We start from the raw sequence: 56,664 nt of genomic DNA on the forward strand, positions 1-56,664 counted from the left end.
AGAGCTTCGCTTCGATCTGAGGACAGCGCTTCATCGCGCTTTCGAACGCGGCGAAGCAACCCTCAGCATGCCGCTCCCGGTTCAGTTCAATGGTTCAAGACACCGTGTCTATCTGCAGGTAAAGCCGGTGCTCCAGGATAATGACCCGGCACGCTATGCGCTCGTGCTGTTCATCGAGGGAGAGGCTCTTGACGAGAGTACCCTCGAAGGTGGTGGCCGGTTTGATCGGGGAAGCGATGGAGAAACCGTCAAACAGCTCCAGGAGGAACTTCAGCTCGCACATAGCCGCCTTCGTGCAACGCGCGAAGAATCCGAAGCCGCGAACGAAGAGCTGCGCGCTGCGAACGAAGAGCTCCAGTCGATCAACGAGGAATATCGATCGACTTCTGAGGAGCTGGAGACGAGCAAGGAAGAACTCCAGTCCATCAACGAGGAGCTCCAGACCGTCAATAATGAGTTGAAGCTCAAGCTTGAGAGCATCTCGCGCGCCCACAGCGATCTGCAAAACCTGATGGCGGCGACGGATTTCGGCACCCTGTTCCTTGATCCTTCCCTGCGCATCAAGCGCTTCACACCACGCTTGATGGAATTGTTCAATATTACCGCAAGCGATGAAGGGCGCCCGATTACGGATTTCACGCACCAGCTCGAATATGATGGATTAGCCGACCACGCTCGCGCGGTTCTGAAAGATCTGGCGCCGGTCGAACACGAGGTCGAAAGCCGTAACGGCGGATGGTACCTCGTGCGTATCCGGCCATATCGTACCGTCGATGACAAGATCGATGGCGTCGTCGCGACCTTTGTGGATATCACCGAGCGCCGGCGCGCCGAGGATGCCCTGCGGGAAAGCGAGGAGCAGCTCAGACAGGAAATCCGTTTGGTCGAACTCTCACGTTCGCCGATTTTCGTCTGGGACTTCGACAACGGGATCATACAATGGAACCGGGGAAGCGAGGAACTCTATGGTTATTCGCGGCAGGAGGCGATCGGAAAGAAGAAGGAGGTTCTGCTCCACACGACGGTGCCGGGTGGGTCTTTCGATCAACTCCGACAGTCGCTTCTCCAACATAAGAGCTGGAGTGGCGAGGTCCTGCACCGAACAAAGGATGGGGGGGTTTTGACGGTCGAGAGCCAGATCGAACTGCTGACGATCGGCGAGCGGCGTCTGGTTTTGGAGAGCACGCGAGATGTGACGGACCGGAAAAAATGGGAGCGCCGCAGCAAGTTGTTGATCAGCGAGCTCAGTCACCGAGTGAGCAACACGCTGGCCGTGGTTCAATCGATAGCACGCCAGACGCTGCGAACAGCAGGTTCCGGAGACCGCTTCGTCGAATTATTCGAAGGCCGCCTCGACGCACTGGCGCGCGCGCATAWACTTCTGGTCGAAGCGCGCTGGGAGGGCGCCGAATTTGGCAGTCTCGCCCGTACTCAGCTTGCAGCCTATTTGACGGACGATCCGCAGCGTCTCCTCCTCGACGGTGATCCGGTCACATTGCCTCCCGATTTCGCGACCCCGTTTGGCCTTGTATTGCATGAGCTTGCAACGAATTCGGCCAAGTACGGCGCGCTCTCAGTTGGAACGGGACAGGTCTTACTGAGTTGGACACTCGACCACGACGACAATGGTGCCCGCCATTTCATGGTCAGCTGGCGGGAAACGGGTGGCCCACCGGTGATAAAGCCCGAACGGGTGGGTTTTGGAGGCTCCCTGATAGAACGGAGCCTGTCTGGGGCGACGGTCCATCGTGAATTTGCCCGCGAAGGGCTCACCTGCACAATCGAGCTGGCACTTCCGGAGCACGAGAACAATGAGGAACAATGCTGAGGACGTCCAGGCTCTGCAGGGGATGCGGGTTCTCGTAGTCGACGATGAGTTCCTGATCGCCATCGCGATTGAAGATGTGCTGAAGGACGCGGGAGCCGACATCGTCAGCGCCGTGACGCTGCCGGCCGCCTTGAAGATTGCCACCGAAGAACCATTGTCCGCCGCTTTATTGGATGTCCGCCTTGGTCGCGAAACCTCGGAAGAAGTTGCGGACACGCTGGCAGCACGTGCCATTCCGTTTGTCTTCTATAGCGGTCAGCCCTTGCCGGACAGCATGCGGGAGAAGCATCCCGGCGCGGAAGTACTCGTAAAACCGATCCGACATGACGCGTTTGTTCAAGCGATATTGCGGTGTGCAGGCGAATGATCCTGATTTGCCATCGGCCCCACCTTGGCCAGAGCCATGTCACGTGGGCGGTCACGGGGAACTCTACGGTGCCCCCGCAGAGGTCGCTCCCAAAATAGATCTCGATGTCCGCTTTTCGCCCGGTTGCCTTGGCAGCAGACGGTCTGCCGTCGGCCCCATTGCAGCCAAATCGGCTCGACTTTTTCCAGTTCAAGCGCGGAGAAGATCGTGCATTTCGCGTTGTTTGTGCAACCCGACCTCGCGAACGATATCAGTGATTTGAGCGAACTGCGACGCCAACGGGTTGGTCTTTCGCCAAACAATCCCGATAGTGCGGGATGGGCGCGGTTCACGCAGGCGAAACATGCAGACGTTGGAGGATCGGCTCTCTGCAGAGACCGCCATTTGYGGGATGAGTGTAACCCCGATGCCGGCACCGACCATCTGGACGAGAGTGGACAGCGAACTGCCCTCCATCAACTCACGCGGAGAAGGATCTGTGATATTGCAGACCGAAAGTGCCTGCTCCCTGAAACAGTGGCCTTCCTCCAACAGCAGCAGCTTCATCTCATGAAGCTTGTTGGCACTGGGCACCGGCTTGCCGGCGTCTTCCAAGGGCCGCACCAGGACGAACTCTTCGTCGAAGAGCGGCATTTCCGTCAAGGCACCCTCCGAAACGGGTAACGCGACGATCGCGAGGTCGAGCCGGGCTTCCAGCAGATTGCTGATCAGCTTGTGCGTGGTTGCCTCGCGCGGCCTGGGTTCCAGGCCGGGGTAGCRCTGGGTGAGCGCCTTGATGACGCCAGGAAGGAGATAAGGGGCAACCGTGGGAATGACACCGATGCGAAGCTCACCGGTAAGGGGGCCGTCTGCCGCACGGGCCAACTCCTCCAGTTCATCGACCGAGCGGAGGATTTCCCGAACCCTCTGTGCAAACTGCTCGCCAAGGCTCGTGAGGCGAATCTGCCGCCCTCCTCTTTCTACCAGGGGAGCACCGATCAGCTCTTCGAGATCCCTTATCTGTACGGACAAGGCCGGTTGGGAAACAGTACATGCCTCGGCCGCGCGTCCGAAATGCCCTAATCTCGCAAGGGCTTCGAAGTAGCGCAGGTGCTTTATGGTCACTCCAATCATAATCCTGTCATATCGGGGTTTTTAGAAGATACAATTGGAAATTATAGCAAGGGTCGATTATCGCAGTCGGGCAGCTGGTGAATCTCAACGGCTATCATCGCTTTGGAAGCGGGGAGCCTGCGAGCCAAGTTCAGCCGCGGCTTTCCATCTCGGGCAATCCATCGGAGAACAACATGGACGCAACAACGAAATCAGCCGGCAAGTGTCCGGTCATGCACGGCGGCAATACCGCCCTTGGCAAATCCGTCACGGAATGGTGGCCCAACGCGCTGAACCTCGACATTCTGCACCAGCATGACACCAAGACCAATCCGCTCGGCAAGACCTTCAATTACCGGGAAGAGCTCAAGAAGCTCGATGTGGAGGCCCTGAAGGCCGACCTGCGTGCTCTGATGACCGACAGCCAGGACTGGTGGCCGGCGGATTGGGGTAGCTATGTCGGCATGATGGCGCGCGTCACCTGGCATGCCGCGGGTTCCTATCGCACGTCCGACGGGCGTGGCGGTGCCAATACAGGCAACCAGCGTTTCGCTCCGCTCAATTCCTGGCCGGACAACGTCAATACCGACAAGGGCCGCCGCCTGCTGTGGCCGATCAAGAAGAAATACGGAAACAAGATTTCCTGGGCCGACCTGATCGCACTTGCAGGGACGATCGCCTATGAGGTTGCAGGCCTGAAGACGTTCGGCTTCGCCTTCGGTCGCGAGGACATCTGGCATCCGGAAAAGGACACCTATTGGGGCGACGAGAAGGAATGGCTGGCCCCTAGCGACGGCCGCTACGGAGACGTTGCCAAGCCGGACACGCTGGCAAACCCGCTTGCGGCGGTGCAGATGGGCCTCATCTACGTCAATCCCGAAGGCGTCAACGGCAAATCCGATCCGCTTGCGACTGCCGCGCAAATGCGCGAAACCTTCGCGCGCATGGGTATGAACGACGAGGAGACGGTGGCGCTGACCGCCGGCGGCCATACGATCGGCAAGACCCACGGGAACGGCAACCCTCTCGATCTCAGCCCCGACCCGGAGGCTGCCGGCCCGGAATTCCAAGGCTTGGGCTGGATGAACACGAAGGGCCGCGGCATCGGCCGCAACACCGTTGTTTCGGGTCTTGAAGGCGCCTGGACCTCGGAGCCGACCAAATGGGACAACGGCTTCTTCAAGATGCTGTTCGAGCACGACTGGCATCTGGTGAAGAGCCCGRCCGGCGCGACCCAGTGGGAGCCCGTTTCAATCACCGAACAGGATAAGCCGGTCGACGTGGAAGATCCTTCGATCCGCCATAACCCGATGATGACCGATGCGGACATGGCGCTGAAGGTAGACCCGATCTATCGCGAAATCTCGCTGCGTTTCATGAACGATTTCGAGGCATTCTCGGATGCCTTCGCCCGCGCCTGGTTCAAGCTCACTCACCGCGACATGGGCCCGAAGACGCGCTATTTTGGACCCGACGCGCCGAGCGAGGATCTTATCTGGCAGGATCCGGTTCCGGCTGGCCGCAACGACTACGACGTCAACGCCGTCAAGGCGAAGATCGCTGCTTCGGGTCTTTCAGCGTCCGACCTGGTCTCCACCGCTTGGGACAGTGCTCGCACCTATCGTGGTTCTGATTTCCGCGGTGGCGCAAACGGGGCGCGTATCCGTCTGGCTCCGCAGAAGGACTGGGAAGGCAATGAACCGGAACGTCTGGCCCGAGTTCTCTCGGTGCTCGAGCCGATTGCCGGCGAGTTCGGCGCCAGCCTTGCCGACGTGATCGTGCTGGCAGGCAACTACGGTGTGGAACAGGCAGCCAAGGCGGCCGGCTTCGACATCGAAGTACCCTTCGTTGCGGGTCGCGGCGACGCAGCCGCTGAGCAGACCGACGCCTCGAGCTTTGCGCCGCTGGAACCGCTCGCAGACGGTTTCCGCAACTGGCAGAAGAAGGACTACGTCGTCAGCCCCGAAGAACTGTTGCTCGACCGCGCTCAGCTCATGGGTCTGACCGCGCCGGAAATGACGGCACTGATCGGTGGCATGCGGGTGATCGGCACCAATCACGGTGGCACCTCGCAAGGCGTCTTTACCGATCGCGTCGGCGCACTGACGACCGATTTCTTCGTCACGCTGACGGACATGGCCTATTCCTGGGTTCCCGTCGGCAACAACCTTTACGAAATCCGTGACCGCAAGACCGGCGCGAGCAGGTTCACTGCTACGCGCGTCGACCTCGTCTTCGGCTCGAACTCCATCCTGCGGGCCTACGCGGAAGTTTATGCTCAGGACGACAACAAGGAGAAGTTCGTCAGGGATTTCGTCGCCGCGTGGACCAAGGTCATGAACGCGGATCGTTTCGACCTCACCGCATAAGGTCGCTTCGAAATACCATCATTAATGATCCACCCTGGCAGCCGGGGTGGATCACGGTTCGTAGACACGTATCAAGAACGATCACGGACGATTTTGGGGCTGCCCTCAGCCAGGCCGTCCTTCTTCTGGCCATCACGGTGGTTCGTCGGTGCCTTGCCGGCATTCTCCCGCGCATGTGCGTCGGGACCGGCAACGATAGTGCCCGGTTTGGTACTATCTCGGCCTTGGCCTCCTTTGCGATCGGGACGTCGAGCCTCCTGAGCCATGATGTGCAACCTCCTTTTTGAGCTAAAACCTTAACGGCGGATGCCTTTCCCTTGTTCCCCTGGCCGGTGAACAACGCGTCCAATTTTAAAGTGAAAACTCGTCCGATTCAATTTGAGACGTTGGGCGAACGGGCTGCCATGCGATAGTCTGCCCCAACCAGCTTAAGTCTTGACGGCCTGAAATCGCCGCAATCCGGTTCTCCCACAGCCTGTCACTCCGGTATGTGACGCGCTCGTGCCCCCAGGATTGTGTCTCCACGGGCCATCATCAGTGGCGGCGGCATCTCGAGGCAACAGATCACCTCATGCGCATGCCATTGTCATCGAATACAAAGCTCCGAGCGGCGGGGAAAACCAGCGTTATCCGATCGCCGCCAGCCGGTTGCTTATCGCCCCGGCTTTCGATAGTGACGCTTTGTCCTTCCGCCAAGCGGCAATAGACGTAACAGGTGCCGCCGAGATATTCGGTGAACTCCACGATTGCCGGCAGACCGTCCTCGCCGCTCACCGCGATCTCGATATGTTCAGGCCGGATGCCGAACTTCAGAGGCGCTCCTTCGGAGCGATCGTTCTGAAGCATCGGGGCCGGCAATAGCACCTCGCCTATCCGGATGCGGCCCTTGCTCCACACCCCATCCAGCAGGTTCATGCGCGGAGAACCGATGAAACCGGCGACAAAGGTGTTGGCCGGATCCTCGTATACCTGCCGCGGCGTGCCGACCTGCTCGATGCGGCCGTCACGCAAGATGACGATGCGATCGGCGAGCGTCATGGCTTCCGTCTGGTCATGGGTGACGTAAATCATCGTGTTGCCGAGGTCACGATGCAGACGGGCGATCTCGATGCGCATCGAGACGCGCAGTTCCGCGTCGAGATTGGACAGCGGCTCGTCGAAGAGAAAGACATCCGGTTTGCGCACGATGGCCCGGCCTATCGCCACGCGCTGCCGCTGGCCACCGGAAAGCTGTCCCGGCCGCCGGTCCAGCAGATGCTCGATCTTCAGGATCGAGGCCGCCTGGGCGACGCGGCGGTCGATTTCCGTCGCAGCGGTTCGCGACATTTTCAGGCCGAACGCCAGATTGTCACGAACGGTCATATGCGGATAGAGCGCATAGGACTGGAATACCATGGCGATGCCCCGATCCGAAGGATCAAGGTCGGTGACGTCGCGCCCCTTGATGGCGACCTCGCCATCGGTGACTTCCTCCAACCCTGCGATCATGCGCAGCAGCGTCGACTTCCCGCATCCGGACGGCCCGACGAAGACGACGAACTCGCCTTCGCCAATCGTCAGATCGACCCCGTGGATGACCGCAAGGCTGCCGTAGCTCTTGCGTACATCGCTCAAGGTCAGACTTGTGGGGCGTGCTAGGCTCGTCATTGCCCGGTCCTATTTCTCGGCCTGCAGCCAAACAAGCATGCTGCCCGGCTCGCGATTGTCCCAGAGATGGTAGGGCACAAGGCGTATCGAGGCAGGTTTGCGGTTTGCCGGAGCCATGCGGTAGAGCGCGTCGCCCCATGTGGACGTGTCTTCCCGTTCAGCCGCCAGATCGATCGCGATCGCCCCGTTCAGGGTAGGCATCACCTCCGTTTGCGCCTGCTGCAGGCTTTTGGGAACGACGATGGCATTCAGATCGCTGCCGTTGTCGACTTCCTCCGCGCAATAGACGAGCGGCCCGCGCATCAGCGCGACACGGCCGGCGTCCTGCCGGACCTTCGGATTGGCATATTGCGGCCGCAGCGAGAGGGGCAGGTACAAGGCCACCCTGTCGCCATCCACCCATTCGCGCTCGATGCGGGCGTAGCCCTCGACTGTAACCTTCGACAGGTCCAGCATTTCCCCGTTGACGCTGAGCGTCGCATCGTCCGCCCATTCCGGAATGCGCAGTGAAAGCGTAAACCGTACCGGCGCTGCGAGTTCGGCATTGATAGCGATGCTCCCCTCCCAGGGGTAATTGGTGCTCTGCTTCAGCGACACCTCCGCGCCGTTGGCAAGCTCGCACCGCAATGTGCTTTCGCCATAGAGATGCACGGCGATTTCGTCATCGGCCACCGCATACATATAAGAGCCGATCGACGTAACGAGCCGCGCGATGTTCGGCGGGCAACAAGGGCAATGGTGCCATTTCCAGCGATGATGCTTGCCGGTCGATTCCAGGGGATTGTCATAGAAGAAGGACTTGCCGTCGATGGACAGACCTGGCAGGGCGCCGTTGTAGAGCGCCTGCTCCATGACGTCGGCATAGCGCCGGTCCGGCCCACGGCCGAGCATCCGGTTCGCCCAGAAGACGAGCCCGACCGAAGCGCAGGTCTCCGCATAGGCCGTGTCGTTCGGCAAATCGTAATAGTCGGTGAAGCCCTCGTTGGAGGCTGCCGGGCCGATCCCGCCAGTGATGTACATCTGCTTGGTGACGACATCGTCCCAAAGCACGTCCAGCGCATCCGTCAGGCTGTCGTCCTTGTATTCGGTCGCGATATCCGCCATGCCTGAATAGAGGTACATTGCCCGCACAGCATGGCCCACGACCTTCGTCTGCTCGCGAACCGGAAGGTGCGCCTGGCCGTATTCGTAGGTTTTCTGGATGTAGTCCTTCGGATCGCGGCCGTCGCGTCGAGCCTCATCCGCGAAGAAGTGCGGCTCCCTTCCCCGTTCGTCGACGAAGAACTTCGACAGATCGAGATATTTCTTCTCGCCGGTCACGCGTGCAAGCTTGACCAACGCCAGCTCGATTTCCTCATGGCCGTCGTAGCCGGGGATCTGCTCCGGGCCATGGCCGAAGACCTCGATCATGTAATCGGCATAGCGGCACATGATATCGAGCAGCTTGCGCTTGCCCGTCGCCTGAAAATAGGCGACCGCCGCCTCGATCAGATGTCCGGCGCAGTAGAGTTCGTGATGGTCGCGCAGGTTCGTCCAGCGCCGGTCCGGCTGCACACGCTGGAACCAGGCATTCAAATAGCCATCCTTGTCCTGCAGCTTTTCATAAAGATCGATGATCGCGTCCGCGCGTGCTTCGAGCGCCGCGTTCGGTTTGCGGTAGAGGGAATAGGCGATCGTCTCGATCGATTTGCCGAGATCCGAATCCCAGAACATCTGTGTCGTGCCGCCCCAGTCCAGGATCGGGATGACGATGCCGGGGCTCGGCTGATCGACATCGATGGCACGGACCATGCCGGCTTCCACGCAGCGGTCCAGCAGCGCCTCGGCGGTGGAATCGCAGACGGCATCCTGCCAGGCGCCCCAAAATCCTCCGACCTGAACATTCGGCACGGCGACGGGACGAAACTGGCGGTCTTTGTGGTTCTTGCTCATAGGCTCACTTTCTTTCATTTCACCGCGCCGGCCATCAGACCGCGCATGTAGTAACGTTGCAGGAGAAGGAAGACGAAGAGGCAGGGAACGACCATCACCGTAACGCCGGCCTGCACGGCGCCCCAGTTGATGGCACCGAGTCGCCCGGCGCGCACCGCGGTCATCAGAACCGGAAGCGTATAGTTCTCGTTGCTGGACAACAGCACGAGCGCGGCCAGGAACTCGTTCCAGGCATTGAGGAAGGCGAAGATCGACACCGTCGCGACGCCTGGCATGACAAGCGGCATCAGCACGCGGACAAGCAGCTTCAGGTCACGCGCACCGTCGATCCGGGCGGCTTCCTCGATCTCCTTGGGCACCGCATCGAAAGCGTTGCGCATCATGAAGACCGAGAACGGCAATTGCAGCGTCACATAGATCAACATGAGCCCAAACAGGGAATTGTTGAGCCCGAGCTTCGCGAGAATGATGAAGAGCGGTGTCAGGATCGACTGGAACGGGATCATCAGCGTGGCGATAATCAGCACGAAGAGCACGTTCTTCAGCGGGAAGCGGTAGCGCGAGAAGCCATAGCCCGCGAGCACGCTGACCACTACAGTCAGAACGACAGTGCCCAGCGATACGATGAGCGAATTGACGGTATGCTGCCAGACGCCGGAACCGAACCCGTCGAGTGCCCGGTAAGCATCGATGCTGATGCCTGCGGTCGGCCATGGCGGCAGCGGCGGCTGCCCGTTTTCGCTGTTGGACCGGAAAGAGGCGAGGAAGCCGACAAGGAACGGCGCAAGAAAGAAGAAAGCGGTTCCGATACCGACACCGTGATAGGCGATGCGGTTCCAGAACGCCTTGCGGGCGCGGATCTCCCGACGGCTCGTCATGGGCGGTCTTCTCCCACCTTGAGCAGCCACAGCTGCACGACGCTGATGGCGACAAGGATGGCCAGAAGCGCGATGGAGAGCGCGGCGCCATAGCCGAGATTGAAGGACACGAAAGACTGGTTGAAAATATAATAGACCACCGAAATCATCCGGTTCTGCGGCCCGCCCGACGTCATGATGTAGAACTGGTCGAAGGCGAGGATGGAGCCGGTGATCGACAGGATCAGGGCAAGCGCCAGCGTGCGGCGCATCAGCGGCAGCGTCAGGTACCGGAAGCGCTGCCAGCGACGGGCGCYGTCGATACGCGCGGCCTCCGTCAGCTCGGYCGGGATCGCCTGCAGACCGGTCAGAAGAATGATCATGGTGAAGCCGGCGATCTTCCAGACCACCATGACGATGATCGTGAGGAAGGCCATGTCGAAGGTCGCAAGCAGGTTCACTCGGCCGGTTGTCAGGCCCAGCGCCTGGAACAATGGCGCGAAAAGCCCGCTGTCTACATTGGCGAGCCACACCCATAACAGCGAAGCCGAGGCAAGACCGACGACGACGGGCAGGAAGATAATGGTCCGATAGGCCGAGACGAACGGCCTCTGCTTCTCCACGAAAAAGGCGAGAGGAAAGGCAACCGCGAAAATCGCGATCGTGACCACCACGGTATAGTGCGCGGTGAAGCCGAGGGCGGTGAAGAAGCGCGCGTCCGTCAACATGCGGACGTAGTTTCCTAGCCCTATCCAGCGCGGCGCACCGAGAAGCGGCCAGCGGTGAAGGCTCATCCAGACCGTGAACAGGACGGGGATCACGAAGAACAGCGTGACCAGAGTCATGGCCGGCGCGATATAGATCAGGCCTGATAGACCCGATCTGCTTCGCCTGCGCCGTGCACGAGGCGGTCTGGATGCGACGGGGGGCATCGTCATTGTACGTCCGCTTTCGATTGGGGTGAGCCGGGAGGAGCCTAGTGGCTCTTCCCGGCGGTTCAGGCGCAAAGGCCATTCCCGCTCGGCGCGTTTTTATTGCGCCGCGTCGATGATCRACTGCATTTCCGACTGTGCATTCACGAAAGCACCATCGACATCATCACCGTAGATCGAGGCGTTGATGAAGGTCGCCCACGGGCCGTTCGCCGAATTGAWGAGATCGTTGAACTGCAGCGTATAGGGCGTCTTGGCGACGGAAACCGCCTTCATGGCGACGCCAAGGCGCGGATCGAGGCCGGCAAGCACCTCGTCGGCGATATCCGAACGCGTCGGCAGACTGCCGAACTTGGCCATGATCTTCTGACCCTCGACGGAATAGACGTATTCCAGGAAGGTCTTCACATTGTCGAGCCGCGCGGTCCCCTTGGTCACAACGAAATTATCGCCGCCGGCGAAGGATGACGGATTGCCGTCTACCCCGGGGATCAGCGTCACCCCGAAATCGATCTCGGGATGCTGCGTGACCAGCGTGCCGATAGCAAAGGCACCGAGGCTCTGCTGGCCGATCTTGCCATTGGTGATCGACAGGAAGTTGACGCCATTGTCACTGGCCGAACCGGCCGGAACCGTGTCCTTGGCAACGAGATTGCGATAGATGTCGACCGCCTTGCGCATTTGAGGCGTGTCGAGCGTGGCCGTCTTGCCGTCTGCCGACAGGATGTCGGCGCCAGCGCCCCAGACGAGCGGCGTGAAGGTGAAGATCATGYAGCCGCCGCAGCCGCCACCGGAGAAATAGAAGCCGTATGTATCACCGCCGAGCGCGCGGATCTTTTCCGCATTGGCGGTGATCTCCTCCCAGCTCGCCGGCGCCTTCTCCGGATCGAGCCCGGCTTGTCGGTAAAGATCCTTGTTCCAGGCGAAGATCGATGTCTCCACCGATAACGGCAGGCCGTAGATCCTGTCCTCATAGGTGCCAAGCTTCACATGAGCCGGCGCAAGTGAATTGAAATAGGGAAGCGACTTCGCCCAGTCCGTCATGTCCTCGAGCTGATCGGCCGCGGCAAAGGCGGGCGTATAGATCAAGTCGAGGGAGAGAGCGTCAGGCGCCTGGCCGCCGGCAATGGCGGTCGCATATTTCTGCACCAGTTCGGCAAAGGGCACTTCGGTCAGTTCGACCGTATCGCCGCCCTTGGCATTGTAGGCCTTGACCACTTCCTTGAAGGAATCCCCGATACCGGAGCGCACCCACATGGAAATCGTTTCCGCCGAGGCGGTGGACCACATCGCGACAGAAAACAGGCATGTCACGGACAACAGTTTCTTGAGCATGACTTTCCTCCTCTTGGGCCTCCTCATTTCGGCCCTCCTCATTTTCGGAGCGTCCACGACACTCCCCTCTCCTCACCTCAAGTCAGGCGCTCCCGCCTCCACAGGATTGCCGCACGACAAGCCGGCAAGGCAGCTTGCGCAGGCCCGGCTCGATGATCTTGCCCTCCGCAAGCGCCAGCACGGTGCGCCCCGCCTCCTTGCCGAGTTCCTTCAGGTTCATGTCGACCGAAGTCAGCGGCGGTCGCGCCTGATCGGCCATGATCTCCCAGTTATCGAAGCCGATGACGGAGACATCCTGCGGCACCCGAATGCCACGCTCGCGCAAGGCATCGATCACGCCGCGCGCGATCTGGTCGTTGCCGCAGAATATGCCGTCCGGCTTTTCTCCATCCCTCTCCCAGAGCTGGGCGACGGCCTCATGTCCCCAACGCTCCGCCCAGACACCGCAAAGCACCTCGGCACCAGCACCGGCATGTGCGCGGAAAGCCGTGGCGCGCTCACGCACGGAGGCAAAGTCCTGGGGGCCGGTGACATGCACCAACCTCCGCCGGCCGATGCCGAGTAGCCAATCGGTCGCAAGCCCCGCTCCTTGCGCGTCGTCCGAGGTCAAGGTGACGCTGTCCGGCGCGCCTTGTGTGAAAGCATAGACGACCGGAACCGGAAGCCCGGACAGATCAACGGGAAGTGAGCGATCGATGCGCTTGCCGGTGGCGATGATGCCGTCCACCTGCTTGTCCAGCATCGCGTCAACATGGATCTTGCCAAGAGCCGGATCGTCTTCGATCGCGCAGAGAAAGACCGAGACCCCCTTGTCCACCAGCGCCTCGGACACGCCGGCCATTACAGGCAGCGTGAAGCGGCCATAGGTGTCGTTCGTCAAAAGGCCGATCGTGAAGGAGCGATTGAAGAGCAGACCACGGGCGAGCGCATTCGGACGAAACCCGATATCCTCCGCCACCTGCTTTATCCGGGCGCGCGTCTCGGCCGCCATTCGACCATTGTCGTTCAGCGCCTTGGAGACGGTGGAAACACTGACGCCTGCTGCGCGAGCGACATCATGGATCGTTGCGCGTCCCACCCTGGTCCGTTGATTGCTCAGTTTGGCCTCCCGTCCAATTCGACATGAGAAAACCTTTGCGCAAATCAATTGTCAAGATGAGAAAAGCTTTTCTCAAAGAATCGAGGGAGACGGCACGCCCAGCCAAAGCGGCAAGGCGAGCGGCACTTGCCGCCCGCCCATGACGCAGGGATATTCTTGTTATTGGGACGCGGTACGTTAAGGCGACAGCTCCTCCAGGACCCGGCCTTTCGTTTCGACCGCAAAGAGAGCCGTGACCAAGGCGCCGATCAGCAGGATCGCCGCAAATGCGCCAAAGACATACTGAATGCCCATCGACGACATGACCCAGCCGACAGCGATCGGACCTGCAGAGGATCCGAGACGCAGCCAGGCGCTGCCCGTACCCGTGCCGATGGCGCGAAGGCGGGTCGGGTAGATCTCCGCCGAATAGAGGTAGAGTGAGAACGTTACGGTCTGGACGATGGCGTAGGCGAGCCCGGCGAGGATCAGGACCTGTGTTGCGGACGTCGCGCCCAGCAAGGCGAGGATCACAAGCGGGACAGGCGCGATCAGAAGGGCGCCCGTGTACCAGCGCTTGCGACCCACCTTGTCGATGAGCAGTGCGCAGATCACGGCCGCGATCACGCCGCCGACGGAGGTGACAAAGCCATAAAAGATGCTGGTTTCGAGCGGCAGGTTGAACGTCTGGCGATAAAGGGTCGGAAGCCAGGTGATCGTGCCATTGGCGACCATATAGGCGCAGAACCACATGGCCCAGATCGACAGCGTGCGCTTGAGGTAGATGCCCTGGAAAAGTTCGCGCCAGTCGGATTTGCGGCGAGCGGGAGCAGCCACGACTTTCGGCTCCGGCAGTTCCTTGCCGGCGGCACGGGCGCTGTTCTCCAACTTGGTGACGATGCGATCGGCTTCCTCATAGCGGCCGTTGGCAGCCAACCAGCGGGGTGATTCATGCAGGAACCAGCGCAAGGGGATCATAAGGATCGCAGGAATCAGGCCAACGACGAACATCGCCTTCCAGCCGTAGACCGGGACCATAAAATAGCCGATCAAGCCCGCACCGACCAGGCCGAGCAGGAACATGACCTCATATAGCAGGAAGAAGCGGCCGCGCCCCTTCGAGCCGATCAGCTCGTTGATATATGCGCTCGCGACCGGAACCTCGCCGCCGGTTCCAATGCCTTGAATGAAACGGAATGCCATCATCATGCCGGCGCCGGCTGCAAAGAGGCATGCGACGTCCATGCTGACGAATAGCAGGATCGTGAACAGCAGGACTTTGAGGCGGCCGAGCCTTTCGGCAAGCCAGCCGAAGCAGATCGCCCCGATCAACTGCCCGAGATAGCCCATCGACAGGATCATTCCCGTCTGTCCTGGGGTCAGACCCCACTCGCGGACAAGAACCGGCATGGCATAGGCGATGGCAATGACGGTGTAACCGTCGAAGAATGTCGCGGCGCCGACGATATTTCGGGCCCAAAAGACCTCACGGGTCACCGGCAGCCGTTCCAGGCGGGCGCTGATTTCAGCTTGTGGATCGATGACCGGCGACGGCACGGCCATCCGTTGTTCGATATTCATGTTTCCTCCCTTTGCCTGGCCCACTCTCCCGGCCTGGCGTCGAACCTACGCGTTGGACCTGCTAAACTTCGCAATTCTGCGGCGCATCGCCCCCTCGGATGCGGCCGCAATTCTCCTCTATTAAAAGCGCCCCCGCTTGAAGGCGGGGGCGTCGCTGATTACTCAGCGGCCATCAGTTGCTCGACCCGGCCAATGCCGGCCGCTTCGAAGGCTGCAAAGATTTCCGCTTCGGCTTTTTCGCCGAGGTTCTTCAGCGGCTCCCGGATGGTGGCATGATCGAGCACGCCTCGATGAACGAGACCAAGCTTCAAGGCGACGGTACCTTCCATATGGGAGCCACGGTGATAGACGGCCCGGGTGACGGGAAGGAGACGTTCGAAGATCTGACGGGCTTCCGGATAGTTCTGCGCCTTTCCGGCCTCGATCAGATCGATCAGCAGTTCCGGTGCGATATTGCCATAGCCGACAAGCAGGCCGTCGACATCGAACATGGTCGGCAGCAGCCATTCGTCATGGCAACTCAGGATCTGCAGGCTCGGATTGGCCTTCTTGAGTTCAGGAATCTCCACGTACCAGCGCTTCATGTTGCGGACACCATTTTTGGTGGCAACCACGCCATCCTGGGTCGCGATGGCAAGCTGCGTATCCAGATCGTAGGAAGCCTTGGTGGCATCCGGATACTGGAACAGGATGCATTGCAGGCCAGATTCCTGCCAGATCGCCCTGTAACGGTCCTGCGGTGCGCCCTTCTGGAAGCCAAAGCGTAACCAGCCGTGGTTCGGGTAGACGAGTGCGCCGGTGGCGCCGGCGGCTTTGCACTTCTTGGCCTCTTGCGCGGCAACCCTGGTGCCTTCGCCGGTGATCCCGGCGATGATCGGAATTCGGCCATCGACTGCTTCTACATAGGTGCGGATGAGCTTCAGGCGCTCTTCCTCGGTCAGGAACGTGCCTTCGCCGGCATGGCCAAGAATGACGAGGCTCTTCACACCATCCATGCCTGCAAGCCATTTGGCGATACGGGCGTTGGCCGCATAATCGACCTCTCCGTCGCGGGTGAACGCGGTGACCGGTGCCGGGCTCAGACCTTTCAAATCCATTGCCTGCATGGGATATCTCCTCCTTGATAAGCCGCTGCCCGCCTTGCGATCAGCGATGGGATCGTTAATGGGAACGTTCCCACTATCGTTTCCGATTTTACTGGAGTCAACATTTTTTTTGTTGCATGCTGAGAGCATCGAACAGCAAGAACATCGTAACCGGAAAAAAATGAAATGGATTCAAGGTCCGAAGACGCGAACCGCCAGGCAAGGGTGACCATCCTCGATGTCGCGTCGGCTGCCGGTGTTTCGAAATCCACCGTGTCGCGCATCCTGGATGAACGACTTCCCCGATCCGACAACGAAACCTCGCGCCGTGTCCGGAAGATCGCGGAGGATATGGGTTATGTTCGAGATGTCTCCGCTGCGAGCCTCAGACGCGGCAACACGATGACGGTCGGCGTGATCGTCCCACGGCTGACTGACACGGTTATGGCGATGCTCTACGAAGCCTTGGCGAAAGCGTGCAGCAAAAGCGGCCGCTTCGCCATTGTCGCGACAACCGACGACAAACCCAGGGCAGACCGGCTTGCAGCCGAGTCGCTTCTGAAACGAGGCGTTGACGGATTGATCCTGTCGACGGCACGCGAGGATGATGATTTTCCTGACGAGCTATTGGCCCGGGGTGTGCCTTTTGTCCTGGCTCTGCGTACCGACGGACGGAGCCTTTCCTCGATCGGCGACGACCGCTTGGGTGGATACCTGGCGACGCGCCACCTCCTGGATCTCGGCCACCGTGATATCGGCGTGATCGCCGGTCCTTCATATGCCTCCAGTTCCCTCGGGCGCGTGGAAGGCTACAAGCAGGCTTTGGAGGAAGCTGGGCTTCCGATCCGTCCGGAATGCATTATTCCGTCGACCTTCGGAATCGACGCCGGAGCGGATGCAGCCGAGCAGCTCATGCGCTTGAAAAATCCTCCGACGGCGATTTTCGCCGTGAACGACAATACCGCGATCGGCGCGCTTTCCGGTCTTTCGCGTCTGGGGGTTTCCGTGCCCAACGATGTTTCGATCGTGGGTTACAACGATATCCCGATCGTCAGCCATCTTCCGACCCCGCTGACGACGCTGCGCGTGCCCTTCGAGCAGATTGCGTCAAACGCCTTGGATCTGCTTACGAGTGGCGCTGAGTCGGCGGACGACCGGATCCGTATCTCTGCCCCCACCCTCATACCCCGAAAGTCTTCTGCCAAGGCCACGCCTTGAAGGAAATCGACCCGGCACGCCAAGCGTCCCGCTTCGTCCGTGTTCCAGCCATCGAATCTCTTCCGGTGAAAGCCTTATCGTCGCTGCGGCGAGGCTGTGACGCAGTTCTGCGAGGGTTGCCGGACCGATCAAGGGAACCACCGGCCAAGGTTGATTTAGGACATAGGCGAGTGCGATCTGGATCGGTTCCTTCCCGAGACGACGACCAAGCTCCTCCGCCCGCGCTCTTCGCTGAAAATTCAACTCGGAATACCAGGCACGAACCAGATCGCGATCCGACAATTTCTCCCGCCCTGCCCTGTCGATGAAGAAGCCGCGAGCCTGACTGGACCAGGCAAAATTGATAACCTTCCGCTCCTTCAGCAATGACAGGAGAGACCGGTTCAAGGAATGCCGAGTTCAGGAGCGAAAAAGGGATTTGCAGTATATACGGAAATCCCGTATGATCATAATCTATGACGGAAGGTAGGTTCGACCCCGCCAAGGACGCGGCCAATCGCGAGAAGCACAAGTTGCCGCTGATCTTTGGCGATCGGATTTTTGAAGGCAACAACCATCTGATAATCCCATCCATTCGCGAGATCGATGGCGAGGAACGGTTCGAGGCGGTTGGCATTGTCGGAGAGAAGCTGTTCACCGGCGTCTTCGTCTGGCGGGGCGAGTTGCCCCGCTTCATCTCGGTGAGAAGGAGCAACAAGGGTGAAGAAAGAGCATATCACACTACCTGCTGACCCGGCTGACGACGAAGATTTTGACGTGACGGCCGAGGCCATGGATCGGAGCCAGCGCGCACGCCTGATCCGCAAGACGAGGACCGGGCTTGGTCTCTCGCAGTCCGAGTTCGCCAGCCGCTTCCGGGTTCCGGTCGGCACGCTGCGCGACTGGGAACAGGCGCGGGCGACCGCACCGGATTTCGCCATCGCCTATGTGCGCGTGATCGGTCAGCATCCGGATATGGTGGCCAAGGCCATTGCATAACTGGCATTTGCCGGAGATGCGGCCTGTATATTGTGAGTTTTGGGATTTTCGCGATAGTTGTGCGCTCATTGGGCAAGCGCCGGCGCGAAAGGAGGGCGTTTATTCACTCTGCTCAATACTCGTTCGGGATCGGCAAGACCACGATGGCGTACCCGCTGGCGCACAGCATCCCCGGAGCGGTCATTTATGACCCCGAGTGAGCTGGATTTGCTCTACCTTGACTCAATGGATGCTCGGCTTGGCCCCAAGCAGCCGCGGGACCATCAAGATCTCGCAATCTGGCGACGATTGATAGTCAGAGAGGATCCGGATTGCTATCATTGCTCCCGATGAGATCACGGGAGGCAAATGATGCCTGGAAATCGGCATGTCCGTATTCTGGACGACGAACTTATTTCAAGACTTAAGATCCGGACAGCCCAACATGAACGATCGGCAGAAGCGGAGCATCGCGAGATCCTGCCCCAAGCTCTGGCGAACGAGGGTGGAGCTGTTTTCGACGACCTTGCCGCGGAGTTACGGAAGCTGACAGCCTCCCGTAAGCACACACCCTCGGAAGCCCTGCTACGAGAAGACCGAGACGAGCGCTGATGGAAACCGCTCGTCATTGACGCCGACAGGGCAGTAGGCTGCCTCTCTCTCCRGTGCCGCGCTCAAAATCCGGATCAAGTTCTCAATGCAGTTTGAATTCGCCGTCGACGCGGCGCCACTCGCTAGGGCCAATGAGACGCCGGTGGGTATAGCGGACGGAATGGAGCGGCCCGTCTAGGTTCTCCTGCCAAAAGTCAACGAACTTCCGCATCTCGGGAAAGTAGTCTGGAAAACGAGAACTGTTCACCGATATCCGCTGAAGCGGCGGCCACGTCTTTGCGTTGCTCGTCTCAGCGACAAACGTTTGGCGCCCGACGGAGAACTTCGTTCCGGAGACTCCGCACGACGGCGCCACAGACAAAAGCAATAACTGCGTACCACCGGATCGGCCTGATATGGGAACCACAGGCACGAAAATTCGACAAATGGTATTCGAGACGTGCCAAATCCACTACGCTGGAGCTGTCCGGTCGGGGAGGCACCATGCCCAAATTGACGCTTACCTTATCCGCACTTTATCTGGCCCTTGTTGGCTTGGCGCTGATGTTCTTTCCGCTACAGTTTGGCCGCGATGCCGTGCCGACGGACGCCGCCCCCGAATTGCTCGCGTTGCTGCGACTCCTCGGTGGGCCGTTTCTCGGCATCGCGATGCTTAACTGGCTGTCGAGAAAAGCCGAACCTTCCACGCTCCGCGTCGTCATACTCGCAAACATCGTCGGCTTCAGCGCCGTCGCGGCAAACGACATCTGGGGCGTCGTCAGCGGCGAAGCGCGGGACATTGCCAAGCTATTTCTGGTTATCCATCTGCTCTTTACATCAGCCTTCGTGGCGGCAGCGGCTCGCAGAGACAAACTCTGAGGTTCTGTACTGATGCTCGTACCAGCACGCCACCCGACCATAAAGCACCTCAAGGCGATGGGTGGTGAGTTGACGGATACCTCGACAATTCGCGTGTTGAAGAGCGCGCTTGAATCGGTCGGCGCTGTCTTCATCCCCGGAAGCGGTGGYGGCGCGGGCATGCGGAATGACGCGGCGGACAATTTAAGACTTRCAAAATCGAATCCACGCGACCATATGTAGGTAAAATAACTACTACTTGCGGACACCTCCATGGAAAAAGCCGTATCAGCAGCAGAGGCCAATCGCCGCTTCTCCCTGATCCTACGTGAGGTTCGGGAGGGAGGCAGCTATGTTGTGACCAGCCATGGTAAACCCGTTGCACGCATTCTCCCCGCCGACGCTCGCGAAACGACCGCGGCCGGTGCTCGATCTGCCTTAATTTCCCGCCTCGAAAAGCAGTCTATCGTCCATACGGGAAAATGGTCACGCGATGAACTCTACGAGGATGAGCCGTGAGGGTTGCGTTCGACACGAATGTCCTTGTCTATGCCGAAGGCGTGAATAGCAGCGAGAAACGCAATATCGCGCTGGATCTCGTGCGGCAGCTTCCGCAGTCATCGGTCGTCATTCCGGTACAGGTACTTGGTGAGCTCTTCAACGTTCTGGTGCGCAAGGCCGACAAAAGCCGCAGTGAAGCGCGAGAGATCCTGCTGAGCTGGAGAGATACGTTTCCGGTCATGCCGACCACGCCGGAAGCAATGATGATCGCTGTAGATCTCGTGACAGATCACAGGCTCAGTATGTGGGATGCCGTCATTCTGGCGGTCACCTCACAAGCAGGTTGCCGCCTGCTGCTATCGGAAGATATGCACGAAGGCTTCACATGGGGGGGCGTCACCGTCGTCAACCCTTTCGCGACTCCGCGGCACGAGCTTCTTTCTATCCTGCTGAGCAGCCATCCAAATTGAGCGTACGAATCCGAAGCGTTGAACGAGAAAAGGCCCTTATAACGGCTGGCGATTACCGGGCCTGGCGGCTCGAAATGGTAGTGCCGGTAGAACGGAATGTTGTTCGGATTCGAGGGTAGCGGGCTGGCGCGTGATCGCGATCACACCGTGCAAGTGCGTACGCATCGAGGCGTCGCCGTGGCCATCGCCTTGACGTGCCGGGTCGACATCCGATTCAGGCGATGAGATACCCGCCGTCGATCGGAAGGATTGTCCCGGTGATGAATCCCGCGACCGGTGAACACAAAAACAGCACGCCACCGACCAGATCCTCAGGCTTTCCCCATCGCCTGAGCGGCGTACGGTTAATGATGGCCGTTCGGCGTCCTTCGTCCTGCTGCAGTTCCCTTGTCAACGACGTCTCGATCCAGCCAGGCGCGATGGCGTTCACGCGTATCCCCTCCTGAGCATAGGCAATCGCGAGCGACTTCGTCATCTGGACGATGCCTCCCTTACTGGCGGAATACCCGGGCACGAGACCGCCGCCGAAGAAGGACAGCATCGATGCGACATTGACGATGCTGCCTCCGCGTTCCGCCAGTTTCGGTCGGGCCGCGGCGCAGACCCGCATGCTACCGGTGAGATTGATGTCGACCACATCAGCGAAGACGTCCGGATCAAGCTCCTCACCACGCCGAATGACACCAGCGCAGTTCACCACTACGTCCAGCTCCAAAATGCTGGATACCAGCCGCTCCACCGCAACCCGGTCCCGCACGTCCAGGCGCTCGATTCGAGCTGCCGACAACAAGGGATCCTGGCGTGCCGCTTCGATCTCGGCCCCGGTTACGCCAGTGCACACGAGCTTCGCTCCCGCCTCGGCAAACCCGCGGCTGATGCCGGCGCCGATACCCGACGTTCCTCCGGTGACCAGAACGGTCTTGCCGGTGAACCAGGCGGCGGACCAGTGCCGGGCGACGGGATCATGGTGTGCCATCGGCTCTGCTCCTCAGCGAATGAACTGATCGATATAATCGGCGCCGAGGCCAACCTTTTCATAGTGGGCACGGCACATGTCTATCTTCGTGAAGACGTCCTCATACCCCGCATGCCGGTTCTCCTGGTCAAGATAGATCATGCAACCGGTAATGTTGAAGAAGGTGATCATCTCGGGCACGTCCTCCGGCACGGTGAGCGTGTGGATCTCGCCCGGCGGTTCGAAGACGTAGGAGCCCTCACTCGCCACCCAGTCGTGCTCCAGATAGTGCCACCTGCCCTTGAGYACGAAGCCGTGAACAGGATTGGGATGCAGGTGCCGCGACAGCACTCCGGACTTGCGCACCCTCAGGAGATTGCACCATTGGCCGGCCAGCGTGTTCAACATCAGCGGCCGGAACCAGACGTCAGGCGCCTGCGGCACCCAGACACGCTCATCATCCGGTATCGCGGTGACGGCAATTTCGGGCGGCGCGAGCCGATGGGTGGTACCCTGCATGTCCCTATACATCGTCAATTCCTCCTTACAGGTTGGAACGGAAATCTCTTCTCAGCGGGCCGTTTTCGACGAGTGAGCGATATCTAGTCTGCCACAGTGGCCCCTATAAACCCTTCCGCCTTAGACCAGACGCCGCGTAGATCGCATCCACCGCCTTCATGTTGCCGATGGAATCGTCGCCACCGGTCGGGAGAGTTGAACCCTTCTCCACCGCATCGACGAAGGCTGCAAGCTGGTAGTCATAGGTAGTGYCGCCGCCCAGCGTGAACTCGCGGTAGCTGTCGCCGAACCATTCCCGGATGGAGTGCCCTTTGTGCGGCAGGCACGGATTGTCGATCTCGATAGTGCCGTTCTCACCCTCGATCCGCAACAGTCCTCGAAAGGGTGGACTGGCGATATCGGCAACCATCTGCGCGCCCACGCCGCCAGGAAAGGCCATATCCACTTCCATGCGCTGGTCGACGTTAAGCGGCGTCAGCTCTGCGCGGGCGGACAGGATCTCCGGCTCCTCCCCCATGAAGCTGCGCAGCCAGTGCACCGGATAACACCCGAGATCCATCATCGCACCACCGCCCTGTGCGGGATCGTGGCGGATATTGCCGGGATCAAACGGAATGTCGACATGGAACTCCGCCTGCAGTGAACGGATTTGTCCGAAGGCCCCGGAGGCCTTGCGTTCAAGAAGATGCAAAAACACCGGATGATAGCGGTCGTGAAACGCCTCCGCGAGCACTCTGCCGCTCACCGAGGCCGCTTCCACCATGCGTCTGGCCTCCTCAGCGTTCATTGCCAGCGGCTTTTCGCAAAGCACGTGCTTGCCGGCCCTGAGCGACCTGATCGTCCATTCGGCATGTGCCACAGGCGGCAGGGCATTGTAGATGATCGTGATCTCCGGGTCGGACAGAAGATCGTCATAGCTCGAATACGCCCTGGGGATSCCGTGGAGGCGGGCATAGTCGCCGGCAGCCGCCTTTCGCCTCGATGCGATGGCGTAGATGATACTGTCCGTGCGGCGGCGGGTGGGCTGGATAATGGACCGAGGCGCTATGCCCGCAGCGCCCAGGATGCCGATCTTCTGCATCTTTGCCTCCTCAATCGAAGAAACTGCTGTCTTCCTGCGAAAGATACCGTCTGGCGCGCTCGGGGATGATCTCCACGCCCATCCCCGGCCGGTCGGGCACCTCGATCGTGCCCGCCTTGACAATCGGCGAGGGGAAGCCCTCGACGATATCGGCCCACCATTCGGGATCCGCCGTCGTGTACTCGAAGGCAATGAAGTTGTTCGGAAGCGTGGCCGAGACCTGAATCAGTGCGGCAAGACCGAGAAGGCCGTTCGCGGTCCCGTGCGGCGCCATCATGATGCCGTGCAGATCGGCATATTCGGCTATCCACTTGAGCTCGGCGATACCGCCAACGTCGGCAGGGTCCGGCCCGACCACATGGACGGCGTGGGTTTCGATCAATTCCTTGAAATTCTGGCGGAGATAGATCTGCTCACCGGTATGGATGGGTGTGGTCGAGCACCGGGTAAGCTCTCGATAGACGCCGGCGTTGACCCAGGGCGTGTAGTCGCCCGAAAGGAGGTCCTCCAACCAGAGGAGGTTGTAGGGTTCCAGCATGCGCGCTAGCCGGATCGCGTCCGGCAGCATCCATCCGGGGCCGCAGTCCAACGCCAGACCAATCTTGTCGCCGGCGACCTCCTTCATCGCCGCGACGCAATCGACAAGATGCCTCACGCCCGTTTCGGTGATCGGCCCGCGGTCAAGCGCACCGTGGAAGGGGCTGGCATTCGGTTCGCCGTAATAGAAGTTCGATACCTCGCGCTTCATCGGCGAATGGAAGCCGATCGGCTGCTTGATGATCGTGAAGCCTTCCGACAAGGCCATCATCTTGCGGATATCATCGGCATAATCCTGCGGCTCGTAGCCGCTGAAGGGAAAACGCATGGAGCCGTTGTAGACCCGCACCCGATCGCGCACCTTGCCCCCGAGCAGCTTGTGGACCGGCAACCCCGCCGCCTTTCCGGCAAGGTCCCACAGCGCCATCTCGATGACGCTGACGGCGCTTCCCCAGGGCTTGAAGCCGCCCCGCTGGCGGATTTTCAGCATGACCCGCTCGACGAGCGTCGGATCTTCGCCGATCAGCGCGTCGCGGAAGGCAAGGATGTGCGGCTTGAGGTAGGGTTTCCAGGTTTCAGCCTGGGCGAAGCCCGAAATTCCCTCATCCGACACGATGCGCACGATAGGGCTCTTGCCGATCACGGCACATTTCACATCTACGATTTTCATGCGAGCTCCCGAATACTGCTAGACTGGAATGGCCGCGCTGATCGCCTTGGCCGCCTCCAAGGCGGCCAAGCGAATTTCCTCCATGCGGCTGGGATGCGTTCCGGCAAGGAAGGGAACGCTCAGGGCTGCCACCATCTTGCCTTTGTGGGTGAAAACAGGTGTCGCGAAGGCCTGAATGCTGGGCGCGTTCTCGCCTTTGTCCTGCGCCCATCCGAGACGTCTGATGCGTGTCAGCTCGCTGCGCAGACGCTTTGGATCGGTAACTGTCTTGGCCGTGTATTTGACCAGGGGACGGGAAAGCCAGTAATCGAGGCCGTCCTTCTCGAGATGCGCGAGGAGCAGCTTGCTTGCCGCCCCCGCATGGATCGGCATCCTCTGCCCGGGCGCCACGGTGAGCGCATATTCACGTCGCCCCTGCGCGGCGGCAAGGACCAGGACGCCCTCCTGATCGAGGATGCTGAGCTTGACGCCCTCGCCGAGATCGGCTGCCAGTTTCTCGAGGTAAGGCTGGCAGATGGCTGCGAGATCGTATTCCGTCGCCCGCACGCCGACATGCGCGGCCAGTGAAATCAGCCTGCGGCCGAGATGGTAGGCGCCGCCATCGTCCCGATAGACCATCTGGTGCTGCTGCAGCGAATTCAGGATCCTGTAGATCGTCGTCCGCGGCAGTTTGAGGGCTCCGGTCAGTTCGCTGATCGTCAGCCCCTTTTCCTTCTTCTCGATCTCGCCGAGCACATCCATCATACGATCGATGACGGGAATGGTATGCTTGCTCATACCTTCTTCGGCGACCGCCTCGTCCATTGACTACCTACCCTGTTGACAAATCATCCCCTGTCATTAGCATACATATATGAACTGTCAAAGTTCATATTTGGATAGTCGAGGGAGGCGGCGCTCCAGATATCGGCATAGGGAGGATTGCTCCGCGTCTTGCGCGGGCGGATGCGCCCTTTGATGTGGCCGTGGACACGCAGCGGCCCACCCGAACCTCTCCTTTTGTCTTGGTCCAATCATAGGGGCTCCGAATGCTGACTGTTTCCTCGATCACCCATGTCGCAATCCGGGTTAAGGACATCGATCGAACGCTCGACTTCTACGTCAACAAGCTCGGCTTTTCGGAACTGCTGCGCCTGGACCGTGATGACCGGCTGTGGCTCGTCTATCTGCGCATCACTGATGACCAATATCTGGAGGTGTTTCCGGAAGGCCAAGGCGTCGACGCCCCAGGGCCGGAGGCCGTAGGCTACAACCACATGTGCCTCGCCGTGCCGGATATCGAGCAGACTGTCCGTGAACTGGCGGCCGCTGGCGTGCCGCTCACCCGCCCGAAGATCCAAGGCGCCGACGGCAACTGGCAAACCTGGATCACCGATCCGGACGGCCACCGCATCGAACTCATGCAGATGGCGCCAGACGGCATGCAGGCGACCGCGATCGCACGCCTTCGAGGCCGTTGACGATGGCCAGGATAAGCTACCTGACCGCGATCGATTTCGGCCACGGGAAGCTGAACGAACTGCCCATGGCAGTCTCCGACCTGAAGGTCTCGCGGCCGCTGTTCCTCTACGACCGCGGCCCGGCATCATCCAGGCTGACGGGCAAGGTCTTGTCCATGCTGCCGCCGGACACCTCAAGCACCTCGAAACACCGCCAAACCCGTCGGAAACCGCGGTCCGCCAGGCTCTCGACCTTTACCGGGCCGCCGGCTGCGACAGAATCGTGGCGCTCGGCGGCGGCTCGCCGATCGATCCGGTTGGCGGTGCTCGGCGTTACGCCGGTCTGCTTCGACTGGGTGATGGAGCGGGCGCTCCCCGACCATAGCCACGCCACCAATGCCGTCACCCCGTCGGCTAACAACCATCGCGTCATGCCCCAGGAAGCACTGGGCTAACCGCCAGGAAATGTCCGCCATGAAAATCACTGCCCAGAAGGTGTTTATCGCAAACGTGCAGCGGACGAACTTCGTGTTCGTCAAGCTCTATACCGATGCCGGGATCGAAGGCGTCGGGGAGGCCACGCTGGAATGGAAGACGAAGACGGTTGTCGCCGCACTCGAGGAACTGGACCGGGTGCTCGTCGGGCGCGACCCGTTCGCCGTCGATGCGATCATAGAACAGCTCCACCGGGACAGTTACTGGCGAACCGGTGCCGTGTTCCGCACCGCGCTCGGCGGGATCGAAGCGGCCCTTCTCGACATCAAGGGCAAGGCATTGGGCGTACCCGTCTTCGAACTTCTGGGCGGCAAATTCCGCGACCGGGTCGAATGCTACGCAAACCATTGGTTCTTCGGAGCGACCACTCCGGAGGAATATGCGGCCAATGCCCGCAAGGCGGTAGCCATGGGCTATCGCGCGCTGAAGTGGGATCCCTTCGACGTCGCCGATCTTGAGATGGATCGCAGTCAACGCCGCCGGACCATCGAGATCGTCGAAGCCGTCCGCGATGCCGTCGGTCCCGATATCAACCTGATGCTTGACGTGCATGGCAGGCTCAACGTCCCGACGGCGATTGCCATGTGCCGGGCGCTCGCCCCCTATGATCTGACCTGGATCGAGGAACCGACACCGCCCGAAAGCATAGACGCGCTGGCGGAAGTACGTGCAGCAAGCCCGGTGCCGATCGCAGCCGGCGAGCGCTGGTATGAGCCGGGAAAATTCCTGGAGGCCCTGTCGAAGAAGGCCGTCGACATCCTGCAACCGGATGTATCCCWTGCCGGTGGCATGGGCGAGACCAAGCGGGTCGCACACCTTGCCCACGCGCATCTCATTCCAGTCGCGCCGCACAATCCCGTCGGGCCGGTGATGAACGCCATGACACTGCACGCTTCGGTGGCCATGCCGAACTTCTCGGTGTTCGAGACGGTGTCGGTCGACGTTTCGTGGCGCAAGGAACTCGTGCGGGAAACGCTGGAATTCGAGAATGGTGCGCTCCTGGCGCCGACGGTGCCGGGCCTCGGCGTCGAGTTGATCGAGGAGGCGTGCGAGCGCTTCCCCTATGAGCCAACGAACGTTCCGCTTTTCGATGGCTCGATGAACACGAGCGGGGTGGCGACCGGTGCCGAGACACTCTCCGGCGGTGGAGCGAAGAACGCTCCCGCTAAAGGGAGTTGACAGCAGCCGTCCTTACCAACATAGTTATATTTAGAACAGATGAAGTTCATATTTGAACTTACTGTTGGCAGCAATGGGAGGATAGCTGCTTGAGGGTCGGGATTTCCCTATACGGATCGCTGCTTAGTGAAGCAGGCGCACGCTTCGCGAGCCAGCTCGGCGTCGAGGATGTCGTCGTGCATTTGACGGACTATAGCCGCAACGCGGATGCGAGCGCCTATACGGCGGGCGGTGTTGGTCCGATCAACGGCGAGTGCATCGACGCCCCTTTATGGTCGTATGATCGTCTCGCCCAGCTTTCGGACATGCTGTCACGCCACAATCTGCGGATTGCCGCGCTGGAGAACATCTCACCGAATTTCTGGTCCGATATCCTTCTTGATGGTCCGCACAAGCAGGCGCAGATGCGTGACCTGCAGCAGCTGGTGCGGGATATGGGCCGCGTTGGAATTCCGGTCCTTGGATACAATTTCTCGATCGCCGGCGTATGGGGCTGGCAGCGCAAGYCAATCGCCCGGGGCGGCGCGCTGACCGCCGTATTCGCGATGGACGAATTCGATGCCCAAAGTCCGCTCCCGGACGGTATGGTCGGCAACATGCGCTATCGCCTCGCCGTGCCCGGAGCCACGCCGCAGACGGTGGACGAGGTGACGCTCTGGTCCCGGCTCGAATGGTTCCTGCAGGAACTGGTGCCCGTCGCGGAAGAGGCCGGCGTCCGGCTGGCAGCTCACCCGGACGATCCACCGGTCGAACGTCTGCGCGGCACCGCGCGTCTCGTCAACACGCATGCGAAATACGACCGCCTTCTCTCGATGGTGGAGAGTCCGGCCAATGCGCTGGAATTCTGCATCGGCTCGCTGGCCGAAATGCGTGAGGGCGATGTCTACGAGACGACCCGCCATTTCGCGCGTCGCAACGCCATTGCCTATGTCCATTTCCGCAACGTGCGCGGAAAGGTACCGAACTACATCGAGACCTTTGTGGACGACGGAGATGTCGACATGGCCGAGATCGTGCGGGTGTTGCACGAGGAAGGCTACCAGGGCRTGCTCGTGCCCGATCACGTTCCGGAGCTCGACTGCGCCGCCCCCTGGCACGCCGGCCACGCCTATACGATCGGCTACATGAAAGCGCTGATCGCGCATGCCGATGCATTGGGCAGACGCTCTCCAGGGATCGCCCGCGACAGGGGCGATACATTCTCTCTGGCCGCGGCCACATAGATCACGGCGGCCTGCAAGGCCGGAGACACGACGACAGCGGATTTCATATGGGAGGTAAACATGAAAACGTTGACGAAAATGACGCTTGCCGCGACGGCATCGTTCCTGGCAATGGCAGCCGGCGCCTTTGCCGGTGAAGTGGTCTGGTGGACGCCGAATTTCAATGAGGCCCGGGCTCGCCAATTGGTCGAGAAGTTCCAGGCGGCCAATCCCGACATCACGGTAAAGCTTGAGATCACCACCACGGATGGCCTGCCGCAGCGTATTTTGACGGCGCTTCAGTCCGGGGCGGCGCCTGATGTCATCGACGTCCAGCACGGCTGGGTGAACKGCTATGCGCAAAATGACCTTGTGGCGCCCCTCGATGAGGTCGTGACGGATCGCGAGGACTACATCCCGGCCGCATTGGAATATAACACTTGGGACGGCAAGCTGTGGGGTGCACCTTATCGCATCGAAACCCACGCGATCATCATCAACAAGGCCGATTTCAAAGCGGCCGGCCTCGACCCGAGCAATCCTCCGTCAACATGGGAGGCTTTCGCCGACGCAGCCAAGAAGCTGACGGCAGACGGCAAGTCCGGCTTCGCCATCACCGGCGGTGGCGAAGTCGGCAACACGATATTCCGGTCCCTGCCCTTCATGTGGATGGTCGGCGGCGGCATCATCTCGGACGACGGCAAGCAGGTTCTGGTCAACACCCCTGAAACGGTCAAGGCGGTCACCTATTACACCGACTTCTTCAAGAATGGCGCCTCTCCCTCCTCGACGCTCGAGAACGACGGCACCGCCAACCGCCGCCTCTTCATCGCGGAGAAGGTTTCGATGTACCAGTCCGGCCAGTTCGACATCCAGTCGATCCGCAAGGAAAACCCGAAGATCGACATCGACGTGATCCCGATCCCTCACCCGGACGGCGRCAAGACCGCGGCGATCCTGGGCGGCTGGAGTCTTGTCGTCCCGAGCGCAGCCAAGAACCCGGACGACGCCAAGAAGCTTGTCGGATTTCTGGCTGAATCCGAAAACCAGGCCGTACTGACGGATACCTTCCCTGCTCGCATATCGGCAATGGAGGCTGAGCGCTTCCAGGACCCGATCCTGAAGGTCTTCAAGGATATGCTCCCCTATGGCCGCCCCGTCCCGGCACATCCGAACTGGGTTCAGATCTCTCAAGCCTACTTCGACGGCATTCAGCGCGTCCTGCTGGGCGATGAGAATGTGCAGGAGGCCATGGACGGCGCTGCAGCTGAAATCGAAGGGCTTCTTTGATCCCTCCCGTCCGGGAGGCGCGTGGGTCTTGCCAGGCGCCTCCCGGCCCCCTTGCGATTTGGGAATGGTAACTGATGCAAAAACAGTCAGCAGGCTATCTGTTCGTTCTTCCTGCGCTGATGGTCCTTGGAATGCTGATCGCTTATCCGATCGCCTATACCGGACTGCTGAGCGTAACGGACAATGCCGRAAATTTCGTCGGTCTGAACAATTTCRGGCGCATCCTGGCGGCGCGAGCCACTCCGACAGCCTTCTGGAATACGCTCTGGTGGGTTTTCGGCTCGATCGTCTTTCAGGTGGTGCTCGGTGTTCTGACGGCCGTGYTGCTGAACCAGAATTTCCGCGGAAGAGCGGTTGTGCGATCCGTGACGCTGGTGCCATGGGTCGTGCCGGGCATCGTCGCAGCCACGACCTGGGCATGGATGCTGCATACCGAGTTCGGCATCATCAACTACATGCTGACGTCACCGGGCGTGATCGACAAGCCGGTCGGCTGGCTGACCAACGGCAACACCGTGATGCCGGTAATGATCGCCATCAATATCTGGAAAATGTTCCCCTTCGTGGCCATCATGGTCCTGGCGGGCCTGCAGTCCATCTCCAATGATCTTTATGAGGCGGCGCGGATTGACGGTGCAAGCTTCTGGGAAGAGGTCTGGTACGTGATGCTTCCCCAGGTTCGCTCGGTGATCGTTGCGGTCACGCTGCTCCTGGTGATCTGGGCGCTCAATCACATTACCATCATCTACGCGATCACGCGCGGCGGCCCTGCCAATCGGACCTTGATCACGCCGATCCAGATCTTTCGGACGGCTTTCGAAAATGTTCAGTTCGGYCAGGCGGCGGCCCTTTCGGTCATGTTCTTCGCCGTCGCGATCGGGATCGTGTTCATCTACATCAAAACCCTGGCCTCCGGCGCGGAGGAAATGCGATGAACCGTAAGACCGAAACCCTGAAGCGCCCCGGTTTGCCCATATGGCTGATTGTCGTAGGCTCCGTCCTGCTGGTGTTCGTCTGCCTGTTCCCCTTCTGGTGGATGGTTCTTTCCTCGGTGAAGACGCTTCGAGAACTCTACACGGTACCGCCGATCTGGTGGCCCGAGATGCCGACCTGGGACAACTATCGCAAGGTTCTGTTCGAATCCAACATCCCGCGCTACTTCCTCAACAGCATCGTCATCTCGGTTGGATCGACGGCGCTTGCGCTGGTGCTGGCGATCTTCGCGTCCTACGGCTTCGCCCGCTTCAAGTTMAAGGGAAAGCCGCTGCTGCAGTCGCTAGTGCTGGTCGGACAGCTCCTTCCGACCGCCGCCATCATCGTCCCCCTGTTCATTACCCTGCGGGTGCTCGGTCTGGTGAACACTTACTGGGGTCTGATCCTTGTCTACATGATCATCACCCTTCCCCTGTCGGTGTGGATGCTCACAAGCTATTTTAAGAATATTCCCGTGGAACTGGACGAGGCGGCGATCATCGACGGCGCCAGCCGTCTGGGCTGCCTGTTCCGCATCACCCTGCCCTTGTCGCTGCCGGGGCTGGCCTCCGTCATGGTCTATGCCTTCGTCACGACCTGGAACGAGTTCATCTTCGCGCTCTGCTTCGCCACGGATTCCTCCGTGAAGACCCTGCCGATCGGGCTTGCGGAATTTTCGACGGAGTTCAACACCGACTGGGGTGCGGTCATGGCTGCATCCGTGGTGATGACCCTGCCGATCGCCATCCTGTTTCTATCCATGCAACGGCTTTTCGTCGGCGGCCTGACGGCCGGCGCTACGAAGGGCTGAGCCTTAGGGGAGTATCATGAGCTATAACGCACCTATCCCGCAACTCGGTCTCGGCACATACGGCCGCACGGGTGACGAGGGCATGCAGGCCATCTTGACGGCGATCGAGATCGGCTACCGCCACATCGACACGGCCCAAAGCTACGATACAGAAGGCAATGTAGGCGAAGCGATCCGTCGCTCCGGCCTGCCGAGATCCGATTTCTTCGTGACGACCAAGGTGGCCGATACCAATCTGTCGAAACCTGATTTCCTCCCGAGCGTCGAAAAGAGCCTCGAAACGCTCGGCACCGGGCAGGTCGACCTTCTGCTCATCCACTGGCCGTCGCAGGACGATCAGGTGCCGTTCGAAGACTATGTGCTCGCACTTGCCGAGGCGAGGCAGCGCGGATGGACAAAGCACATCGGGGTTTCCAATTTCCCCATCGCCTTGCTGGAGAAGACTTTCGCGCTGATAGGCCGTGCGTCGGTCGCCACCGACCAGGTCGAGATCCATCCCTATCTGCAGGCGCCGAAGCTCGCAGGCTACTGCCGCGACAAGGGGCTGACATTGACCGCCTATCAACCGCTCTACAAAGGTGCGGTCAACGACGACGCACTCCTGAAGAGCATCGCGGCGGAGCACAGCGTCACGGCCGCCGCGATCGCGCTCGCCTTCCTCATGGCCGAAGGTCATGCCGTCATCCCGGCTTCCGGGAGCGAGAAGAACCTCAGGGCAAACTTTGCAGCACGGGATGTCGCCCTCACCGCCGACGAGATCGCCCGCATCCGAACGCTGGACCGATCCGTCCGCCACATCAATCCAGCCAAGTCCCCCCGCTGGGACGATTGAGGCCATTCTGACAGGAGACCGCAATTGGCACCGGTAACGATCAACAATGTTCGGAAATCCTATGGCGCCTTGGAGGTATTGCACGGCGTATCCATCGACATCGCCGACGGCGAGTTCGTTGTCCTCGTCGGCCCATCCGGCTGTGGCAAGTCCACCTTGCTGCGCATGCTTGCGGGGCTGGAGGACATTACGGCGGGCGAAGTCGCCATTGGTGAGCGGGTCGTGAACTCGCTTCAGCCGAAGGAGCGCGACATCGCCATGGTTTTCCAGAGCTATGCCCTTTATCCGCATATGACGGTCGAGCAGAACATGGGCTTCTCGCTGAAGCTCGCAAGGGCGCCTAAGGCGGAGATCCGCGAGAGGGTTCTCAAAGTGGCGAAAATGCTCAACCTGGAAGACTACCTGAACCGCTATCCCCGCCAGCTCTCGGGCGGCCAACGCCAGCGCGTCGCCATGGGACGGGCCATGGTGCGCAACCCCGAAGTCTTCCTGTTCGACGAGCCGCTTTCCAATCTCGACGCAAAGCTGCGCGTGCAGATGCGCTCCGAGATCAAGCAGAACCATCAGCGGCTGAAGACCACGACCGTTTATGTCACGCATGACCAGATCGAGGCCATGACCATGGCCGACAAGATCGTCGTCATGCATGGCGGCATCATCGAACAGATCGGCTCCCCGCTGGAGCTCTACGACCGTCCGGCCAACCTCTTCGTGGCGGGCTTCATCGGCTCTCCAGCCATGAACTTCATTGGCGGAAAGATCGGTATGGGCAGTTTCGTCAGCGCCGATGGGACGCGGATCGCCTTGCCCGCTGCCGCCGGACAGGTCGATGGAAGAGACGTGAAGCTCGGTCTTCGCCCAGAGCACCTGGTCCTCGATGCGGACGGACATGCGGCCGAGATCATCACGATCGAGCCAACAGGCGCCGAAACCCAGGTCCTGATGCGACTGGCTGGCCATGAGATCGTCGGTGTTTTCCGCGAGCGCATCACGCACAAGCCCGGCGAACATCTCCATGTCTCTCTCATGCCTGATCGCATCCACCTCTTCGACGGTGATACCGGCCGGCGTGTCGAGCTTGGCCAGGAGGCTTGAACCATGGCGATCTATCCGGATCTCAAGGAAAAGACGGTTCTCATAACCGGCGGAGCAAGCGGCATTGGAGCAGCCCTGGTGCAAGCCTTTGCCGAGCAGGGCTCGAAAGTGGGCTTCCTCGACCGCGACGAGGCAGCGGGCGTTGAGCTCGCCGAAAAACTATCCGCAGAAGGACGGCAGGTTTTGTTTGTCCCTCTCGACCTGTGCGACATCGAGGACCTTCGTTCCGGCGTCGAAGCCGTCCGGCAGAAGCTCGGGCCGATCACCGTTCTCGTCAACAACGCCGCGCACGACGAGCGGCATGCGACGGAGGAGGTGACGGAAGACTATTTCGACGACCGCATCGCCACAAACTTCAAGCACCAGTTCTTCGCCTCCCAGGCGGTGCTGCCGGACATGAAGGCAGCCGGTGGCGGGTCGATCATCTGCATGAGTTCGATCTCGTGGATGGCAGGCTTCGGTGGTATGGCGCTCTATACCGCCGCAAAATCAGCCGTGCTCGGCCTCGTCCGTTCTCTCGCCCGCGATTTCGGCCCATTCGAAATACGGGTCAACGCCATCTCGCCGGGCTGGATCATGACCAAGCGCCAGCTCGATCTCTGGCTGACGCCGGAGGCGGATGCGATGCGAAAGGAGCGTCAGGCCCTCAAGCGCCGCCTGCTGCCTGAGGACGTGGCCAAGATGGCGCTCTTCCTGGCCTCCGACGAGGCCAGCGCCATCACCAGCCAGAACTACATCGTCGAYGGCGGCTGGGTCTGACCAACCGTTCTTCCCAAGCATTTTTCACCGAGGTCCACCAGATGCAATCTCCTGCAGACATTAAAGACATCACACGCCCACCGCGCGAACTGTGCGACGCGCTTGCCAGAATCGGCACGGCGACCGCCAGCAGCGAACTCAGCCTGATGGGTATCCGCGACCCGCAAATTCGCGGTCCACAGCCCTTGAAGTACGGTCGTTCGGTCGCCGGTCCGGCGCTGACGCTGCAATGTATGCCGAAGCGGGAAGATCTCTACGGCTCGAATGAATACGAGAACCCCGAACTCCAGCTTCATCGACATGTTCTCTATCCAACCCAAGCCGGCGACATGGTGGTGGTCGACGCGCGCGGCGACATGGCAAGCGGCATCTTCGGTGAGATGATGCTGACCTTCCTCGCCGGCCGGGGCGGCGCCGGTGTGGTGATCGACGGCTGCATCCGCGATTCCACCAAAGCCAAGGAACTTGACCTTGGAATTTGGGTGAAGGGCGTGACGCCGAATTACCATGCCCAGACGGGACTGATCCCCTTCGCCGTGAACGTGCCGATCGCTTGCGGAAACGTCCTTGTCATGCCGGGTGACATCATCGTGGCGGACGATGACGGCGTCATCGTCGTACCGGTAGCGCTTGCACCGGAGGTGATCGAGCGTTCCAGTGAGCATGCGGAGTGGGAGGAGTTTGCCCGCTTCAGGCTCTCCCAAGGCGGTGATCTGCGTAAATATTATCCCCTCACCGACAGTGTCCGGGACGAGTACATCGCCTGGCGCGACAGACAGGGTACAGGGGCCTGACGAGTACGATCTGAAACTGCGTCGAACATTGCCGGGCATGGCTCGGCTGTGCCTTTCAGCCACCCTGCGGAGTACCAAATGCCCACCTCTCCAAGTATCGAAGACTTGCTGGCCGAGGAAGATCGCGTCTGGCTGGACCGGTTCGACTACGACTTTGCATGGTTGCTCGGCTCCGAGATCCGGCGGCTGGCTTCGAAAGAGAGGCTGCCGATTGCAATCGAGATCGCCCAAAACGGTAATCCTGTCTTCACCACCTTGCTTCCCGGCGCATCACCCGACAACTGCGTATGGGTGAAGCGTAAGCGGGCTGTTGTCGAGCGCTTCCACCGCAGCTCGCTCTACATGCGGCTGCTCTGCGAACGTAACGGCGTCGACTTTCATGCACGCTATCGGCTCCCGGCAACCGATTTTGCTGCGAGCGGAGGCGGCATCCCGTTGCGCCTTCACAATGCAGGCCTGGTCGGGGTGGCAGCCGTCAGCGGCCTGCCGGATGTTGAGGATCACCGTATCATCATGCAGGCGATCGCGAACCTGACGCATTGATGTCGCAACGGAGGCTGAAGATGTTCGGGGCGTAGATAATCAGTGAAACTTGCCGAGACATCAACCTCCGTTTGCAACTGCCTTGCAGTTGCAAACGACGCTCCGGACGTTCAAGGGATCGGCGAGCTCCCGGGTTCAGTTTTACTGACTTGCTTCAAATTCTGCATGAGCTTTCGTCATAGGCATCTGCGTTACCAAACTGGTTGCGCCTTTTGTTCCTTCTGGAGGAATTGCGGTTCTGACGGTAATCCGCGCGCCGCGCGAGAAAAGCGGAGTCCTGCAAGGGACCCTTTGAGATTATGTCGCTTGATTCGGGCCCGCAAACTCATATGACTACTGGTAGTCATGTGGAGACGCGATATGAAGGAAATCCAGCTCAGGGATGCCAAGGCGAAGCTTTCTGCAGTCGTTGATCAGGCCGTGGCCGGAGAGCCCACCGTTATCACCCGTCATGGCCGCAAGGAAGCCGTTCTGGTTTCCTTCGAGGAATGGCAACGGGTCTCCAGGGTGCCGGATTTCGCCGACCTGCTTCTGGCCTTTCCCGGTGAGCCGGCAGACATTCCCGAACGGTCGCGCAAGTCTGCCCGCGCGTTGCACGAAAATGGTCTCTGATCTTGTATCTTCTGGACACAAATATCGTATCGGCCGATGCGCCAACCAAGCGCCAGGTTGGCGTCGAGGCGTTCGCGGCGTGGATGCAGGCGCATAGCGACCGCCTCCACCTTTCGGCCATTACTATCGCCGAGATTGAGGCCGGCATAGCCCGCGCGGACGGAATCGGGGCGACGACGAAGGCTCAGACCTTGCGCCGCTGACTCGCTACGGTCGAACACCTCTATGAGGGGCGTATCCTGTCCTTCGGCATCGAGGAGGCGAAGCACGCTGGTCTGATCCTCGACCGGGCGCGAGCTCACGACCCCGGCTTTGAGGACATTGCCATTGCCGCCACCGCCGCGGCGCACCGCCTCACTGTTCTGACTGCCAACGAGCGTTATTCCGAGCCGCTCGACGTGCCGCTTGCCAATCCCCTGMAGCAATTGCCCATCATACAATAACGGATGTGCCCTGTTTGGCCTCTTCGCGACGTGCCAGTATTTTCGATGGCCTTTGCTGGGCTGCCACTCAATCTATCGACATTCACGGGCCTAGGTTTGATGATGCCTCGCCGTAGAGCGAATGCTTGTCCTCGGCGAATTTGACCATGCGCCCGAAGCCCGGATCAGCCCTATTCGTTCCATCTCGCTTCGGATCGATGTTCAGCTACCTTCACGATCGCTCCCTCCTTTGACAAGGCAAGGCTTGCGCGGGAGCGCCATTCTCCTGGGATTGAGATTTGCGGCCTCTCTTGACCTCTCATGGGATTTTCATTATTTTATACGAGTTCAATATACTGAACAAAGGATAAGCAATGAGCGGACGCGGCGTCGAGCGTGTTTTGGATATGATCGAGTGGTTTGCGGCTTCACCGGAGGGCGCAAGCCTTACGGAGATCGCTGCAGCACTTGCGATGCCGAAGTCGAGCGCACTCCTCATGCTGCAATCGCTGACCGAGCGCGGTTACATCCATCGGACGCCGTCCGGGGCGTACCAACTGCTGAGGCTTCCGGGCGAGATTTCCCCCGATGGGCGCAACTACGGCGCCTTGATCGCACTGGTGTCCTCCTATCTCTCGAATGCAGTGCAGGAGACGGGAGAGAGCGGCTTCGTTGCCGTGCTGGAAGACCAGTCGATCCGCTACCTCAATAAGGTTTTGCCGAAGCGGGAAATCCTCTACGACCGCGACATCGGACCGACCCGTCCGGCGCACAAGGTTGCAAGCGGGATCGTTCTTCTTGCCGCCGGCAGCGATGCCGAAGTCGAAGCCTATGCCGCATCGGCTTCCCTTTCCGACGCCGAGCATTCGACCCTTCGCAAGGCCGTCGAAAGTGCCAGGACAGCGGGCTTCTACCTGAATGCCATGGGCGTCGTCGAAGGTGCGGCCGGCGCCGCCGCCCCGATCGTCGGAGCGGGCGGCAAGGCAATCGCCGCACTCAACATCTCCGGGCCGCAAGTGCGGTTCGTCACTCATTCCGACCGCATATGCGAGGTGGTCCGGGAAACTGCGGTCGCGATCAGCGAGGAGCTGGCGCGGCGCAGTCGTCGTCTATCCAAAGGGAGGTAATTCATGAAACTCGTGACGCTTTCGGCCATGGCCGGATTGTTTGCCGGCATTGCCGGTTTCGCCCAGGCGCAGGAGGTGCCGTCCTACTATCCGGCCGATTATTCCAAGATTATCGAGGGATCCCGATCGGAATCCGGCCTGATGATCTATTCCAACATGGCCGATAACAATTGGCAGCCCATCCTCAAGGGTTTCAATGCCAAATACCCCTGGATAAAGGTCGAGACGGTCGACCTCGGATCGGGCACCGTCCACTCGCGCTGGGAAGCCGAAAAGGGATCGAGCGCGCGTACCGCCGACGTGCTGGTTTCCGGTGCAAACGACCGCTGGGCCGCCTACGGCAAGGACGGCGCGATGGAGGACTACAAGAGCCCCGAAATCGCCCATCTGCCGGAATTCGCCCACCCCTATCCCGGCGTGAACGTGCTTTCGACCGATCCGCTGGTCATCACCTATAACGCAGCACTTCTGCCGGAAGACCAGCGTCCGAAGGGATTCGCCTCTCTGGTGGAAGCCGCGACCGCCGATCCCGACACCTTCCAGGGTAAGATCACCACCTATGATGCCGCACGCAACAGCTTCGGCCTTGCCGCGTGGTGGAGCTATATGGACAAGGAAGGCGATGCTGCTTGGGAAGGGCTTCGCAAGATCGGCCCGATGATCCGCGGCGAGACTTCCGGCGGCCCGATGAACGAGAAGATCGCGACGGGCGAATACCTGATGGGTATCGCCGTTTCCGGCATTACCATCTTCCCGCGCCTGGAACAGCCGGGCGGCGAGATCCTCGGCTTTGCCTTCCCCGACGACGGCACCATCATGATGCTGCGCGGCATGGRCATTCCGAAGGGGGCGGCCAATCCGAATTCGGCCAAGCTGTTCGTCGACTACGCTCTCAGCCAGGATGGCCAGACGCAGGTCGGCAAGGGCGGGCTCGTTCCCTACCGCGAGGACGTCGCGGAAGATCAGGTACGCTACACGTTCCAGAAGATCGGCAGCCAGATCGGAAACGAAAACATGATCATCGCCGGTTTCGACCAGCGTCTGATTACCGAAGCGGGTCCCTTCGTGGAGAAGTGGAACGCGGCAATCGCCGGCCGTTGAGCCGGGACGGAGGGCTGCCAATGCAGCCCTCCTACCAACCCTGACAGGAAAATTCGATGACGGATATCAGCCACGCCGGCACGGCCGGACGGGGGATAGACCGATCGCGTGCGATCTACTGGGGCGTTGCGGCGCTGACGACGATCCTCGTGCTCGGCCCGATCACCCCGATCATCTTCCAGGCGTTTCTCGACAAGCCGCTCTATGACGATACGGCGGTCCTGACGCTCGGCAATTTCAGCCGCCTGTTCAGCGAACCGGGCATGGCCGGCGTCTTCTTCAACACGCTTTATTTCGGCGCCTTGACGATGCTCGTCGCCCAGGTCTTCGGCGCGATCATGGCAGTGCTCGTCGGCCGCACCAATCTTCCCGGCCGCAAATGGCTCGGCGAGATCTTCATCTGGCCGCTCTTCGTCTCGAATCTCGTCATCGCGTTTGGCTGGTTCACCATGTACGGCCCGTCCGGCTTCATGACGCTGGCCGCCAAGACCTATCTCGGCGGCGCGCCATGGAACCTCTACAGCGTCACCGGCATGGGCGTGGTCGCGGGCTTGAGCCAGGCTCCGCTCACCTATCTGATGTGTCTTGCGGCCGTCACCAAAGCCGACCCGTTGCTCGAAGACGCGGCACGCTCGACCGGCGCCGGGCCGTTCCGGGCGCTGTTTTCGGTCACCATTCCGATGATCCGACCAGCGATCATCTATTCGGCGGTACTGAACTTCGTCGTCGGCATCGAGATGCTGGCGATCCCGTTGCTCTTCGGCGGTCCGTCGGGCATCCAGACAGTCACGACCTTCCTCTACAACGCCGGCATCAACGCAGCCGTCAGGCCGGAATACGGCATCGTCGGCGCGGCGGCCGTCATCCTGTTGATCGTGGTTGCGCTGCTCGTCTGGCTGCAGGGTTTTCTGATGAAATCCTCGGGCCGCTTCGTCACCGTGCGCGGCAAGGCAAGCCGGCCTTCGACGCTCGATCTCGGCGCCTGGCGCTGGCCGGCCTTCCTGTTCGTCTTCGCCTTTGCCTTCCTCACCATCATTTCGATCTTCGGCGGCATCTTCATGCGCTCGGCGGTGAGCTTCCTGACGCCGCTCATTCCCTTCTGGAAGGTGATGACGACCGCGAATTTCGAGAATGTGCTCGGATCGGCGACCTATATACGGTCGATCGTCAACTCCGTCGTGGTCGCGACGATAGGAGCGGCCATCGGCACGTTCTTCATCCTGGTCATCGCACTGGTCTCGCGCCGTTCGGACTTCAAGCACAGCCGGGCGCTGGAATATATCGCACTCTTCCCGCGCTCATTGCCGGGCATCATCGCCGGCCTCGGCTTCTTTTATGCGGTGATCTGGCTTCCCGGAGCCGATATCATCCGCGGCACAGTCGCCGTGCTGATCCTCGCCTTCATGATCCGCTACATCCCGGTCGGTTTCGGCGCCATCGCGCCGGCGCTCGCCCAGGTCGGGGAAGAGCTCGACCGCGGCGCGCGCATCTCCGGCGCCGACTGGTGGACGACGGTGACGCGCATCATCGTACCCATCCTGAAACCGGCGCTGTTCAGCTGCTATGCGCTGCTGTTCATCCACTTCTTCAAGGAATACGTGACGGCGGCCTTCCTCTACCAGCCGGGCTCCGAAATCATCGGCACCACCATGCTGCAGCTCGTCGCCCAGGGCGATAACGGCCCGGTCTCCGCCCTCGCAACCATCCAAGTCGTCATTACCGCCGCGTTCGTCATTCTCGCACGCCGCGTCATGGGAGCCAAAATCTATGGCTGATCTCGTCCTCCAGAACCTCACGATCAAATACGGCTCCGTCACTGCCGTCGATAACCTCAATATCCATGTCGCCTCGGGCGAGTTCCTGACGCTGCTCGGACCCTCCGGCTGCGGCAAGTCCACCTCGCTGTTTGCCGTCGCCGGACTCAACCATGCGACTTCGGGCACGATCCGCATCGGCGACCGGGTGCTGTTCGACGGCAATCCGAACAACACGGTGCCGCCGGAAAAACGCAATATCGGTCTCGTCTTCCAGTCATACGCGCTCTGGCCGCACAAGACGGTGGCGGAGAATCTGGCTTTCCCGCTGATCCTCAGGAAGATCGGCAGGGCGGAGCGCGACGAGCGCATCAAGGAAGCCCTCGGTCTCGTCGAGATGCTGCCCTATGCCGATCGCTATCCGTTCGAACTTTCCGGTGGCCAGCAGCAGCGCGTGGCGCTCGCCCGCGCGCTCGTCTATCGCCCGCCGCTCCTGCTCCTCGACGAACCGCTTTCGAACCTTGATGCGAAACTGCGCGAACGCGCTCGCGTCTGGCTGCGCGAACTGCAGGAAAGGCTGAACGTCACCACTATCTACGTCACCCACGACCAGGCCGAAGCACTCGCCGTTTCCGATCGGATCGCGGTGATGAGCATGGGCCGGATGCGCCAGCTCGGCACGCCGCGCGATATCTACGAGCGGCCGGCCGACAGCTTCGTCGCCGACTTCATCGGTTCGTCAAACTTCTTCGCCGGCACGATGATCGAGAGCGGCACGGACAAGGCCCATATCCGCCTTGCCGACGGCAGCGAGATCGTCACGCCCCCCGGYCCGGCCGGCAAGAACGGTTCCGTCGTCGTCGCCATCCGCCCGGAGAAGATCGAGCTCACCGGGGAGCCCGGCCCGAACACGATGCGGGTTTCGATCGAACAACGGACCTATCTCGGCTCCGTATGGCAATACGCGGTCCGCTCTGGTTCCGTTGATTTCCGTATCCAGACGCCTTCGGAGCTGACGGAGAATTCCATCCTCGTGCGCATTCCTCAGGAACACTGCGCCGTCTTCCCTGAAAAACCCGGCGCGAATTGAGGTTTCCATGGCAGAGAACCAGAAAACCATCCGCTTCCACGCTGAGCAGAAAGGCCCCCTGCACGGCATCCGCGTCGTCGATCTGAGCCGTGTCGTCGCCGGCAACATGCTCTCCCTGCAGCTTGGCGATTTCGGCGCCGACGTCATCAAGGTCGAGCCGCCACAAGGAGACGCGCTGCGCGAATGGCGCGACAATGGCCATTCGCTGCACTGGAAGACCTATGGCCGCAACAAACGCTCGATCGCGCTCAACCTGCGCCAGCCGAAGGCGCTGGAGGCCTTGAAGAAGCTCATCGAAAAAGCCGATGTCTTCATCGAGAACTTCCGCCCCGGAACGCTTGAGGAAATGGGACTTTCGCCCGAAAGCCTGCTCGAACTCAATCCGCGGCTCATCATCGTGAGGATTTCAGGCTTCGGCCAGACCGGCCCCTATGCCAAACTTCCCGGCTTCGGTACGCTGGTCGAGGCGATGAGCGGCTTTGCCTCCCGCACCGGCTTTCCGGATCGCGAGCCGGTCCTTCCCCCCTTGGCCCTGGCCGACATGATCTCGGGTCTGACCGGCGCCAACGCGGTGATGATGGCGCTTTTCGCCCGCGAGCGAGGAGACGCGGCCGGCCAGGTGATCGACCTTTCCCTCCTGGAGCCGATCTTCGCCTCGCTTGGGCCGGAAGCCTCGATCTACCGGGTGACCGGCAAGGTCAAGCAAAGGTCCGGCTCCGGCTCCAACACGGTCTCGCCCCGCAACGTCTATCTCTGCAGCGACGGGAAATATGTCGCGCTCTCCGGATCGACCCAGGTGATCGCGATGCGGATCTTCGACATTATCGGCCGTCCGGACATGAAGAACGATCCGCGCTTTTCCACCAACATGGAGCGTGTCAGGCATCGCGAGCTCGTGGATGCCGCGCTTGGCGAATGGTTCGCGACCCGCACGCGCGATGAGGCGCTGGCCGGAATGCGTGCAGCCGGCGCCACCGTCGGGCCGGTCTACGACATTGCCGACATCAGCAACGACCGGCATTTCGCCGAGCGCGAGATCGTGGTGGAGGTCGAAGATGCCGATCTCGGCAGTATCCCCCAGCACAATATCTTCCCACGCTTTTCCGAAACACCCGGCGTCTTCCGCCACCCGGCGCCGGCGGTCGGCGAGCAGACCGAGGCGATCCTCGCGGAAATCGGCCTGACTTTGGGCGATCTGGAGGATGAGGAATGATCTCTTCACTTCTCTATGTACCGGGCAATGCGCCGCGCTTTCTGGAAAAGGCGGGACAGCGCGGCGCCGATGTCGTCATCGTCGATCTCGAGGATGCCGTGCCGGAAGCGGCAAAGACCGAGGCCCGCGACGGTCTGGAGAAATGGGTGCCGGAAATCAAACGGGGCGGTTGCCAGGTCTTCGTGCGCGTCAACCAGTCGGATCGCCTCGTAGAGGACGCTATCGCTGCGACCCTTGCAGGTGCCGACGCGCTCTATATCCCGAAAGTCGAGGGCCCGGATATTCTTGCCGGCCTGGACAAAACCCTGACGGCACATGAAGGCAACCGCGCACCGATCTCCTTCGTGCCGCTGATCGAAGACATGAAGGGCCTATTCGAGGTCCGCGCGATCGCGCAGGGGCCGCGCGTCATCGCTTTGACTGCCGGCGGCGAGGACCTGGCGACCGCCATGGGCGCCAGGCCGACACCTGAAGTGCTGCGCTATCCCAAACTGATGATCCACTATGCCGCCAAGGAAGCTGGCGTTCTTTCCTTCGGCATGCTCAGGACCACGGTCGATTTCGCCGACAAGGATGCTTTGCGGGCCGCCGCCATGGAGGCGCGCGACTTCGGCTTCGACGGGGCGAGCTGCATTCATCCTTCGGTCGTGCCGATCCTCAACGAATGCTTCGCGCCAAGTCCGGAAGAGGTCGAATGGGCTCGCAAGGTCCTCGCAGCCAATGACGAAAACGCCGCGGCAGGCCGTGGCGCCTTCATGCTGGAAGGAAAGTTCATCGATGCGCCGATCGTGACGCGCGCCCGGAACCTTCTTGCGCGATTTGAGAAAGGACGGGCCACTTTATGAACCGAAACAAGCAACACGGCGAACGCGGGCGGCGCATTCTCGTGACCCATAACAAGATTGCCGAAAAGGCGATCCGGCTTTTGAACGAGCACGATGTCGACGTATTCTTCTCCCCACCCTATGATCCGTCCGACGTGGTGGCGAAACGCGCCGCCGAACTCAGGATCGATGGGCTGATGGTGCGCCAGGGGCGCATCACGCAAGAGGTGATCGCTGCATCGCCCAATCTCAAGGTCATCGCCAAGCACGGCGTCGGCGTCGACAATGTCGATATCGCTGCCGCTGCAAAGCTCGGCATCCCGGTGCTGCGCGCGATGGGATCGAATTCACGCGCGGTTGCGGAGCACACGATCGCGCTGGCTCTCGCCTTGGTGAAGGAGATCCTGCCGCTGGACAGGGCGGTCAAAAGCGGGGAATGGCCGAAGCCGGTTTTCACCGGTAAGGATTTTCTGGACGCGACAATCGGCCTGATCGGTTACGGCGGTATCGGCCGCGAGACCGCCCGCATGGCGGAAGCCCTCGGAATGGAGGTCGTGGTCTATGATCCCTTCGCGCCGGGCGCTGCCGAAGCCGATGGCTTTGCATCCGTGGAGGATATCGACGCCATGCTCCCGGGTCTCGATATTCTGAGCATCCATTGCCCGCTCACCGCCACGACCCGCGACATCATCGATGCCCGGCGGCTGACGCTGATGAAGCCGACCGCCGTTGTCGTCAACACGGCCCGCGGGGGCATCGTCAACGAGGCAGCGCTCGCCGAGGCGCTTTCGGACGGCAGGATTGCCGGTGCCGCGCTCGACAGTTTTTCGATCGAGCCTCCCCCGGCCGACAGCCCGCTCTGGGCGCTGAATACGCTGATCGCAACGCCGCATATCGGCGGGGTTACCCATGGTTCGGCCGACAGCATGGCCGAAATCGCCGCCCGCCACATCATCAGCGTCCTCGACGGGAATGCGCCCGACGAACGCTCGCTTGCCCGTCCTATCGAACTGTCTGCCTGAGGTTTTCCATGACATACGGATTTAGAGTCAAACTGAACTGGGATCGCATCGCGCCGGAACTGGTGGAATCGTTCCGCACTCTTCCGGTCGCCAATGTCAGCGATTCCATGTCGCGCATCTGCGCGCTCGGCGCCAATCTCAGACCGATGCACCGATCCGGCAATCTCGCTGGTCCGGCGCTGACGGTCAGGACCCGTCCCGGCGACAACCTGATGCTTCACAAGGCGATCGATATAGCCAAGCCCGGCGACGTGATCGTCGTGGATGCTGCGGGCGAAACGACCAATTCGCTGATGGGCGAACTGATGCTCGCCCACGCCATCCGCCGTGGTGTCGCGGGATTCGTGATGAACGGGGCGATCCGCGACGCCGAGGCGTTCCTGGAGCGCAACCTGCCGGTCTTTGCCTGCGGCGCAACGCATCGCGGCCCCTACCGCACCGGGCCGGGCGAAATCGGTTTTTCGATTGCGATCAACGGTTCCGTCATCGAGCCGGGCGACCTGATCCTGGGGGACCTCGACGGTGTCGTTTCCGTACCCAAGGCGAATGCCGCGGAGATCCTCAAGGCTGCGATCAAGAAGCACGAGGCCGAAACCCGCCAGATGGCGGAGACCGAGGCAGGTACGGTCAATCGCGAATGGGTGGACAAAGCGCTGCAGGACGCAGGCTGCGAATTCATTGCCTAGTTCGCTACGACGTCCGGGCGGCTGCCTTTGTCTGAGAGCGATAGGCGAACGCGTCCTGGTCAGCAGGGGTCAGCCGTGACGCTCATGGTGATCGTGGTCGCGCTGGAGTTCGATAGAGGATGATCCGCCCGGTTGGCAGAACCTGAGTAAGGAAATCGAAATCACGAACGTTGCCGGTCAGTACGCTCGCACCCAACTGACGTGCCTGCAGGAACACGAGAGCGTCATTGACGAATCGGCGCTCGTGTCCGTCCCCCTTGGGTAGATTGCTCAGTCGAAACAGGAGGCCGGYCAACACACCGGCCTGACCCMAGGTAGCAGCGTCGGGTGCATGAAGCCGGTGCTCTGGTATATCCTCTACCGTCGCCTCGAGCGTTTCGAGGACTGCCTTCGTCGATCCATTCTTTGGGTCGAGCCGGCCAAAGGCACGAGTCAGTTCGGACAAACAGACAGAGGAATGGTGGCACAGACGATAGGTAAGCAGCCTATCGACCTCAACTGGCGATCTACCCTGCAGCACATCCAGGTAGACGCTGGTATCCAGAAACAGCGCCCCCCGATTGCGGGTTCGTCAGCTACCCAAGGAAGATCCTTATCGGCACGGCGTTCAAGTGTTCCCGTGTGCTTTTGGGGCTTTAACGACCGGAGGGTTCCGGAAAGATCAAATCCCAAGATCTATATCCGCTGGGATACTGCCCTTTCGGCCGACCAGACGCGCGCCGAAGTCATCTTCGATGGCCAAGCGCGACAGCGCCAGTTCCAACAGCTCCGTGTCCGAGGTGACCTGGGCGCGCTTCTTGGCCGCCTCGATCAACTCCGAGGACACCCGCCCTGAAAGACGAGTGTTCTTTGCAGCACCGAGGAGCCCGGCAGCTTTGGCTTGCTCAAGCACGAGCTTGTTGCGCGCCGCTGCGATCTTGGCTTCGCTTTCCGCGGCAGTCCTTGCTTGCGCAGCCATCAGAACCTCCTGCGTTGAACAGAATGTAGATTGCGTTGAACGTCCAAGCAAGGCTTATTGGCCGCTAGCGCGTGGCACCGAGCGGCCGAGGCAGACCTATAATAATGATCGAAAATGGGAGATTTATGGATGTCATGAAACCGAGATCGAGCGTTTCCTTGCGGGAAAGCGGTCGGGCAGACATGGGCGACATATCTCCAGGTTGGAGACGCTATCGGTTTTTTTGGCCCATATCGGAAATTGATTACATCGGAAATCAATTATCTTTATCGAAAAACGCTTAAAGGACATCAGTCATATCGAAAATCGGTTAGAATCCTCGGCGACTAACGAGTTCGGCTTTTCGCGCAAACACGCTAAAAGCGTCATTAGCAAGTTGATGCTTCTCCGAGTCCGTCATGGCGTCTTCTGCGCCGCATGCATGGTTTAGCCGGATTCATAAGCTCAAATTATATACAAATTTGAATTTGCCGATAAATTAGTCAATTGGCAAACTGCACATCCCTTTACCCTCATCTCGCTTCCTGGATTTCTGTAGGAATTCCTGGCAATTCCGGCTTGGCATGGCGCTTGCTTCGATATCGACACAGGGGACGCAAGCATCCCTTCCGTGTTTGATATCAGGAGCTCAATGATGGTTTCAGCGATCCTTCGAAACACCGTTCTCGCCGCTACCGCAGCGACTTTTCTCGCCACCTCCGCGTTCGCGGGCGGGACATTGCGTATCGGCATGACGGCTGCGGATATTCCGCTGACGACCGGCCAGACCGATCAAGGCGGCGAAGGGCAGCGCTTCATGGGCTATACCGTTTACGACTCCCTTATCGAATGGGATCTGACCAGCGCCGACAAGCCTTCCCAGCTCCTTCCCGGACTAGCCGAGGAATGGAGCGTCGATCCGAACGATCAGACCAAATGGACCTTCAAGATACGCAAGGGCGTGAAGTTTCATGACGGCAGCGAATTTACGGCCGACGTCGCCGTCTGGAACCTCGATAAGCTTCTGAAGACCGACAGCGAACAATATGACCCGCGCCAGGCGGCACAGGGCAAGTCGCGCATTCCCGCTGTCGCCTCCTATCGGGCCGTCGACGACTATACGCTTGAAATCACCACCAAGGAGCCGGACGCGACCCTCACCTATCAGCTTTCCTGGATCACCATGTCATCCGAGGCCAATTGGGAGGCGAAGGGTAAGAACTGGGAGGAGGTCGCGAAGGCGCCCTCGGGCACAGGCCCTTGGAAGCTCGCAAGCTTCGTACCGCGCGAGCGCGCCGAATTTGTCCCCAATCCCGATTACTGGGACAAGACCCGCGTGCCGAAGCTCGACAGCATGGTACTGATCCCGTTGCCCGAGCCGAATGCCCGCTCCGCAGCATTGATGTCCGGTCAGGTCGACTGGATCGAGGCGCCCGCTCCAGACACGATTTCGGCCATCGAGGCGAACGGTTTCAATATCGTCTCCAACGCCTATCCGCATAACTGGACCTGGCATCTGTCACGGCTCGAAGGCTCGCCATGGAACGACATTCGCGTGCGCAAGGCAGCGAACCTGGCCATCGACCGGGATTCCATGAAGGAGCTGCTTGGCGGGCTCATGGTACCGGCCAAAGGCTTCTTCCCGCCGTCGAGCCAATGGTTCGGCAATCCGACCTTCGAGGTGAAATATGACCTGAAAGCCGCACAGGCACTGATGACCGAGGCCGGCTATGGACCGGACAATCGCCTCAAGGTCAAGGCGCTGATCTCGCCTTCCGGCTCCGGTCAGATGCTGCCATTGCCGATGAACGAGTTCATCCAGCAGAGCCTTGCGGAAATCTATATCGATGTCGACTTCATGGTCGTCGAATGGAACCAGATGATCAATCTGTGGCGCGCGGGTGCCGCTGACAAGAGCGTCGAAGGCTCGCAATCCATCAACTTCACCTACTTCATCCAGGATCCCTTCACGGGCTTTATCCGCCATCTCGGCTGTGATCTGACGGCGCCGAACGGCACCAATTGGGGCCATTATTGCGATTCCGACATGGAGGCGCTGTTCAAGGAAATTCGCACCACTTTCGATGCGGAAAAGCAGGATGAAGTGATGCGTCGCACGCATGAGAAATTCGTCGACGACGCCCTCTTCCTGATGGTGACCCATGACGTCGCTCCCCGCGCGATGAGCCCGAAGGTCAAGGGCTATGTCCAGGCGCAAAACTGGTTCCAGAACTTCTCCAGCATCACCATGGAGGAATGATGCTCCTTGCCGCTGCCCGACAGGGCAGCAGCTTCCGGAATGACAACCGTCGAAAAAACGCAGAGCCCTATGCTGATCTATCTCCTGCGCCGTCTCCTCTATGTCGTGCCCGTCGCCATCGGCGTCAGTATCATCTGTTTCCTGCTGGTCCACATTGCCCCTGGCGATCCGCTGACATCCATCATGGCGGTCGATGCAACCCAGGAGGAACAGGCGGCGATGCGCGCAGCCTACGGCCTCGACAAGCCGTTGCCCGTCCAATACGGCATATGGATCGGCAAGGCCGCCACCGGCGATCTCGGGCAATCGATCGCGACCGGACGCCCGGTAGTGGGCGAAGTTTTCAACGCGGTACGAAACTCCTTGCTGCTTGCGGTAGCCGCGAGCCTCATCGCCTTTCCGACCGGCCTTTTTCTCGGCTTTGTGGCCGGCTACTTCCGCGACACCGTCGTTGACAAGGCGATCACGGCGGTGGCTATCACCGGCGTATCCCTTCCAAACTACTGGCTCGGCATCGTCCTCGTCATCGTCTTCTCGGTAACGCTTGGCTGGCTGCCGGCCATGGGCGCGGGCCCGGGCAGCTCTGGCGGTTCGGCCGACTGGGCATGGAACTGGGCGCATATCCGCCATCTCGTCCTTCCCGCTGTAACGCTGTCCGTGGTGCCGATCGGCATCGTCGCGCGTACGGTACGGGCACTGGTTGGCGATATCTTTTCCATGGATTTCGTTCAGGCGCTTTACGCCAAAGGGCTCAATCACGGCGCAGTCCTGCGACATGTCGTACGCAATGCCGCTCCCACCGCAATGTCCGTCATGGGCATTCAGCTCGGCTATCTCCTCGGCGGCTCGATCCTCATCGAAACCGTATTCAACTGGCCGGGATCCGGTTTTCTCCTGTCGAACGCCATCTTTCAGCGCGATCTGCCACTGCTGCAGGGCACGATCCTCGTGCTCGCCCTGTTCTTCATCTTCGCCAATCTCGTCGTGGATGTCGCTCAAGCCGCAATCGACCCGCGCATCAAGAGGAACTGAGCCATGGCATCCGCTATTTCTCCACTGGCCGCATCGTCGCCGTCCGGGACCACCGTTACCGCACCGAAGACGCGGAGCTACTGGTCGAATGTTCTTCGCCGTTTCCTGAAGGACCGGATCGCCGTTGCCTGCGCCGTCATTCTCCTTCTCCTGATCCTCGCCGCCATTTTCGCTCCCTGGCTCGATCTCGCCGACCCGTATCGGGGGAGCATGATCAAGCGGCTCCGGCCGATCGGCACGGAGGGCCTTCCGCTCGGCTCCGACGAGCAGGGCCGCGACATGCTCGCCCGCCTCATCTATGGCGGCCGGCTGACATTGCTCATCGGGCTTTTGCCGGTGGTATTCGCTTTTTTCATCGCCACGGTTCTCGGCGTGGCCGCCGGCTATGCCGGTGGCTGGGTGAACACTGTCATCATGCGCACCGTCGATGTCTTCTTCGCCTTTCCTTCCGTTCTTCTGGCAATCGCCATTTCGGGTGCACTCGGCGCGGGCATCGTCAACAGTCTCGTCTCCCTCACCATCGTCTTCATCCCGCCGATCACGCGGGTTGCCGAGAGCGTGACCTCGAGCGTGCGCTCGCTCGACTATATCGACGCGGCACGCGCCTCCGGTGGCAATGCGCTAACCATTGTCCGCGTGCATGTGCTCGGCAACGTGCTCGGTCCCATCTTCGTCTATGCCACCAGTCTCACCAGCGTGTGCATGATCCTCGCCGCGGGGCTCTCCTTCCTTGGCATCGGCGTCAAGCCGCCGGAACCGGAATGGGGTCTGATGCTCAACACGCTGCGCACGGCCATCTATGTCAACCCGATCGTTGCCGCCCTGCCGGGCGTGATGATCTTCATCACTTCGCTCTGTCTCAACCTTCTGAGCGATGGGCTGAGGAGTGCCATGAATGTCAAAGACTGATGCGCTTTCCCACGAGGCAGATCGTGGCGGGCCCCGCCAGCCGCTCATCCTCGCCCGGAACCTGAAGAAGCATTTTCCGGTGCGCTCCGGTCTTTTCAACCGGCAAACGGCCACGGTCCATGCCGTCGATGACCTCTCCTTCGAAGTGCGCAAGGGAGAGACCCTCGGCATCGTCGGGGAATCGGGCTGCGGGAAATCGACCACCGCCCGCCTCCTGATCGGACTGATGGAACTCGATGACGGCTCCATCATCTTCGACGGCGACATTCTGGGCTCGGATATCTCGCTCAAGGACATGCGTCGCTCGGTGCAGATGGTCTTTCAGGATTCCTACGCCTCTCTCAATCCGCGCCTCACCATCTCGGATACGATCGCGTTCGGGCCGAAAGTGCAGGGACTTTCCGATCCAAAGGATCGGGCACGCCATCTGATGGCGCGGGTAGGGCTCGATCCCAACCGTTTCGCTCACCGCTATCCACATGAGCTTTCCGGCGGCCAGCGCCAGCGCGTCAATATCGCACGCGCGCTTGCCATGTCTCCGCGCCTCGTCATTCTCGACGAGGCGGTCTCCGCGCTCGACAAATCGGTCGAGGCACAGGTGCTCAATCTGCTGACCGATCTGCGCGTGGAATTCGGCCTCACCTATATCTTCATCAGCCATGATCTGAATGTGGTGCGCTATATTTCCGACCGCGTGCTCGTCATGTATCTCGGGGAAGTCGTCGAGATCGGGCCGGTCGATGCCATCTATGCGAAGCAGGCCCACCCCTATACCGCCTCGCTCTTCGCAGCGATGCCTTCCATGGATCCTGACAATCGCACGCAAGAGCCGCCTCTAGCCGGTGACCCACCCAATCCGATCGACCCTCCGCCGGGTTGCCGTTTCCACACCCGCTGCCGGTTTGCCGAACATGTGTGCCGGGACAAGCGCCCAGCGCTTGCGGCTTTCGGTGACGATCCCGATCATCTCGCCGCCTGCCATTTGCGGGATCCGTCTTCCGGCCATTCACTTGCTGGCAAGGAGATTGCGGCATGAGCAAAGCGCCATTGCTTCAGATCGAGAACCTGCATGTCCGCTTCAAGAGCGACCGCACCGTTCATGCCATTAACGGGCTCAATCTGCACCTGCAGGAAGGAGAGATGCTGGCGCTCTTGGGTGAATCCGGTTCGGGCAAGAGCGTAACGCTCAAGACGCTCCTGCGCCTTCTGCCGCCTAAGCGAACGGAGATCGACGGCACGGTCCAAGTCAACGGCACGGATATCATGACGCTTTCGGGCACGCGGCTTTCAGCCTATCGCGGCGGAGATGTCTCCATGGTGTTTCAGGAGCCGGCACTGGCACTCGATCCGGTCTATACGATCGGCGACCAGATCGCCGAAACGGTGATGCGACACAAGAGCGTCGGCCGTGCTGAAGCACGCCAGGTGGCGCTTGATATGCTGACGCGGGTGCGTATTCCCTCACCGGAACGGCGGCTCAAGAACTATCCGCACGAGATGTCGGGCGGAATGCGCCAGCGCGCCATGATCGCGCTGGCGCTCGCCAGTCGTCCCAAGCTGCTGCTCGCCGACGAGCCCACCACGGCGCTCGATGCCACGGTGCAGATACAGATCCTCCTGCTCCTGCGCGAACTTCAGCGTGAATTCGGCATGAGCATCATTTTCGTCACCCATGATATCGGCGTGGCGGTGGAGATCTCCGATCGCGTGGCGGTGATGTACGCCGGGAATATCGTCGAATCCGGCAGCACCCGCGATATCATCAAGGATGCGCGCCATCCCTATACCCGCGGGCTTCTCGCCGCGAACCTGCATGGCGTCGACCGTGGTAGGCGGCTGGACACCATCGCGGGCTCGCCGCCATCGCTGGAAACGAAACCGGATGCCTGTTCATTTGCGCCGCGGTGTACTGAGGCTCGGCCCCAATGTCTGAGAGCACTGCCGCCTTTCTTTGCGCCCAGTCCCGGCCGGCAGGTAGCCTGTAATCTCGAAGAGGGTTACTCACCCGCCTCACATGGCCTTACCGCCGCTCCCGCGATCGCTTGCTAACCTCACACGGGAATTTCCATGCTGCTTGAACATGACCCGGTCCATGCCTTCATGCCCTATCCGCCCGTGGCGGTCGCCTCCTCCCCTGAAGGACCGCTTGCTGGACTGACACTTGCCGTCAAGGACCTTTTCGACGTCGCCGGATACCGCACCGGCTGCGGCTGCCCGATGAAACTCGCCGAAAGCGAGGTGAAAACTGCAACCGCGCCTGCCGTGCAGAAGCTGCTCGATGCGGGTGCACGCTTTGTCGGCAAGACCCATACCGATGAGCTTGCCTGGTCGCTCTATGGGATGAACGTGCATTTCGGCACGCCCATCAATGCCGCCGCGCCCGATCGGATACCGGGAGGATCCTCCTCCGGCTCGGCTGCGGCGGTCGCCGCCGGCCTTGCCGATATCGGCTTGGGGACGGATACGGGCGGATCCGTGCGCGCACCGTCCAGCTTCTGTGGGCTCTGGGGCCTGCGTCCAACCCACGCCCGCATTCCGCTCGAAGGCTGCATGGATCTTGCAGCGAGCTTCGACACTGGCGGCCTTTTCGCCCGCGATGCGAAAACCCTTGGCGAGGCCGGCGCGGTGGTGCTTGGAGAAGACCGGATCGCATTGCCGGAAATCCCGCGCCTCATCCGGCCCGTCGACATGCTGGCCCGTCTCGGAGAAGAGCAGAAAGCCGTTTACGATTCCGTTTTCGGTGATCTTTCCGTTCAGGAAGCTAACATCTATCCCGCAGGCGGCGCTGACACCCTCTATGAAGCCTATCGCATTTTGCAGGCAAATGATGCCAAGCACTCCGTCGTCCCCTGGATCGAGAAGAGCGGCATGCCGCTTGCCCGCGGCATCGACGGTCGCTTCGAGCACGCGCGGTCGCTTCAGCCGGGCGAGGCGGAAGAACCCAATAAATTGCGCGTCGCCTTCCGTGAGAAGATGGATGACCTGCTCGGCACGGATGGCGTCCTGCTGGCGCCGGTGGTGCATGACGCGCCCTTCCGGCTCGATGCCCCGCAGGAGATCTTCGACGGCTTTCGCCATCTTGCCATGCCGCTTTTATGTGTGGCGGGCATGACCGGGCTTCCGCAGTTGGTCCTTCCAGCAGGCAAGGTCGATGGCGCACCCTACGGACTTTCCATTATCGGCCCGCGCGGCTCCGACCGGTCGCTCATTGGACTTGCCGCAAGGCTCGCCGGGCATCAGCACGGATGAAGCATGGCGGCAATGCGCCGGGCGGCGGCCGGGACTGGCTCGATGATCGGCACTCGATAGTGCCCTTCCAGATCGCGCGCCGCCATCGCCAGCGGTCCGCCGCCGATGATGACGGCTTCCGCACCGGCCCCGATTGCCTCCTCCACCGCCAAGGCAAGCTGTTCCTTCAGTCTTGCCGGATCGGCGATGACCGCAAAAGGATCACCCTCGGTAAAGAAGGAACCTATGAACCGGCTGGAAAGTCCCGCCTTTTCGACCCGTTCCGCAATGGCCCGCTCCAGGGCGGGCGTCGTCGTGGCGACCGCGAAACGCCGGTCCGCCGCGCCCGCTTCATGGAAGCTCGCCTCGCCGATCCCGCAGACGGGAATGGCGGCCAGACGACTCGCCTCGTCGAGGCCGGGATCACCGAAGGCAGCGATAATCGCGCCGTCGAAAACCGCCCCTTCGACAGGCTCATCCGCAAGGATGGTGGAGACGGCGCGCGCGCCGGTCGCAAGCGCCAGCGGCTCGACGATCATGCTTTCCCCGAATGGTGCCGTCCGGCCGACAAAGTCGTGGTGGGGCATGGCGGAGGCGGCGATCGCCACCATCGTGTCGGTGGTTTCCCGATTGGTGTTCGGGTTGATAAGGAGAATACGAGACATGCTGCCCCGAAAGAACGATATGATGGAAAGGGATTATCATGGCTGATCAGGCCGATCAAACGCTTGCAAGGCTTACCGAACTCGGCCTTTGTCTGCCGGAACGCTCGCCTTCCCGCGCCAATTTCCTTCCCTACAAGCGGAGCGGCAATCTGCTCTTCCTCGCCGGGCAGATCTGCGAATGGAACGGCAATCCGCGCTATTTCGGCCCGGTCGCGACGGGCTACGACCTCGCCACGGCCAAGAAGGCAGCCGAGATGTGCGCTTTGAACCTTCTCTTCAATATCCGCGCGGCCGCGGGCTCTCTCGATGGCGTAGCGGAGGTTCTCAGGCTAGGCGCATTCGTTGCCGCACCGGCGGGCTTCGCCGACGGCCCGAAAATTGCCGACGGCGCATCCGAACTCTTCATTGCTCTTTATGGCGATCGCGGTCGCCACGCACGAACGGCAGTCTGCGTCTCAAGCCTACCCGCCAACGCGCTCGTGGAAGTGGACGCCATCGTGGAATTGAAAGATTAAAAATAACGTAGGCCGGACCGATACGCAGCGGCGAGCGTCGGGATATATATCCATCATTCGCATCGCTTTCAGGTTCACCCGAAGCTTCCAGCCTTCATCGAGCATGCGAAGAAGTCCCGCAGACACGAATAGATGCCCGGCCGACAGATCGGTCGGGCACCCAGAGATTACGCGCTGAGCGACTTTGTGAACGGCATCACGCGTATCCGCTTGCCAAGCGCCTTGTAGGCAGCGTTGGCAACCGCGGGACCCACGGGTGGAACACCGGGTTAGCCGATGCCGGTCGGCGGGTTAGCCGAAGCAAGGATGTGGACTTCCACCCTCGGCATGGCGTCGATCCTGAGCGGCGTATAGACATCGAAATTGCCCTGATCGACCTGGCCATCCGTCAGGGTGATCTCTTCGCCAAGGATGGCGCCAAGTCCGAAACCGATGCCGCCCTCGACCTGGGAGCGGACCTGATCCGGGTTGATGGCCAGGCCGCAATCCACCGCTGAGACAATACGCTCCACCTTGATCTGGCCGCTACCGTCGTTCGAGACTTCCGCCACATGGGCGACGACCGAGCCGAAGCTTTCGGCAACGGCAACACCCCGGAAACGACCCTCCGGCCGCAAAAAGCCGCGCGGTCTGTCCCATCGCTCCTATGCCGCCTTATTTCGTTCCTGAACGTGGTGAAAGGTTCGGCCCGCGTCAGAACGCGAGCTGAACCTTCATGGACTTGCTTCGGTCGCCTGCGGCCTCGAACGCAGTGATCGCGTCTTCGAGCGGGAAGGTTCCGGTCAGAAGCGGCTTCAGGTTGACGCGACGCTTGTTGATAAGGGCGACGGCAAGGCCGAACTCCTCATGGAAGCGAAACGTCCCCTTCATCTCAATTTCTTTGGCAACGACCATGTTCTGGGGGATGGAGACGTCGCCGCCAAGACCGAGCTGGACCACGGTCGAGCGGGGCTTCAGAACTTCAAGCCCGGAGCGAACGGCACGCTCGTTTCCTGACGCCTCGAACTGCACATCGAAATAACCCTTGCCGATCGAATAGGCCGAAAGCTGTTCCGGATCGCTTGCGACATTGATGACGCGGTCTGCCCCGATCTCAAGAGCCTTTTCCAGAACCGCGTCCATGACGTCGGTGGCGACGATCTCGCGCGCACCATGAGCACGCGCCGCGATGATGGCCAGCGCGCCGATCGGTCCGCAGCCGGTGACGAGCACGCGCTTGCCGGTGAGCGCTCCTGCCCGATTGACCCCGTGCAGCGCCACAGCGAAGGGCTCGGCCATGGCCGCTTCGTTGATCGAGATGCCGTCGGCCACCTTGTGGCACTGCCACGCCTCGGCGACAAGCCGCTGGCGGAACGCCCCCTGGATATGCGGCATAGGCATGGCGGAGCCGTAGAAG

General features: G+C 60.7%; 55 protein-coding genes and 5 pseudogenes (2 of these 60 running past the window's edge). 39 read left to right on the forward strand and 21 right to left on the reverse strand.

Translation table 11 applies throughout. From position 1 onward, the window contains the following. Both LCM4573_RS14465 and LCM4573_RS14470 read left to right on the forward strand, forming a co-directional pair. On the forward strand, positions 1-1,828 hold the 3' portion of the coding sequence (locus LCM4573_RS14465) for a chemotaxis protein CheB (RefSeq protein ID WP_071007089.1). It extends 1,676 nt beyond the left edge of the window; only the last 1,828 of its 3,504 coding nucleotides appear in the window; the start codon falls outside the window, past its left edge; its stop codon occupies positions 1,826-1,828. Next, positions 1,812-2,195 (forward strand): response regulator, encoded by a 384-nt coding sequence (locus LCM4573_RS14470; protein WP_071007091.1) that lies wholly within the window; start codon positions 1,812-1,814, stop codon positions 2,193-2,195. The genes LCM4573_RS14465 and LCM4573_RS14470 overlap by 17 nt, the downstream gene beginning before the upstream one ends. A 189-nt stretch (positions 2,196-2,384) precedes the next feature. On the opposite strand, the gene LCM4573_RS14475 is transcribed toward LCM4573_RS14470, so the two are convergent. Next, positions 2,385-3,308 (reverse strand): hydrogen peroxide-inducible genes activator, encoded by a 924-nt coding sequence (locus LCM4573_RS14475; RefSeq protein WP_071007093.1) that lies wholly within the window; start codon positions 3,306-3,308, stop codon positions 2,385-2,387. 173 nt (positions 3,309-3,481) lie between these two features. Between LCM4573_RS14475 and katG the strand changes: the two genes are divergently transcribed. After that, complete coding sequence (gene katG, locus LCM4573_RS14480) at positions 3,482-5,656, forward strand: catalase/peroxidase HPI (protein ID WP_071007095.1); 2,175 nt, start codon at positions 3,482-3,484, stop codon at positions 5,654-5,656. Positions 5,657-6,220: 564 nt separating this feature from the next. Here katG and LCM4573_RS14485 read toward each other — a convergent pair. The 8 genes from LCM4573_RS14485 to LCM4573_RS14520 form a co-directional block, all read right to left on the reverse strand. Continuing rightward, the gene (locus LCM4573_RS14485) at positions 6,221-7,303 is read right to left on the reverse strand and encodes an ABC transporter ATP-binding protein (protein ID WP_071007096.1); all 1,083 of its coding nucleotides are present in this window, start codon (positions 7,301-7,303) and stop codon (positions 6,221-6,223) included. Between the two features lie 9 nt (positions 7,304-7,312). After that, the gene (locus tag LCM4573_RS14490; RefSeq protein ID WP_071007097.1) at positions 7,313-9,235 is read right to left on the reverse strand and encodes a glycoside hydrolase family 127 protein; all 1,923 of its coding nucleotides are present in this window, start codon (positions 9,233-9,235) and stop codon (positions 7,313-7,315) included. A 14-nt stretch (positions 9,236-9,249) separates the two neighbouring features. Next, the gene (locus LCM4573_RS14495) at positions 9,250-10,113 is read right to left on the reverse strand and encodes a carbohydrate ABC transporter permease (RefSeq protein ID WP_071007098.1); all 864 of its coding nucleotides are present in this window, start codon (positions 10,111-10,113) and stop codon (positions 9,250-9,252) included. Continuing rightward, complete coding sequence (locus LCM4573_RS14500; RefSeq protein ID WP_116285518.1) at positions 10,110-11,024, reverse strand: carbohydrate ABC transporter permease; 915 nt, start codon at positions 11,022-11,024, stop codon at positions 10,110-10,112. The genes LCM4573_RS14495 and LCM4573_RS14500 overlap by 4 nt, the downstream gene beginning before the upstream one ends. 99 nt (positions 11,025-11,123) lie before the next feature. After that, the gene (locus LCM4573_RS14505) at positions 11,124-12,359 is read right to left on the reverse strand and encodes a sugar ABC transporter substrate-binding protein (RefSeq protein ID WP_071007100.1); all 1,236 of its coding nucleotides are present in this window, start codon (positions 12,357-12,359) and stop codon (positions 11,124-11,126) included. An 82-nt stretch (positions 12,360-12,441) separates the two neighbouring features. Further along, on the reverse strand, positions 12,442-13,437 hold the full coding sequence (locus tag LCM4573_RS14510) for a LacI family DNA-binding transcriptional regulator (RefSeq protein ID WP_244505318.1): 996 nt from the start codon (positions 13,435-13,437) through the stop codon (positions 12,442-12,444). Positions 13,438-13,635: 198 nt separating this feature from the next. Beyond that, positions 13,636-15,018: an MFS transporter gene (locus LCM4573_RS14515; RefSeq protein WP_071007101.1), complete on the reverse strand. Its 1,383-nt coding sequence runs from the start codon at positions 15,016-15,018 to the stop codon at positions 13,636-13,638. A gap of 158 nt (positions 15,019-15,176) precedes the next feature. Continuing rightward, on the reverse strand, positions 15,177-16,124 hold the full coding sequence (locus tag LCM4573_RS14520) for a dihydrodipicolinate synthase family protein (RefSeq protein WP_071007102.1): 948 nt from the start codon (positions 16,122-16,124) through the stop codon (positions 15,177-15,179). A 165-nt stretch (positions 16,125-16,289) separates the two neighbouring features. On the opposite strand from LCM4573_RS14520, the gene LCM4573_RS14525 reads away from it, so the two are divergent. Further along, positions 16,290-17,321, forward strand: coding sequence for a LacI family DNA-binding transcriptional regulator (locus tag LCM4573_RS14525; RefSeq protein WP_071007103.1), 1,032 nt, complete (start codon positions 16,290-16,292; stop codon positions 17,319-17,321). A 42-nt stretch (positions 17,322-17,363) separates the two neighbouring features. Here LCM4573_RS14525 and LCM4573_RS28575 read toward each other — a convergent pair. Then, positions 17,364-17,708: pseudogene (locus tag LCM4573_RS28575) on the reverse strand (aldo/keto reductase); the annotation flags it as partial. Positions 17,709-17,776: 68 nt separating this feature from the next. Here LCM4573_RS28575 and LCM4573_RS14530 point away from each other — a divergent pair. The 3 genes from LCM4573_RS14530 (at position 17,777) to LCM4573_RS28925 (ending at position 18,890) form a co-directional block, all read left to right on the forward strand. Next, positions 17,777-18,052: a BrnT family toxin gene (locus LCM4573_RS14530; protein ID WP_071007104.1), complete on the forward strand. Its 276-nt coding sequence runs from the start codon at positions 17,777-17,779 to the stop codon at positions 18,050-18,052. Continuing rightward, complete coding sequence (locus LCM4573_RS14535) at positions 18,021-18,299, forward strand: DNA-binding transcriptional regulator (RefSeq protein ID WP_071007105.1); 279 nt, start codon at positions 18,021-18,023, stop codon at positions 18,297-18,299. Before LCM4573_RS14530 ends, LCM4573_RS14535 begins: the two co-directional genes overlap by 32 nt. A 351-nt stretch (positions 18,300-18,650) precedes the next feature. Next, positions 18,651-18,890 (forward strand): FitA-like ribbon-helix-helix domain-containing protein, encoded by a 240-nt coding sequence (locus LCM4573_RS28925; protein WP_071007182.1) that lies wholly within the window; start codon positions 18,651-18,653, stop codon positions 18,888-18,890. 82 nt (positions 18,891-18,972) lie between these two features. Here LCM4573_RS28925 and LCM4573_RS27280 read toward each other — a convergent pair. After that, a pseudogene (locus LCM4573_RS27280) lies at positions 18,973-19,110 on the reverse strand (aspartate-semialdehyde dehydrogenase); the annotation flags it as partial. Between the two features lie 263 nt (positions 19,111-19,373). Here LCM4573_RS27280 and LCM4573_RS14545 point away from each other — a divergent pair. From LCM4573_RS14545 to LCM4573_RS14555, 3 genes are all read left to right on the forward strand, one after another. Then, complete coding sequence (locus tag LCM4573_RS14545) at positions 19,374-19,748, forward strand: hypothetical protein (protein WP_071007106.1); 375 nt, start codon at positions 19,374-19,376, stop codon at positions 19,746-19,748. A 252-nt stretch (positions 19,749-20,000) separates the two neighbouring features. Next, positions 20,001-20,246 carry a type II toxin-antitoxin system Phd/YefM family antitoxin gene (locus tag LCM4573_RS27285; RefSeq protein WP_083347446.1) on the forward strand — a complete coding sequence of 82 codons (246 nt, stop codon included), beginning with the start codon at positions 20,001-20,003 and terminating at the stop codon, positions 20,244-20,246. Then, positions 20,243-20,698 (forward strand): PIN domain-containing protein, encoded by a 456-nt coding sequence (locus tag LCM4573_RS14555; RefSeq protein ID WP_071007108.1) that lies wholly within the window; start codon positions 20,243-20,245, stop codon positions 20,696-20,698. Before LCM4573_RS27285 ends, LCM4573_RS14555 begins: the two co-directional genes overlap by 4 nt. A gap of 214 nt (positions 20,699-20,912) precedes the next feature. Here the strand turns inward: LCM4573_RS14555 and LCM4573_RS14560 are convergent, their stop codons facing one another. From LCM4573_RS14560 to LCM4573_RS14580, 5 genes are all read right to left on the reverse strand, one after another. Then, entirely contained in the window at positions 20,913-21,674 is a 762-nt protein-coding gene (locus tag LCM4573_RS14560) for an SDR family NAD(P)-dependent oxidoreductase (protein WP_071007109.1), read from the reverse strand. A 12-nt stretch (positions 21,675-21,686) separates the two neighbouring features. Further along, positions 21,687-22,184: a 2,4'-dihydroxyacetophenone dioxygenase family protein gene (locus tag LCM4573_RS14565; protein ID WP_071007110.1), complete on the reverse strand. Its 498-nt coding sequence runs from the start codon at positions 22,182-22,184 to the stop codon at positions 21,687-21,689. A 91-nt stretch (positions 22,185-22,275) separates the two neighbouring features. Next, entirely contained in the window at positions 22,276-23,253 is a 978-nt protein-coding gene (locus LCM4573_RS14570; protein WP_071007111.1) for a Gfo/Idh/MocA family protein, read from the reverse strand. A 10-nt stretch (positions 23,254-23,263) separates the two neighbouring features. Further along, on the reverse strand, positions 23,264-24,460 hold the full coding sequence (locus tag LCM4573_RS14575) for a mandelate racemase/muconate lactonizing enzyme family protein (RefSeq protein WP_071007112.1): 1,197 nt from the start codon (positions 24,458-24,460) through the stop codon (positions 23,264-23,266). Between the two features lie 18 nt (positions 24,461-24,478). Further along, complete coding sequence (locus LCM4573_RS14580; RefSeq protein WP_244505319.1) at positions 24,479-25,237, reverse strand: IclR family transcriptional regulator; 759 nt, start codon at positions 25,235-25,237, stop codon at positions 24,479-24,481. Between the two features lie 251 nt (positions 25,238-25,488). On the opposite strand from LCM4573_RS14580, the gene LCM4573_RS14585 reads away from it, so the two are divergent. The 22 genes and pseudogenes from LCM4573_RS14585 to LCM4573_RS14690 all read left to right on the forward strand — a co-directional run bounded on the left by LCM4573_RS14585 (position 25,489) and on the right by LCM4573_RS14690 (position 45,722). Next, positions 25,489-25,920 carry a VOC family protein gene (locus LCM4573_RS14585; protein WP_071007114.1) on the forward strand — a complete coding sequence of 144 codons (432 nt, stop codon included), beginning with the start codon at positions 25,489-25,491 and terminating at the stop codon, positions 25,918-25,920. Between the two features lie 127 nt (positions 25,921-26,047). Further along, positions 26,048-26,284: an iron-containing alcohol dehydrogenase gene (locus LCM4573_RS28280; protein ID WP_244505321.1), complete on the forward strand. Its 237-nt coding sequence runs from the start codon at positions 26,048-26,050 to the stop codon at positions 26,282-26,284. Between the two features lie 89 nt (positions 26,285-26,373). Next, positions 26,374-27,573, forward strand: coding sequence for a mandelate racemase/muconate lactonizing enzyme family protein (locus LCM4573_RS14595; protein ID WP_071007116.1), 1,200 nt, complete (start codon positions 26,374-26,376; stop codon positions 27,571-27,573). Positions 27,574-27,662: 89 nt separating this feature from the next. Next, entirely contained in the window at positions 27,663-28,796 is a 1,134-nt protein-coding gene (locus LCM4573_RS14600) for a mannonate dehydratase (protein ID WP_071007117.1), read from the forward strand. A gap of 60 nt (positions 28,797-28,856) precedes the next feature. Beyond that, a complete protein-coding gene (locus tag LCM4573_RS14605; protein WP_071007118.1) occupies positions 28,857-30,065 on the forward strand; it encodes an ABC transporter substrate-binding protein in 1,209 nt (402 codons plus the stop codon). Positions 30,066-30,139: 74 nt separating this feature from the next. Then, positions 30,140-31,000: a carbohydrate ABC transporter permease gene (locus LCM4573_RS14610; RefSeq protein WP_071007119.1), complete on the forward strand. Its 861-nt coding sequence runs from the start codon at positions 30,140-30,142 to the stop codon at positions 30,998-31,000. After that, complete coding sequence (locus LCM4573_RS14615; protein WP_071007120.1) at positions 30,997-31,848, forward strand: carbohydrate ABC transporter permease; 852 nt, start codon at positions 30,997-30,999, stop codon at positions 31,846-31,848. Before LCM4573_RS14610 ends, LCM4573_RS14615 begins: the two co-directional genes overlap by 4 nt. Positions 31,849-31,864: 16 nt before the next feature. Further along, the gene (locus LCM4573_RS14620) at positions 31,865-32,680 is read left to right on the forward strand and encodes an aldo/keto reductase (RefSeq protein ID WP_071007121.1); all 816 of its coding nucleotides are present in this window, start codon (positions 31,865-31,867) and stop codon (positions 32,678-32,680) included. A 24-nt stretch (positions 32,681-32,704) separates the two neighbouring features. Continuing rightward, positions 32,705-33,775 carry an ABC transporter ATP-binding protein gene (locus LCM4573_RS14625; protein WP_071007122.1) on the forward strand — a complete coding sequence of 357 codons (1,071 nt, stop codon included), beginning with the start codon at positions 32,705-32,707 and terminating at the stop codon, positions 33,773-33,775. 3 nt (positions 33,776-33,778) lie between these two features. After that, entirely contained in the window at positions 33,779-34,534 is a 756-nt protein-coding gene (locus LCM4573_RS14630; RefSeq protein WP_071007123.1) for an SDR family NAD(P)-dependent oxidoreductase, read from the forward strand. 41 nt (positions 34,535-34,575) lie between these two features. Further along, on the forward strand, positions 34,576-35,328 hold the full coding sequence (locus tag LCM4573_RS14635; protein WP_071007124.1) for a ribonuclease activity regulator RraA: 753 nt from the start codon (positions 34,576-34,578) through the stop codon (positions 35,326-35,328). 78 nt (positions 35,329-35,406) lie between these two features. Further along, on the forward strand, positions 35,407-35,871 hold the full coding sequence (locus LCM4573_RS14640) for a heme-degrading domain-containing protein (protein WP_071007125.1): 465 nt from the start codon (positions 35,407-35,409) through the stop codon (positions 35,869-35,871). A gap of 360 nt (positions 35,872-36,231) precedes the next feature. Then, positions 36,232-36,483 (forward strand): type II toxin-antitoxin system Phd/YefM family antitoxin, encoded by a 252-nt coding sequence (locus tag LCM4573_RS14645; RefSeq protein ID WP_071007126.1) that lies wholly within the window; start codon positions 36,232-36,234, stop codon positions 36,481-36,483. Between the two features lie 2 nt (positions 36,484-36,485). After that, positions 36,486-36,926, forward strand: a pseudogene (locus LCM4573_RS14650) (PIN domain-containing protein). Positions 36,927-37,279: 353 nt separating this feature from the next. Then, a complete protein-coding gene (locus tag LCM4573_RS14655) occupies positions 37,280-38,032 on the forward strand; it encodes an IclR family transcriptional regulator (protein ID WP_071007127.1) in 753 nt (250 codons plus the stop codon). Positions 38,033-38,035: 3 nt separating this feature from the next. Continuing rightward, complete coding sequence (locus tag LCM4573_RS14660; protein ID WP_083347448.1) at positions 38,036-39,133, forward strand: ABC transporter substrate-binding protein; 1,098 nt, start codon at positions 38,036-38,038, stop codon at positions 39,131-39,133. A 56-nt stretch (positions 39,134-39,189) separates the two neighbouring features. Beyond that, entirely contained in the window at positions 39,190-40,908 is a 1,719-nt protein-coding gene (locus LCM4573_RS14665) for an iron ABC transporter permease (protein WP_071007128.1), read from the forward strand. Then, positions 40,901-41,977: an ABC transporter ATP-binding protein gene (locus LCM4573_RS14670; protein WP_071007129.1), complete on the forward strand. Its 1,077-nt coding sequence runs from the start codon at positions 40,901-40,903 to the stop codon at positions 41,975-41,977. Before LCM4573_RS14665 ends, LCM4573_RS14670 begins: the two co-directional genes overlap by 8 nt. Positions 41,978-41,984: 7 nt before the next feature. Then, on the forward strand, positions 41,985-43,190 hold the full coding sequence (locus LCM4573_RS14675; protein ID WP_071007130.1) for a CaiB/BaiF CoA-transferase family protein: 1,206 nt from the start codon (positions 41,985-41,987) through the stop codon (positions 43,188-43,190). Next, positions 43,187-44,035 carry a CoA ester lyase gene (locus tag LCM4573_RS14680; RefSeq protein ID WP_071007131.1) on the forward strand — a complete coding sequence of 283 codons (849 nt, stop codon included), beginning with the start codon at positions 43,187-43,189 and terminating at the stop codon, positions 44,033-44,035. Before LCM4573_RS14675 ends, LCM4573_RS14680 begins: the two co-directional genes overlap by 4 nt. After that, positions 44,032-45,036, forward strand: coding sequence for a hydroxyacid dehydrogenase (locus LCM4573_RS14685; protein WP_071007132.1), 1,005 nt, complete (start codon positions 44,032-44,034; stop codon positions 45,034-45,036). Before LCM4573_RS14680 ends, LCM4573_RS14685 begins: the two co-directional genes overlap by 4 nt. Positions 45,037-45,044: 8 nt before the next feature. Beyond that, positions 45,045-45,722 (forward strand): RraA family protein, encoded by a 678-nt coding sequence (locus LCM4573_RS14690; protein WP_071007133.1) that lies wholly within the window; start codon positions 45,045-45,047, stop codon positions 45,720-45,722. A gap of 82 nt (positions 45,723-45,804) precedes the next feature. On the opposite strand, the pseudogene LCM4573_RS28580 reads toward LCM4573_RS14690, so the two are convergent. Further along, positions 45,805-46,394, reverse strand: a pseudogene (locus LCM4573_RS28580) (type II toxin-antitoxin system VapC family toxin). Beyond that, positions 46,384-46,680, reverse strand: coding sequence for a hypothetical protein (locus LCM4573_RS14695; protein WP_071007134.1), 297 nt, complete (start codon positions 46,678-46,680; stop codon positions 46,384-46,386). Before LCM4573_RS14695 ends, LCM4573_RS28580 begins: the two are co-directional and overlap by 11 nt. Positions 46,681-47,314: 634 nt before the next feature. Here LCM4573_RS14695 and LCM4573_RS14700 point away from each other — a divergent pair. The 6 genes from LCM4573_RS14700 to LCM4573_RS14725 all read left to right on the forward strand — a co-directional run bounded on the left by LCM4573_RS14700 (position 47,315) and on the right by LCM4573_RS14725 (position 54,109). Beyond that, positions 47,315-48,919, forward strand: coding sequence for an ABC transporter substrate-binding protein (locus tag LCM4573_RS14700; protein WP_071007135.1), 1,605 nt, complete (start codon positions 47,315-47,317; stop codon positions 48,917-48,919). Positions 48,920-48,988: 69 nt separating this feature from the next. Continuing rightward, entirely contained in the window at positions 48,989-49,951 is a 963-nt protein-coding gene (locus tag LCM4573_RS14705; RefSeq protein ID WP_071007136.1) for an ABC transporter permease, read from the forward strand. Positions 49,952-49,954: 3 nt separating this feature from the next. Beyond that, positions 49,955-50,860 (forward strand): ABC transporter permease, encoded by a 906-nt coding sequence (locus tag LCM4573_RS14710; RefSeq protein ID WP_071007137.1) that lies wholly within the window; start codon positions 49,955-49,957, stop codon positions 50,858-50,860. Further along, on the forward strand, positions 50,847-51,896 hold the full coding sequence (locus LCM4573_RS14715) for an ABC transporter ATP-binding protein (RefSeq protein ID WP_071007138.1): 1,050 nt from the start codon (positions 50,847-50,849) through the stop codon (positions 51,894-51,896). Before LCM4573_RS14710 ends, LCM4573_RS14715 begins: the two co-directional genes overlap by 14 nt. Continuing rightward, positions 51,893-52,909: an ABC transporter ATP-binding protein gene (locus tag LCM4573_RS14720; protein WP_071007139.1), complete on the forward strand. Its 1,017-nt coding sequence runs from the start codon at positions 51,893-51,895 to the stop codon at positions 52,907-52,909. The genes LCM4573_RS14715 and LCM4573_RS14720 overlap by 4 nt, the downstream gene beginning before the upstream one ends. Positions 52,910-52,927: 18 nt before the next feature. Then, the gene (locus LCM4573_RS14725) at positions 52,928-54,109 is read left to right on the forward strand and encodes an amidase (protein ID WP_071007140.1); all 1,182 of its coding nucleotides are present in this window, start codon (positions 52,928-52,930) and stop codon (positions 54,107-54,109) included. Here LCM4573_RS14725 and LCM4573_RS14730 read toward each other — a convergent pair. Continuing rightward, entirely contained in the window at positions 54,097-54,753 is a 657-nt protein-coding gene (locus LCM4573_RS14730; protein ID WP_071007141.1) for an aspartate/glutamate racemase family protein, read from the reverse strand. The two genes, LCM4573_RS14725 and LCM4573_RS14730, sit on opposite strands and share 13 nt — an antisense overlap. Positions 54,754-54,791: 38 nt before the next feature. Here LCM4573_RS14730 and LCM4573_RS14735 point away from each other — a divergent pair, with 38 nt between their 5' ends. Beyond that, on the forward strand, positions 54,792-55,268 hold the full coding sequence (locus tag LCM4573_RS14735; protein WP_071007142.1) for a RidA family protein: 477 nt from the start codon (positions 54,792-54,794) through the stop codon (positions 55,266-55,268). Positions 55,269-55,435: 167 nt separating this feature from the next. Here LCM4573_RS14735 and LCM4573_RS14740 read toward each other — a convergent pair. Beyond that, positions 55,436-55,879: pseudogene (locus tag LCM4573_RS14740) on the reverse strand (molybdopterin cofactor-binding domain-containing protein); the annotation flags it as partial. An 82-nt stretch (positions 55,880-55,961) separates the two neighbouring features. Beyond that, positions 55,962-56,664 carry the 3' portion of an L-idonate 5-dehydrogenase gene (locus LCM4573_RS14745; RefSeq protein WP_071007144.1) on the reverse strand. The gene runs 329 nt beyond the window's last position, so 703 of the gene's 1,032 nt are visible here — the last part of the coding sequence; the start codon falls outside the window, past its right edge — the gene reads right to left on this strand; its stop codon occupies positions 55,962-55,964.

Source organism: Rhizobium sp. LCM 4573 (assembly GCF_001854865.1).
Taxonomy (GTDB): domain Bacteria; phylum Pseudomonadota; class Alphaproteobacteria; order Rhizobiales; family Rhizobiaceae; genus Neorhizobium.

What these genes read in the sequence shown, in the direction of transcription:
- LCM4573_RS14470 (WP_071007091.1), top strand. Translation starts at nt 1,812, where the DNA reads ATGAGGAACAATGCTGAGGACGTCCAGGCTCTGCAGGGGATGCGGGTT.
- LCM4573_RS14485 (WP_071007096.1), bottom strand. Translation starts at nt 7,303, where the DNA reads ATGACGAGCCTAGCACGCCCCACAAGTCTGACCTTGAGCGATGTACGC.
- LCM4573_RS14490 (WP_071007097.1), bottom strand. Translation starts at nt 9,235, where the DNA reads ATGAGCAAGAACCACAAAGACCGCCAGTTTCGTCCCGTCGCCGTGCCG.
- LCM4573_RS14495 (WP_071007098.1), bottom strand. Translation starts at nt 10,113, where the DNA reads ATGACGAGCCGTCGGGAGATCCGCGCCCGCAAGGCGTTCTGGAACCGC.
- LCM4573_RS14515 (WP_071007101.1), bottom strand. Translation starts at nt 15,018, where the DNA reads ATGAATATCGAACAACGGATGGCCGTGCCGTCGCCGGTCATCGATCCA.
- LCM4573_RS14520 (WP_071007102.1), bottom strand. Translation starts at nt 16,124, where the DNA reads ATGCAGGCAATGGATTTGAAAGGTCTGAGCCCGGCACCGGTCACCGCG.
- LCM4573_RS14525 (WP_071007103.1), top strand. Translation starts at nt 16,290, where the DNA reads ATGGATTCAAGGTCCGAAGACGCGAACCGCCAGGCAAGGGTGACCATC.
- LCM4573_RS14530 (WP_071007104.1), top strand. Translation starts at nt 17,777, where the DNA reads ATGACGGAAGGTAGGTTCGACCCCGCCAAGGACGCGGCCAATCGCGAG.
- LCM4573_RS28925 (WP_071007182.1), top strand. Translation starts at nt 18,651, where the DNA reads ATGCCTGGAAATCGGCATGTCCGTATTCTGGACGACGAACTTATTTCA.
- LCM4573_RS14545 (WP_071007106.1), top strand. Translation starts at nt 19,374, where the DNA reads ATGCCCAAATTGACGCTTACCTTATCCGCACTTTATCTGGCCCTTGTT.
- LCM4573_RS27285 (WP_083347446.1), top strand. Translation starts at nt 20,001, where the DNA reads ATGGAAAAAGCCGTATCAGCAGCAGAGGCCAATCGCCGCTTCTCCCTG.
- LCM4573_RS14560 (WP_071007109.1), bottom strand. Translation starts at nt 21,674, where the DNA reads ATGGCACACCATGATCCCGTCGCCCGGCACTGGTCCGCCGCCTGGTTC.
- LCM4573_RS14575 (WP_071007112.1), bottom strand. Translation starts at nt 24,460, where the DNA reads ATGAAAATCGTAGATGTGAAATGTGCCGTGATCGGCAAGAGCCCTATC.
- LCM4573_RS14580 (WP_244505319.1), bottom strand. Translation starts at nt 25,237, where the DNA reads ATGAGCAAGCATACCATTCCCGTCATCGATCGTATGATGGATGTGCTC.
- LCM4573_RS14585 (WP_071007114.1), top strand. Translation starts at nt 25,489, where the DNA reads ATGCTGACTGTTTCCTCGATCACCCATGTCGCAATCCGGGTTAAGGAC.
- LCM4573_RS14620 (WP_071007121.1), top strand. Translation starts at nt 31,865, where the DNA reads ATGAGCTATAACGCACCTATCCCGCAACTCGGTCTCGGCACATACGGC.
- LCM4573_RS14635 (WP_071007124.1), top strand. Translation starts at nt 34,576, where the DNA reads ATGCAATCTCCTGCAGACATTAAAGACATCACACGCCCACCGCGCGAA.
- LCM4573_RS14640 (WP_071007125.1), top strand. Translation starts at nt 35,407, where the DNA reads ATGCCCACCTCTCCAAGTATCGAAGACTTGCTGGCCGAGGAAGATCGC.
- LCM4573_RS14645 (WP_071007126.1), top strand. Translation starts at nt 36,232, where the DNA reads ATGAAGGAAATCCAGCTCAGGGATGCCAAGGCGAAGCTTTCTGCAGTC.
- LCM4573_RS14655 (WP_071007127.1), top strand. Translation starts at nt 37,280, where the DNA reads ATGAGCGGACGCGGCGTCGAGCGTGTTTTGGATATGATCGAGTGGTTT.
- LCM4573_RS14665 (WP_071007128.1), top strand. Translation starts at nt 39,190, where the DNA reads ATGACGGATATCAGCCACGCCGGCACGGCCGGACGGGGGATAGACCGA.
- LCM4573_RS14675 (WP_071007130.1), top strand. Translation starts at nt 41,985, where the DNA reads ATGGCAGAGAACCAGAAAACCATCCGCTTCCACGCTGAGCAGAAAGGC.
- LCM4573_RS14680 (WP_071007131.1), top strand. Translation starts at nt 43,187, where the DNA reads ATGATCTCTTCACTTCTCTATGTACCGGGCAATGCGCCGCGCTTTCTG.
- LCM4573_RS14685 (WP_071007132.1), top strand. Translation starts at nt 44,032, where the DNA reads ATGAACCGAAACAAGCAACACGGCGAACGCGGGCGGCGCATTCTCGTG.
- LCM4573_RS14690 (WP_071007133.1), top strand. Translation starts at nt 45,045, where the DNA reads ATGACATACGGATTTAGAGTCAAACTGAACTGGGATCGCATCGCGCCG.
- LCM4573_RS14695 (WP_071007134.1), bottom strand. Translation starts at nt 46,680, where the DNA reads ATGGCTGCGCAAGCAAGGACTGCCGCGGAAAGCGAAGCCAAGATCGCA.
- LCM4573_RS14700 (WP_071007135.1), top strand. Translation starts at nt 47,315, where the DNA reads ATGGTTTCAGCGATCCTTCGAAACACCGTTCTCGCCGCTACCGCAGCG.
- LCM4573_RS14705 (WP_071007136.1), top strand. Translation starts at nt 48,989, where the DNA reads ATGCTGATCTATCTCCTGCGCCGTCTCCTCTATGTCGTGCCCGTCGCC.
- LCM4573_RS14710 (WP_071007137.1), top strand. Translation starts at nt 49,955, where the DNA reads ATGGCATCCGCTATTTCTCCACTGGCCGCATCGTCGCCGTCCGGGACC.
- LCM4573_RS14715 (WP_071007138.1), top strand. Translation starts at nt 50,847, where the DNA reads ATGTCAAAGACTGATGCGCTTTCCCACGAGGCAGATCGTGGCGGGCCC.
- LCM4573_RS14720 (WP_071007139.1), top strand. Translation starts at nt 51,893, where the DNA reads ATGAGCAAAGCGCCATTGCTTCAGATCGAGAACCTGCATGTCCGCTTC.
- LCM4573_RS14725 (WP_071007140.1), top strand. Translation starts at nt 52,928, where the DNA reads ATGCTGCTTGAACATGACCCGGTCCATGCCTTCATGCCCTATCCGCCC.
- LCM4573_RS14730 (WP_071007141.1), bottom strand. Translation starts at nt 54,753, where the DNA reads ATGTCTCGTATTCTCCTTATCAACCCGAACACCAATCGGGAAACCACC.
- LCM4573_RS14735 (WP_071007142.1), top strand. Translation starts at nt 54,792, where the DNA reads ATGGCTGATCAGGCCGATCAAACGCTTGCAAGGCTTACCGAACTCGGC.